Origin of the sequence: Alloacidobacterium dinghuense (genome assembly GCF_014274465.1) — a bacterium.
Taxonomy (GTDB): Bacteria; Acidobacteriota; Terriglobia; order Terriglobales; family Acidobacteriaceae; genus Alloacidobacterium; species Alloacidobacterium dinghuense.
The window spans coordinates 1,787,812-1,845,482 of record NZ_CP060394.1 but is presented as its reverse complement, the minus strand read 5'-3'; the positions used below and the strand labels follow the sequence as shown (position 1 = coordinate 1,845,482).

General features: G+C 56.9%; 47 protein-coding genes, 1 tRNA gene and 1 pseudogene (2 of these 49 only partly in view). 36 read left to right on the top strand and 13 right to left on the bottom strand.

What is annotated here, in order from left to right; all coding sequences use genetic code 11:
• The 3 genes in view from H7849_RS07435 to H7849_RS07425 are tightly spaced (at most 37 nt apart) and all read left to right on the top strand, a layout consistent with a single transcriptional unit that may run on beyond the window.
• On the top strand, nucleotides 1-1,709 hold the 3' portion of the coding sequence (locus tag H7849_RS07435) for an ABC transporter permease (RefSeq protein WP_186745364.1). 1,033 nt of this gene lie to the left of the window's left edge; only the last 1,709 of its 2,742 coding nucleotides appear in the window; its start codon lies off the left edge, out of view; its stop codon occupies nucleotides 1,707-1,709.
• A gap of 34 nt (nucleotides 1,710-1,743) precedes the next feature.
• Nucleotides 1,744-4,482 carry an ABC transporter permease gene (locus H7849_RS07430; RefSeq protein ID WP_186745362.1) on the top strand — a complete coding sequence of 913 codons (2,739 nt, stop codon included), beginning with the start codon at nucleotides 1,744-1,746 and terminating at the stop codon, nucleotides 4,480-4,482.
• 37 nt (nucleotides 4,483-4,519) lie between these two features.
• Nucleotides 4,520-4,999 (top strand): nucleoside deaminase, encoded by a 480-nt coding sequence (locus tag H7849_RS07425; protein ID WP_186745360.1) that lies wholly within the window; start codon nucleotides 4,520-4,522, stop codon nucleotides 4,997-4,999.
• A gap of 102 nt (nucleotides 5,000-5,101) precedes the next feature.
• Here the strand turns inward: H7849_RS07425 and H7849_RS07420 are convergent, their stop codons facing one another.
• Nucleotides 5,102-6,967, bottom strand: coding sequence for a CCA tRNA nucleotidyltransferase (locus H7849_RS07420; protein WP_186745358.1), 1,866 nt, complete (start codon nucleotides 6,965-6,967; stop codon nucleotides 5,102-5,104).
• 219 nt (nucleotides 6,968-7,186) lie between these two features.
• Here H7849_RS07420 and H7849_RS07415 point away from each other — a divergent pair, with 219 nt between their 5' ends.
• The 7 genes from H7849_RS07415 to H7849_RS07385 all read left to right on the top strand — a co-directional run bounded on the left by H7849_RS07415 (nucleotide 7,187) and on the right by H7849_RS07385 (nucleotide 16,386).
• Nucleotides 7,187-7,699: a DUF6982 domain-containing protein gene (locus H7849_RS07415; protein WP_186745356.1), complete on the top strand. Its 513-nt coding sequence runs from the start codon at nucleotides 7,187-7,189 to the stop codon at nucleotides 7,697-7,699.
• A gap of 54 nt (nucleotides 7,700-7,753) precedes the next feature.
• A complete protein-coding gene (lpxD, locus tag H7849_RS07410; protein WP_186745354.1) occupies nucleotides 7,754-8,761 on the top strand; it encodes a UDP-3-O-(3-hydroxymyristoyl)glucosamine N-acyltransferase in 1,008 nt (335 codons plus the stop codon).
• Nucleotides 8,762-8,797: 36 nt separating this feature from the next.
• The gene (locus H7849_RS07405) at nucleotides 8,798-9,598 is read left to right on the top strand and encodes a response regulator (RefSeq protein ID WP_186745352.1); all 801 of its coding nucleotides are present in this window, start codon (nucleotides 8,798-8,800) and stop codon (nucleotides 9,596-9,598) included.
• Complete coding sequence (locus H7849_RS07400; protein WP_186745350.1) at nucleotides 9,595-9,948, top strand: hypothetical protein; 354 nt, start codon at nucleotides 9,595-9,597, stop codon at nucleotides 9,946-9,948. Before H7849_RS07405 ends, H7849_RS07400 begins: the two co-directional genes overlap by 4 nt.
• A gap of 100 nt (nucleotides 9,949-10,048) precedes the next feature.
• Nucleotides 10,049-11,899 carry a sensor domain-containing diguanylate cyclase gene (locus H7849_RS07395; protein WP_186745348.1) on the top strand — a complete coding sequence of 617 codons (1,851 nt, stop codon included), beginning with the start codon at nucleotides 10,049-10,051 and terminating at the stop codon, nucleotides 11,897-11,899.
• A 245-nt stretch (nucleotides 11,900-12,144) separates the two neighbouring features.
• Nucleotides 12,145-14,889, top strand: a complete 2,745-nt coding sequence (locus H7849_RS07390; protein ID WP_186745346.1) for an MGH1-like glycoside hydrolase domain-containing protein — start codon at nucleotides 12,145-12,147, stop codon at nucleotides 14,887-14,889.
• Nucleotides 14,890-15,321: 432 nt separating this feature from the next.
• Nucleotides 15,322-16,386: a DUF481 domain-containing protein gene (locus tag H7849_RS07385; protein ID WP_186745345.1), complete on the top strand. Its 1,065-nt coding sequence runs from the start codon at nucleotides 15,322-15,324 to the stop codon at nucleotides 16,384-16,386.
• Nucleotides 16,387-16,412: 26 nt separating this feature from the next.
• Here the strand turns inward: H7849_RS07385 and H7849_RS07380 are convergent, their stop codons facing one another.
• Nucleotides 16,413-16,568 (bottom strand): DUF3309 domain-containing protein, encoded by a 156-nt coding sequence (locus H7849_RS07380; RefSeq protein ID WP_186745343.1) that lies wholly within the window; start codon nucleotides 16,566-16,568, stop codon nucleotides 16,413-16,415.
• Between the two features lie 136 nt (nucleotides 16,569-16,704).
• A complete protein-coding gene (locus tag H7849_RS07375) occupies nucleotides 16,705-17,415 on the bottom strand; it encodes a uracil-DNA glycosylase (protein ID WP_285288936.1) in 711 nt (236 codons plus the stop codon).
• A 515-nt stretch (nucleotides 17,416-17,930) separates the two neighbouring features.
• Between H7849_RS07375 and H7849_RS07370 the strand changes: the two genes are divergently transcribed.
• From H7849_RS07370 to H7849_RS07310, 13 genes are all read left to right on the top strand, one after another.
• A complete protein-coding gene (locus H7849_RS07370; protein WP_186745341.1) occupies nucleotides 17,931-18,668 on the top strand; it encodes a hypothetical protein in 738 nt (245 codons plus the stop codon).
• A 198-nt stretch (nucleotides 18,669-18,866) separates the two neighbouring features.
• Entirely contained in the window at nucleotides 18,867-20,084 is a 1,218-nt protein-coding gene (locus H7849_RS07365) for an aldose 1-epimerase (RefSeq protein ID WP_186745339.1), read from the top strand.
• Between the two features lie 361 nt (nucleotides 20,085-20,445).
• Nucleotides 20,446-20,793, top strand: a complete 348-nt coding sequence (locus H7849_RS07360; protein WP_186745337.1) for a hypothetical protein — start codon at nucleotides 20,446-20,448, stop codon at nucleotides 20,791-20,793.
• Between the two features lie 123 nt (nucleotides 20,794-20,916).
• The gene (locus tag H7849_RS07355; RefSeq protein ID WP_186745335.1) at nucleotides 20,917-21,168 is read left to right on the top strand and encodes a CPCC family cysteine-rich protein; all 252 of its coding nucleotides are present in this window, start codon (nucleotides 20,917-20,919) and stop codon (nucleotides 21,166-21,168) included.
• Nucleotides 21,169-21,314: 146 nt separating this feature from the next.
• Nucleotides 21,315-21,626, top strand: a complete 312-nt coding sequence (locus H7849_RS07350) for a hypothetical protein (RefSeq protein WP_186745333.1) — start codon at nucleotides 21,315-21,317, stop codon at nucleotides 21,624-21,626.
• 227 nt (nucleotides 21,627-21,853) lie between these two features.
• Entirely contained in the window at nucleotides 21,854-23,260 is a 1,407-nt protein-coding gene (tig, locus tag H7849_RS07345; protein WP_186745331.1) for a trigger factor, read from the top strand.
• 78 nt (nucleotides 23,261-23,338) lie between these two features.
• The gene (clpP, locus tag H7849_RS07340) at nucleotides 23,339-23,977 is read left to right on the top strand and encodes an ATP-dependent Clp endopeptidase proteolytic subunit ClpP (RefSeq protein WP_285288960.1); all 639 of its coding nucleotides are present in this window, start codon (nucleotides 23,339-23,341) and stop codon (nucleotides 23,975-23,977) included.
• A 25-nt stretch (nucleotides 23,978-24,002) separates the two neighbouring features.
• Nucleotides 24,003-25,280, top strand: coding sequence for an ATP-dependent Clp protease ATP-binding subunit ClpX (clpX, locus tag H7849_RS07335; RefSeq protein ID WP_186745327.1), 1,278 nt, complete (start codon nucleotides 24,003-24,005; stop codon nucleotides 25,278-25,280).
• Nucleotides 25,281-25,444: 164 nt separating this feature from the next.
• Complete coding sequence (locus H7849_RS07330; RefSeq protein WP_186745325.1) at nucleotides 25,445-25,921, top strand: DUF6036 family nucleotidyltransferase; 477 nt, start codon at nucleotides 25,445-25,447, stop codon at nucleotides 25,919-25,921.
• A 162-nt stretch (nucleotides 25,922-26,083) separates the two neighbouring features.
• A complete protein-coding gene (gene lon, locus H7849_RS07325) occupies nucleotides 26,084-28,504 on the top strand; it encodes an endopeptidase La (RefSeq protein ID WP_285288935.1) in 2,421 nt (806 codons plus the stop codon).
• 702 nt (nucleotides 28,505-29,206) lie between these two features.
• Entirely contained in the window at nucleotides 29,207-29,758 is a 552-nt protein-coding gene (locus H7849_RS27200; protein WP_186745323.1) for an FKBP-type peptidyl-prolyl cis-trans isomerase, read from the top strand.
• Between the two features lie 90 nt (nucleotides 29,759-29,848).
• A complete protein-coding gene (locus H7849_RS07315; RefSeq protein WP_186745321.1) occupies nucleotides 29,849-31,471 on the top strand; it encodes a pentapeptide repeat-containing protein in 1,623 nt (540 codons plus the stop codon).
• 247 nt (nucleotides 31,472-31,718) lie between these two features.
• Nucleotides 31,719-34,160: an ABC transporter permease gene (locus tag H7849_RS07310; RefSeq protein ID WP_186745319.1), complete on the top strand. Its 2,442-nt coding sequence runs from the start codon at nucleotides 31,719-31,721 to the stop codon at nucleotides 34,158-34,160.
• A 30-nt stretch (nucleotides 34,161-34,190) separates the two neighbouring features.
• Here the strand turns inward: H7849_RS07310 and H7849_RS07305 are convergent, their stop codons facing one another.
• Complete coding sequence (locus tag H7849_RS07305) at nucleotides 34,191-34,559, bottom strand: DUF6632 domain-containing protein (RefSeq protein WP_186745317.1); 369 nt, start codon at nucleotides 34,557-34,559, stop codon at nucleotides 34,191-34,193.
• 102 nt (nucleotides 34,560-34,661) lie between these two features.
• Here H7849_RS07305 and H7849_RS07300 point away from each other — a divergent pair, with 102 nt between their 5' ends.
• Nucleotides 34,662-35,606 (top strand): energy transducer TonB, encoded by a 945-nt coding sequence (locus tag H7849_RS07300; RefSeq protein WP_186745315.1) that lies wholly within the window; start codon nucleotides 34,662-34,664, stop codon nucleotides 35,604-35,606.
• A gap of 111 nt (nucleotides 35,607-35,717) precedes the next feature.
• Here H7849_RS07300 and H7849_RS07295 read toward each other — a convergent pair.
• Nucleotides 35,718-35,819, bottom strand: a pseudogene (locus H7849_RS07295) (energy transducer TonB); the annotation flags it as partial.
• Between the two features lie 765 nt (nucleotides 35,820-36,584).
• Here H7849_RS07295 and H7849_RS07290 point away from each other — a divergent pair.
• Nucleotides 36,585-36,734 (top strand): hypothetical protein, encoded by a 150-nt coding sequence (locus H7849_RS07290; protein WP_251106676.1) that lies wholly within the window; start codon nucleotides 36,585-36,587, stop codon nucleotides 36,732-36,734.
• 20 nt (nucleotides 36,735-36,754) lie between these two features.
• Here the strand turns inward: H7849_RS07290 and H7849_RS07285 are convergent, their stop codons facing one another.
• On the bottom strand, nucleotides 36,755-37,342 hold the full coding sequence (locus H7849_RS07285; protein WP_186745314.1) for a YdeI/OmpD-associated family protein: 588 nt from the start codon (nucleotides 37,340-37,342) through the stop codon (nucleotides 36,755-36,757).
• Nucleotides 37,343-37,531: 189 nt separating this feature from the next.
• Between H7849_RS07285 and H7849_RS07280 the strand changes: the two genes are divergently transcribed.
• The gene (locus H7849_RS07280; RefSeq protein WP_186745312.1) at nucleotides 37,532-37,750 is read left to right on the top strand and encodes a DUF2934 domain-containing protein; all 219 of its coding nucleotides are present in this window, start codon (nucleotides 37,532-37,534) and stop codon (nucleotides 37,748-37,750) included.
• 63 nt (nucleotides 37,751-37,813) lie between these two features.
• On the opposite strand, the gene H7849_RS07275 is transcribed toward H7849_RS07280, so the two are convergent.
• A complete protein-coding gene (locus H7849_RS07275) occupies nucleotides 37,814-38,848 on the bottom strand; it encodes an arabinan endo-1,5-alpha-L-arabinosidase (protein ID WP_186745310.1) in 1,035 nt (344 codons plus the stop codon).
• Nucleotides 38,849-38,962: 114 nt separating this feature from the next.
• On the opposite strand from H7849_RS07275, the gene recO reads away from it, so the two are divergent.
• The 6 genes from recO to H7849_RS07245 all read left to right on the top strand — a co-directional run bounded on the left by recO (nucleotide 38,963) and on the right by H7849_RS07245 (nucleotide 46,219).
• A complete protein-coding gene (gene recO / locus H7849_RS07270) occupies nucleotides 38,963-39,706 on the top strand; it encodes a DNA repair protein RecO (RefSeq protein WP_186745308.1) in 744 nt (247 codons plus the stop codon).
• A 157-nt stretch (nucleotides 39,707-39,863) separates the two neighbouring features.
• Nucleotides 39,864-40,886 (top strand): glycine--tRNA ligase subunit alpha, encoded by a 1,023-nt coding sequence (locus H7849_RS07265; RefSeq protein WP_186745306.1) that lies wholly within the window; start codon nucleotides 39,864-39,866, stop codon nucleotides 40,884-40,886.
• Between the two features lie 3 nt (nucleotides 40,887-40,889).
• Complete coding sequence (gene glyS, locus H7849_RS07260; RefSeq protein WP_186745304.1) at nucleotides 40,890-42,974, top strand: glycine--tRNA ligase subunit beta; 2,085 nt, start codon at nucleotides 40,890-40,892, stop codon at nucleotides 42,972-42,974.
• A 616-nt stretch (nucleotides 42,975-43,590) separates the two neighbouring features.
• Complete coding sequence (locus H7849_RS07255; RefSeq protein WP_186745303.1) at nucleotides 43,591-44,865, top strand: hypothetical protein; 1,275 nt, start codon at nucleotides 43,591-43,593, stop codon at nucleotides 44,863-44,865.
• 229 nt (nucleotides 44,866-45,094) lie between these two features.
• Complete coding sequence (locus H7849_RS07250) at nucleotides 45,095-45,367, top strand: hypothetical protein (RefSeq protein ID WP_186745301.1); 273 nt, start codon at nucleotides 45,095-45,097, stop codon at nucleotides 45,365-45,367.
• A 543-nt stretch (nucleotides 45,368-45,910) separates the two neighbouring features.
• On the top strand, nucleotides 45,911-46,219 hold the full coding sequence (locus H7849_RS07245) for a hypothetical protein (RefSeq protein ID WP_186745299.1): 309 nt from the start codon (nucleotides 45,911-45,913) through the stop codon (nucleotides 46,217-46,219).
• Between the two features lie 235 nt (nucleotides 46,220-46,454).
• Here H7849_RS07245 and H7849_RS07240 read toward each other — a convergent pair whose 3' ends face one another.
• The gene (locus H7849_RS07240) at nucleotides 46,455-47,627 is read right to left on the bottom strand and encodes a VWA domain-containing protein (RefSeq protein WP_186745298.1); all 1,173 of its coding nucleotides are present in this window, start codon (nucleotides 47,625-47,627) and stop codon (nucleotides 46,455-46,457) included.
• Nucleotides 47,628-47,763: 136 nt separating this feature from the next.
• Between H7849_RS07240 and H7849_RS07235 the strand changes: the two genes are divergently transcribed.
• Entirely contained in the window at nucleotides 47,764-49,590 is a 1,827-nt protein-coding gene (locus tag H7849_RS07235) for a SpoIVB peptidase S55 domain-containing protein (RefSeq protein WP_186745296.1), read from the top strand.
• 29 nt (nucleotides 49,591-49,619) lie between these two features.
• On the opposite strand, the gene H7849_RS07230 is transcribed toward H7849_RS07235, so the two are convergent.
• Together H7849_RS07230 and H7849_RS07225 are read right to left on the bottom strand one after the other, a co-directional pair.
• A complete protein-coding gene (locus H7849_RS07230) occupies nucleotides 49,620-51,326 on the bottom strand; it encodes a sensor domain-containing diguanylate cyclase (protein WP_186745294.1) in 1,707 nt (568 codons plus the stop codon).
• Between the two features lie 390 nt (nucleotides 51,327-51,716).
• Nucleotides 51,717-51,793: transfer RNA gene (locus H7849_RS07225), tRNA-Val, on the bottom strand.
• Between the two features lie 87 nt (nucleotides 51,794-51,880).
• On the opposite strand from H7849_RS07225, the gene H7849_RS07220 reads away from it, so the two are divergent.
• Both H7849_RS07220 and bshA read left to right on the top strand, forming a co-directional pair.
• The gene (locus tag H7849_RS07220) at nucleotides 51,881-52,765 is read left to right on the top strand and encodes a ChbG/HpnK family deacetylase (protein ID WP_186745292.1); all 885 of its coding nucleotides are present in this window, start codon (nucleotides 51,881-51,883) and stop codon (nucleotides 52,763-52,765) included.
• A 47-nt stretch (nucleotides 52,766-52,812) separates the two neighbouring features.
• A complete protein-coding gene (bshA, locus tag H7849_RS07215; protein WP_186747285.1) occupies nucleotides 52,813-53,985 on the top strand; it encodes an N-acetyl-alpha-D-glucosaminyl L-malate synthase BshA in 1,173 nt (390 codons plus the stop codon).
• Here bshA and H7849_RS07210 read toward each other — a convergent pair.
• Entirely contained in the window at nucleotides 53,925-55,277 is a 1,353-nt protein-coding gene (locus H7849_RS07210) for a sensor histidine kinase (RefSeq protein ID WP_186745291.1), read from the bottom strand. The two genes, bshA and H7849_RS07210, sit on opposite strands and share 61 nt — an antisense overlap.
• Before the next feature lie 108 nt (nucleotides 55,278-55,385).
• On the opposite strand from H7849_RS07210, the gene ribA reads away from it, so the two are divergent.
• Nucleotides 55,386-56,045 (top strand): GTP cyclohydrolase II, encoded by a 660-nt coding sequence (gene ribA / locus H7849_RS07205; protein WP_186745289.1) that lies wholly within the window; start codon nucleotides 55,386-55,388, stop codon nucleotides 56,043-56,045.
• Nucleotides 56,046-56,471: 426 nt separating this feature from the next.
• Here ribA and H7849_RS07200 read toward each other — a convergent pair whose 3' ends face one another.
• The gene (locus H7849_RS07200) at nucleotides 56,472-57,002 is read right to left on the bottom strand and encodes a DinB family protein (protein WP_186745287.1); all 531 of its coding nucleotides are present in this window, start codon (nucleotides 57,000-57,002) and stop codon (nucleotides 56,472-56,474) included.
• Between the two features lie 5 nt (nucleotides 57,003-57,007).
• Nucleotides 57,008-57,671 carry the 3' portion of a glycine betaine ABC transporter substrate-binding protein gene (locus H7849_RS07195; protein WP_349627458.1) on the bottom strand. Its footprint extends 173 nt past the window's final position, so the window shows 664 of its 837 coding nt (coding positions 174-837); the start codon falls outside the window, past its right edge; the stop codon is at nucleotides 57,008-57,010.

Sequence of the window (57,671 nt, the reverse complement as noted above, 5' to 3'; positions counted from 1 at the left end):
ATGCAGTCCGCGCGACGATGACCGTAGGCAAAAATGACGAGATTCCACGACTGGAGTTGCAGGACGGCAGACGCGGTCAGAATGAAATCGGTGGCGAACTTGGCAAGCCGGTCTACGTCCTCACCTCGCTCGCCGCTTTTGTGCTTCTGTTGGCTTGCGCAAATCTAGCCAACTTGCTGCTGGCTCGCGCCAGCAGCCGCCAGCGCGAAATGAGTGTTCGCCTCGCTCTGGGCGCCGGTCGCGCACGCATTCTGCGCCAGATGCTTACAGAGAGTCTGTTGCTTTCTCTTGCGGGCGGTGTTGCCGGCCTGCTCCTAGGCTATTACGCGAGAAACGCCATTCCTCACCTGTTGTCCTCTTCATGGGAAGCGCCCGCGATCAATGCCAAGTTTAACTGGATGATCTTTGCATTTACGGCCGCCATCTCAATTTTTACGGGCTTACTCTTTGGCCTCGCCCCTGCATGGCAGGCTACGCGTACTCAGGTCAGCTCTGGCCTCAAAGATAACGCGCAGATGGCAACACAGCGTAAACGTAATGTCACGGGAAAGACTCTTGTCGTGATTCAGGTTACGCTCTCAATGTTGCTGCTGGTGGGCGCGGGGCTTTTTGTCCGCACACTGACGAATCTCAACAATACGCATATGGGATTTTCCCCCGACCATATCGTGCTGTTTGATTTGCAACTGCCGCCAACACGATATCCGAACGGAAAAGGAGTCCCGCTTTACCATCAGATGGAAGAAAAGCTCACGGCACTGCAGGGTGTCGATTCAGTAGCACCTTTACAGGTACCACTCATCTCACACAATATTTCGGGTCACTCCTTCGACCCGGATGATCAGCCGTCGACAACCAATAGCCAGCATGTTTCCTTCAACGCAGTTGGACAACACTTTTTCTCCACTTTCAATATTCCCATCATAGCGGGGCGCGGTTTCAATGAACGGGACACCGAGACATCATCGAAGGTAGCAGTGATCAATCAAACGCTCGCGAACAAGTTCTTCCCCAAGATCAGCCCTGTCGGCAGAACTTTCAGAACCGGCGATCCCGCCCATCCTCAACGCGTTGTAATTATCGGCATATGCCAGGACGCAAAGTACGATGACCTGCGCCGCGATGCACCTCCGACTTTTTATGCCCTCTACAGGCAACAAGAAGATGCGGAATTCATGACGTTTGCTGTGCACACGCACATGAAGCCAGAGGCAATTGTTCCCTCGCTGCGCAGCACCGTGGCATCCGTCGATAAAGATTTACCATTGCAAGACATCCGCACGCAAAACGAGCAGATTGAAGACACAACCAGGCAGGAGCGCATCTTCGCCTCACTCACCAGCGGCTTCGGTATCCTCGCGCTCGTGCTCGCCTGCATTGGTATCTACGGCATTATGGCCTACACCGTTGCGCGCCGAACCAACGAAATCGGCATTCGCATGGCGCTCGGAGCGCAGGCAGGTAGAGTACTGCGCATGATTCTGCGCGAAGCGTCATGGATGGCAATCGTGGGCATCGTCGTCGGTCTCAGCGCCGCCGTAGCAATGGGCAGGCTCATCGCCAGCATGCTTTTCGGACTCAAGCCCTATGACCCCCTGACACTCGGCATGGCCGCGCTCTTGCTCGCTCTTGTTGCGTTGGCGGCAAGCCTCGTGCCCGCATGGCGCGCGGCTCACGTCGACCCAATAAGAGCGCTGCGTCACGAATAGGCTACAAATTCAACCGCATTCAATCGGAGAAAGCATGAGCCTCGCAAGCCGTATCGCAACATGGTGGAAAGCTGTGACACGCCCCGAACAGCTGAACAGCGAGATTGAAGACGAGCTCGCCTTCCACATCGAAGCCTACGCGAACGATCTGATGCGCAGCGGGCTTCCCCGCGAAGAGGCTTTTCGGCGGGCGCGAGCCGAATTAGGCGGTCTCGCCGCACAAAAAGAAAACTGCCGCGCCGCCTGGGGAACGCGAGCATGGGATGAGCTGCGCGCCGACCTTCGCTATGCGATACGCATGCTGGCCAAGAGCCCCAGCTTTACAGTAATTGCGATATGCTCCCTCGGCCTCGGCATTGGGGCCAACACGACAATCTTCACCCTCGCCAGGCAGGTCTTGCTCGACAAGCTCGCCGTCCCCAAGCCGGAAGATCTGCGGCTTTTCTCCTGGACTTCACCAGAGAAGCATAGGGCCATACATCGCCTGTGGGGTCATTGGGAAAGAACTCCGGACGGAAAGTACAGTTGCACCTCTTTCTCGTATCCGGTTTACCAGCAACTCCGCCAGCAAAACCGCGTCTTTGAGGACGTGTTTGCCTTCAAAATCTTTAGTCGGCTCTCGGCAACAATTGACAACAAGGCAAACGCGGTTACAGCGGAGCTTGTGTCCGGAAATTACTACTCTTCGCTCGGTGTCAGAACTGTGTTAGGACGCGGCATCCAGAACTCGGACGATGCTGGACCTCTCAGTGGTCCCGTTGCTGTCATTAGTGACGGATTCTGGTCGCGCCGCTTCGGTCGCTCACCTGACGTTGTGGGCAAGAAAATCGAAGTGAACCTTACGCCCATCACCATCATTGGTGTTAACCCTCCAGGCTTTACAGGCACAGCCAACGTGCAAATCTCGCCGGACATATTTCTGCCCTTCAGCATGGAACCGATTGCCGCGCCCAGTTGGGCTTCCTCGCTTTTAACCAATCCGGACGAGTGGTGGGTGCTGGTGATGGGCCGCGCCAAACCGGGCATCTCCGATGTATCGGCGCAAGCAGCACTGGATGTTGTTTTGAGAGATGCTGTGCGCTCCACCATGACGATAAAAAAAGACGAGGAAGTCCCCCACTTCGCCTTGCGAGACGGGAGCCGCGGCGATGACCCGGCGGGGCGCAATTTTGCAAAGCCAGTGTATGTGCTTATGGCTCTGGCAGGATTTGTTCTTCTCCTGGCCTGCGCAAATCTGGCGAACTTGCTTCTCGCCCGCGCCAGCAGTCGACAACGCGAAATGAGCGTTCGCCTTGCGCTCGGCGCCGGACGCGGTCGCATTCTGCGCCAGATGTTCACCGAGAGCCTCTTGCTTTCCATGGCTGGCGGCATCGCAGGATTGATACTCGGCTACTTCGGGCGCAACCTTGTTCCACATCTGATGTCGTCTTCCTGGGAGACGGCGGTAGCGACCGTCCATTTCGATTGGAAAGTTTTCGGCTTTACTGCCGCTGTTTCCATCTTTACCGGATTGCTCTTCGGTCTCGCGCCCGCATGGCAGGCAACGCGAACACAGGTCAGCAGCGGCCTCAAAGACAATACTCAGTCCGCAACGCAGCGCAGCAGAAACCTTGCCGGGAAAACACTCGTTGTTGTTCAAGTTGCCTTGTCGATGCTGCTCCTGGTGGGAGCCGGACTCTTCGTGCGCACTCTGGTGAATCTCGATAAGAGTCATCTCGGCTTCCGCCCCGACCATCTGACCCTCTTTGAAATTCAACCGCCGCGCACACGGTATGCCGCGCCCAAAGACATTGCGCTATACCGCCGAATTGAGGAACAGCTCTCCACCATTCCCGGAGTCGACTCCGTCACCCTTTCCAAAGTTCCCTTGATCACTGGCGGCACATCCAACAATGATTTCTTCCCCGATGGCATGCCGCAAAAATCGAACGACGATGCCTATGCCGACGACAATGCCGTGGGGCAAAACTACTTTGAGACGATGGGCATTCCGATTAAGGCAGGCCGAGGCTTCAATCAAACCGATACCGAAACATCGCGCCTCGTCGCCGTTGTCGACGAGCAGCTAGTTAAGAAATTCTTCCCGAATACCAATCCCCTTGGCAGGACCTTTCTATCGAAAAAGAAACATATCGAGATTATCGGCGTAAGTGGCGATGCCAGATATCCCAGCCTGCGCGACGATCCGCCCGCAACCTTCTATATGCCTTACCGGCAACAATTAGACGGCGAACAAAGCATGACCTATGAGATCCACAGCCGCACAGCGCAAGCAGTCCTTGTGCAGGCTCTTCGTGATGCCGTCGCTTCCGTCGATAAGGACCTCCCTCTGCTCGACATTCGCACGCAAAACGAACAGATTGAGGATTCGACAAAAGAGGAGCGCATCTTCGCTTCCCTCACAAGCGGCTTCGGAATCCTCGCCCTAGTGCTCGCCTGCATCGGCATCTACGGCATCATGGCCTACACCGTCGCGCGGCGTACCAATGAAATCGGCATCCGCATGGCGCTCGGAGCACAGTCGGGACGAGTGCTGCGCATGATCCTGCGCGAAGCCTCATGGCTGGCAGTCATTGGCATCTTTGCCGGCCTCGCCATCGCAATTGCCATGGGACGCCTGATCGCCAGCATGCTCTTCGGCCTCAAGTCTTATGATCCGCTCACGCTTGGTGGCGCTGCTCTCATGCTGATTTCGATAGCCCTCGCAGCAAGTCTCGTGCCGGCACGCCGTGCCGCAACCATTGATCCCATCAAAGCGCTGCGTCACGAGTAAACCCGTGCCATACTGATTACGGTTTTTCCGAAACAGTATGGCAACTGATCTCGATCAAGAATTCATGCGCCGGGCCATCGCGCTCGCAACAGAAAACGTCCGCACCAACGCGGGAGGCCCGTTCGGCGCCGTCATCGTCAAGGACGGCAGGATCGTCGGCGAAGGTGTGAACACGGTCACCGCCACAAACGACGCCACTGCGCACGCCGAAGTGAATGCAATCCGCGACGCCTGCCGAAATCTCGACACCTTTGATTTAAGCGAGTGCGATCTCTACACCAGTTGCGAGCCCTGCCCCATGTGCTGGGCCGCCTCGTACTGGGCACATATCAGGAGCATCTACTACGGCAACCGCGCCGAAGATGCCGACCGCATCAATTTTGCCGACTTCTTCCTCTATCAGCAGTTAGCTCTGCCGCGTACGCAGCGCATCATCCCCGAGCATGAGCTTCTCCGCGAAGAAGCATGGGAAAGCTTTCAGGCATGGGCAGATAGCACGACAAAGATTGAGTATTGAACGCATCGCCACGCTAGGAAAAGAACTCAGCACAACAACAAAACCGCGCGCCAGACTATCGGCTCACGACAGTAGCATGGCGCTGGCGAAAAGAATCTATGGTTAGCGCTTCTTCTTCGCTGCTTTCTTCGCAGGCTTGGCAGCCTTTGGAGCAGCCTTCTTCACCGCTGGCTTGGGAGTTGGTTTCGCTGTCTTCTTGGCAACAGGCTTGGGTGCGGGCTTCTTCGCAACAGGTTTCTTCGCAGGCACCGCCGCTTTCTTTTCAGGAACCGCAGCCTTCTTCACCGGTTTTGCATGCGCCGCTGCATGATTATGAGCAGGTGCAACCGCAGCCTTCTTCACCGGAGCAGCGCTCTTCGCCGGAACCGCCTTGGCTGCCGGCTTCGCAGCTTCCTTCTTGGCAATCTTAGCCGGAGCAGCCGCCGCAGCCTTCGCTGGCGTCGACACCTTCTTCTCGGCTTCTTTCTTGGCGGGAGTGGCAGACGCGGCTTTGCCCTTTGCAACCGGTTTGGCCTCTCCCTCGTCAGCCTCTTCCTCATCGCCTGGCTCGTCGAGATCATCACCCTCCAGATCCATATCCTCGATCCGCGGCATCCCTTCCTCATCGAGATCTTCATCCGACGGCTTCTCTGACTTGATCTTGGGCTCCGCCGCTTTCTTTCGCGAGCGGCGAATCGTAACCGGCGGGGGCGGTGCGGGCGGAGAATATGGCTCAAGAAACGCCTTCATCTCCTCATCGGTCTGCAGCTTGCCATCAATCAGGTTGAAGAAGAGCTCACGCAGCAGCTCATCGTACCGCTCAATCTGGGGTGTGATGCGCATCTCCTGCATCAGCGCGGCGGGAACCTTCTGCTTGGCTTCCGGCCAGACGGTAAAGAAGTTTTTGAACTTGTTCTGAATTGCCGCACCCTTGCCGGTATGCGCCAGCCACAGAATCGGTTCCGGCTGATACGAAGTCAGCAGCTTCCAGGTTGCCGAAGCAGTTGTCGCGCCCTTGCCGGTAAGTACTTTCGTGAACTCCCTGGTCTCGGCTTCCAGGTGGTTCCACTGCTCCACGAATCCCGGGCGAACAAAGCTCTTCTTGAGCGCCGAGATGTCTTTCGGCAGCATCTTGGCCGTCAGCAACTCCATCTGCGCCGCGGAAATGTCCGGATGAACGCCCTGGATGAGCAACTGATAGTAGTTCTCGCGCAAATGCTCCAGCCCGTGCACGTCAACCTTCGAACTCGTCCATGCCGGAAAAATATGCTTCATCCAGCCTTCGGATTCGAGCGCCTTCAACGCGCGCAGGCCATCTTCCTCGTGTCCGATCTCTTCCAGCTCATACCCTTTAAGGTGCGCCGGAATCGAATCGATCAGGGCGTCACCCTTCGCATTTTCGTACCGTGCCTGGGTCCGTTCGTCCATATCCCAGCCCAGTCGCGCCTTCAGGCGGGTGGCGCGCAGCAGCCGCGAAGGATCCTCAATGAATCCATAGGCACTTACCAGCCGGATATGCCGCGCCTCAATATCCGCCATTCCATTCAGCGGATCCAGCAAAAGCCCATACGACCCCTCATTGAGCGAAATCGCCATGGCGTTCGCCGTAAAATCGCGCCGCCGCAAATCCTCAAGAATCGGAGCCCAGTGATAGACCGGCTTGCCCGGCTTCGGGTATTCCTCGCGCCGCGCACTGGACACTTCGACCCTCGCACTGCCTGGGAACCAGAAGAAGAGAGTGCGCGTAGGCTCATACTCGCCCCACAGCTTCGCGCCAGCCTTCTCCAATGATTTCTTTAACTTGGTCGCATTTCCCTGGACCGTGAAATCGAGGTCGCGGACCGACGATCCCGTCGAGAGGTCGCGCACAGCGCCGCCGGTAAGAAATACCGTCATTCCCGCATCGCGGGCTGCGTCACGAACCTGTTGGATTGCTTTCTGTTGGGCTGGGGTGAGTCGCTTTTCGAGAAGGTAAATGTAATCAGGCATGCCTTAACAATCTGAGAAGAAATCTAATCAAGCCAATCGCGCGCGCCTGATTCCTCCATTGCAGTTAAACCTATTCCCTGCAATGGCTTAGAGCCAGACTGTTGCGCAACACAAAGCAACACTCTAACATATGGGAACCCTGTTGGCTACCGGTTTGCACAATTTTCGCTGCGAATCGGTTTTCCCGCGTGCGACAATTGGCCTGCGTCGTCCTCAACCATGAGCTCAAGCCGCAAAAAAGCGATCATCCGCAAGTTCACCCGTGATTGGGTCTCCGGCTACGTCGCCAGCGCGAACTTCATTCATCAGGGTGCTTTGGAAGTCCTCGATTTGAGCGGAAAAGTATTAGCCGTTCCGCTTCAAGACGTTAAGTGGGTATGCTTCGTGCGTGACTTTAACTCGGGGGAGATGGATAACCCTGAGAAGTTCGTCCGTAAGAACTATGCCGGACGGCCCCGCGGAGACGGTCTCTGGCTCCGCCTCCAACTCCGGGACGGCGACTCGCTGGAAGGATTGGCCGAGAACAATATCAGCCTGCTCGATGCCGACGGCTTTTTCCTCACCCCTCCCGATACGCGCAGCAATACCCAGCGAGTCTGGCTGCCCCGTACATCGGTCGCCGAGCTTGAAGTTGTCGCCGTCATCGGCGCCACGGCGAAAAAGAAGCCTTCCATGCCAGCCAAGCCCGAAGAAGCGCAGCAGGAAACTCTCTTTCCCTTGGCTCGAAATTAGGGCCCGAACCAGACTCCTCCATCTCTCGCTCCCTGATACAGGTACAATCGCCGCATGAGGTTAGCGGAACTTGCGCAGCGCCTTGGCGCCGAGTGCCACGGTTTGCCAGACGCAGAGATTACCGGAGTTGCCGGCATTGAAGAAGCAGGCCCGGGTCAGGTTACGTTTGTAGCCAACCCCAAGTACGCCGTTCTCGCTAAAAAAACGACCGCGGGCGCTGTCCTCGTCGCCCCTGATTTTCCGGAAATCACCGCCTCTACCCTGCGCATCAAGAATCCTTACCTGGCATTCGCGCGTGCCATTGAGATATTTCACCCGGCTCCCGTCTACCCGTCGGAAATTCACGCGACCGCAGTCATCCACCCCACAGCCAGAATCGGCAAGGGAGCATCCATCGGCGCTTACGTGGTCGTCAGTGAAAACTGTGTCATCGGAAATCACGCCACCATCCTCCCGCACGTTGTCATCTACCCGAATGTCCGGATTGGCGACCATTTCTTCGCCCACGCCCACTCCGTAGTCCGCGAGGATTGCCGCGTAGGAAACAACGTCGTACTGCAAAATGGCGTCGTCGTCGGTTCCGACGGCTACGGCTTTGCCAAAGATGATGCCGGAAGGTGGCACAAGATCGTCCAGTCAGGCCCCGCCATCATCGAAGACGACGTCGAAATACAGGCGAATTCCTGCATCGACCGCGCCAGCGTCGGAGAGACACGCATCGGGCGCGGAGCTAAGATCGATAACCTTGTCCAGGTCGGTCACGGCTCCTCCGTCGGCGAGAATACTCTGCTCTGTGCGCAAGTAGGGCTTGCCGGTTCCACACACATCGGCGACAATGCCATTCTCGCCGGACAGGTCGGAGTTGCCGGCCACTGTCATATCGGTGACCGCGTCATCGTAACCGCCCAGTCAGGCGTCGGGGGCAATATCGAGGCTGGAAAAATCATCAGCGGATCTCCGGCATACGACAACCGGCAGTGGCTTCGCGTCTGCGCCATCATGCCGCGTCTGCCTGAGATGCTGAAGCAGTTCGAGCGAAAGCGGAAAACCGAAAGCGAATAGCAGCGTAACAACTTAGACCTGCATCTCAGAAAGAACATGGAAAACGAAACAGGCCGGGAATCCGAGAAAAGCGCACAGGCGCTGGTTGAACCCATTCGTGTGCTGCTTCTCGATGATCATCCGGAGAATCTCCTGCTGCGATCCACAATCCTCCGTAAATACGGCTATCTCACAGAGACCGCGACCACCGTTGAAGAGGCCGAGGCGCTTCTCGATGAAATCGACATCGCCGTGCTCGACTATCATCTCGGCGCCGGACAGTTCGGCACCGACGTGGCCGACAAGTTGCGCAAGCAGCGCCCGGAAGTTCCCATCATCATCCTGTCCGCGACCCTCGAACGGCGCTTCGGCGGCTCGGAAGACATGCATCTGCTCAAGGGCTACAGTTCCATCGATGATCTGGTCACCGCGCTTCGCTCCTTCGAGGCCAAACGGCGCGGCAAGCCCGTCGTTGTCGACGCGCGCGATTTTTTCTACTCGCGCATCAACATGGCAATCGGCGATGACTCAGTGCTCGAAATCCTCGACGTCGAAGGCAACTGGCAGTACGTGAATGAAACCTGCGCCCGCCTGCTGGAGCGTCCCCGCGAGTGGTTCCTCGGCCGCAACATGTTCGACGAAATGCCTGATTTGGCACAGGATTGGCGCGAGATCCTCCGCACCGTTGCCGTCGCGCGTGAAACCTACATCGATCGCACCTATCGCGGGCTGCTGAACCTTCCCCGCAAAGGCGAAGCGTGGGTGTGGAACGTGCTCGTTTTCCCCATCACCCTGCATACCAACGCGACCGGCGTAGTGCTCACCGCGCGGATTCTGGAACGAAAAACGATCCTATGAGGAAGGCTTTCGCTGCGGTTCTTCTTTTTTCACTCACATTTACCGGATGCCGCTCGGCATTTGTATCCGCGACAATCACAAACAACAGCGCAGCGCCCGTCACTCTGATCGAAGTCGATTATCCGAGCGCCAGCTTTGGCGTGGGCGCGCTGGCTCCCGGGGCTCAGTTCCACTATCGCTTCAAGATTCAGGGCGGGGGCCCCATCAAGCTCCAGTTCACAGACGCTTCCGGCAAGGCGCACACCGCTTCCGGTCCCGACCTGCAGCAGGGCGAGCAAGGTACGCTTCAAATGAATATCGAGTCGTCTGGCAACATTTCCTGGATACCCAATCTCACACAAATCAGGTAGCCTAAGCTTATTCCGGCTCCCGTACGTACCCGCTCCAGCCGGAGTCTTTTCCCCGAAAGACTGTTTTTTTGCGCTGCCATTAGTTCATTAGAAGGCGACTATGAATCGTCTGCGTAGCGGTAAAAACTGGTCCGTTGATGCGAAATATCTGCTGGTTCTTGTTGTCCTCTTTTGCGCAGTTTTCCTGACCGCCCGTCTCAGCATCCTGACGGACATGGGCTCCGATGGCGAAGCTGCGTTCTGGTGGTCGAATGCCATTCTGCTTTCCGTTCTTCTGCTGAACAGGCGCGAGCGATGGCCCCTGATCTTCATCGTCGGATATGCGGCAAACGTCGCAGCACACATCCACGGGCGTGATTCCCTTCCCGTCAGTTTTGCCCTCTCCGGCTGCGACATTCTCGAAACCGCGATTTCAGCCTATCCATTCGCCAAGACCGCGGAACATGCGATTCGCTTCTCCCGTCCCCGCGAACTTGCGCGCTTGTGCCTGGTAGGCGCCCTTCTTGCACCGGCAATCTCTGCCGTATGCGCCGCACCCGTCTACCGGCTCTTTTATGTGGGGGTACCGTCAAATTTCGGTGTGCACTGGTTTTTGTCCAATGCTCTCGGCGCCATCATTGTTACGCCCATCATTCTTTCTTTCTTCAACAATGACGGCTACGCGCTGCTCGACCGCAATCAGTTTCCTGAAGTCGTAGGGCTGTTGTCGCTGATGTTCATCTGCACCTATGCTGTCTTCCACAACACCAGCTTTCCGTTGTTTTTCATTCTCTTTCCTCCGCTGCTCTTGATCGTTGTACGGCTCGGCATGAACGCAGGCATCCTGGGTATCTGTATCATCGCCGTTTTCTCCGTCATCTTCACCGCCCATGGCCGGGGCCCGATGGCGATGATTCAGGACGCCCGCTGGGAGCGTCAGGTCTTTCTGATTCAGGTGCTGCTTGCCAGTGCTGTTCTCTGCGTATCTCTCGTATCAGTCGTTCTCAATGAGCGACGGCTGCTCGAACAGGCGGCGCGAAAGAGCGAGCAACTCTATCGCCTCCTCGCAGAAAACTCGCGCGACATCATCGTCCTCACCGATCTCAAACACCGCCGCGAATACATCTCCCCCGCTGTGCAATGGATGATGGGCTGGGATCCCAAAGAGTTGGTGGGCACCACCTATCAGGACAGCATCGTCCACCCCGACGACGTGCCCGCCATGACCGCGACGCTCGACGCCCTCAAGAGCGGAGAGCCGGCAAAGTCTCTGACCTACCGTTGCCAGAAAAAAGATGGCGCCTATCTGTGGATGGAAGCCAACATCAGCCTTTACTGCGACCGGATTACCGGAGGCCCCATCGGCTATGTAAATGTTGTGCGCAATATTGCCGAACGCAAGGCCGCCGAAGAACGATTGCAGGACGCCTACCTCGCGCTCGAAGCACTGGCCTCCGTCGACGCGCTCACCGGAACCGCCAATCGCAGGCATCTTAACGAGGCGCTCGAGCACGACTGGCATCGAGCCATCCGCACCGCGTCACCCATCTCGCTGCTCTTATTCGACGTCGACCACTTCAAGCTCTTCAACGATCTGTACGGTCATCTCCGCGGCGATGACTGCCTGCGTCAGATCGCCGAGACCGCGCGCCAGGTATTTCGCCGCTCTGGAGACACCGTAGCCCGCTTTGGCGGCGAAGAATTCGCCATCGTACTTCCCGACACCGACCGCGCCGGAGCCTATGAGCTGGCGCAGCGTCTCCGCCAGGCAGTTGAAGCCCTGGGAACAGAACACGCCGGAAGCCAGCACAGCTTCGTAACAGTCAGCGTTGGCTGCGCTACGCTTGTCCCCGAACCAGGATCAGACCCAAACATCCTCATGGAAGCCGCCGACCGCGCACTCTATGAAGCAAAGCGCACAGGCCGCAATCGCGTCATCGACGCATTCAATCCTCAGCTCAGCACAAGTTAGGCGCGGAATATTCTCGCAGTTTTCATCAACTTTCTAAGAGTGGCGGCCTATCTTCGATTCGCTGGTAAAGAAAAGGCAGGATAAAAGACCTGTCAATATTGCCAGTTTGACGCGCGACCATAAGTTTCTAACATGTTCTGGATTCCTCGGCTGCAGGAAGAGCGGCGCCAACTGATCTCGTTCCAGTCCTGTTACATTCTGGCCTGCAACTCTTCAAGCGCAAGATATGCGGGAAGGAGAGAAATATGAAATCCCAGGAAAAGCACACGCCGTTGTCATACGTTGAAGTTACAGAGCAGAAGCGGCTCAATGAAGCTCGTGAGAAAAACGTTCCCTGGAAGAAATGGGGACCCTACCTCAGCGAGCGCCAGTGGGGTACCGTACGCGAGGACTACAGCAAGGACGGCAATGCCTGGGACTACTTCACCCATGATCAGTCTCGATCGCGGGCCTATCGCTGGGGCGAAGATGGCTTGGCCGGATATTGTGACGACAAGCAACTGCTCTGCTTCTGCGTTGCACTCTGGAACGGTCGCGACCCCATTTTGAAAGAACGTATGTTCGGGCTCACCAACAGCGAGTCCAACCACGGCGAAGACGTAAAGGAATACTACTTCTACGTCGACAGCACGCCGACACACTCGTACATGAAGTATCTGTACAAATACCCTCAGGCCGAGTACCCCTACCGCGATCTTCTCGAAACCAACAAACACCGTTCGCGCGAAGAGTTTGAGTACGAACTTCTCGATACCGGCATTTTTGATGACGACCGCTACTTCGATGTTTTCGTGGAATATGCCAAGGCTGATCCGGAGGACACGCTCATCAAAATCTCCGTCCACAATCGCGGCCCTGAGGCCGCCGAGATCGAGGTGCTTCCAACGCTTTGGTTCCGCAACACCTGGTCTTGGGGCGACGATGAGCCGAAACCTATACTGGGCCAAATCGACGCAGAGAAGATTCACGCTTCTCATCCCCAGCTTGGTGATTACACGTTACAGTGCGAGGGCGCGAAGGAGCTGCTCTTTACTGAAAATGAATCGAATGGCTACCGCCTTTGGGGACAACACAATCCATCGCCATATGTGAAAGACTCCTTCCATCAATACGTAATCTCCGGCGCGAGCGATGCTGTCAACCCGCAGAAAAAAGGAACGAAAGCCGCAGCGCGCTACATGCTTGATGTTCCAGCGGGGGGAAGCAAGGTTGTGCGGTTGCGGCTGAGCACTAAGGGGGCAGCCGATGGGTTTGGCAAATTCGATCAGGTCTTCAATAGCCGACTCGCGGATGCGAACGAGTTTTACGACCGCATTACCCCGAAGAACCTAAGCGAAGATGAGCGTCGCGTTCACCGCCAGGCGCTCGCCGGGATGTTGTGGTCCAAGCAGTATTACTATTTCGATCTTGATCGATGGCTCACAGAGCACGACTCTCACCCCATGGTAGGGTCCGGCCAGGGGGGTGCTCGCAACACAGATTGGTTTCACATGCTCAACAGCGACGTCATCTCCATGCCCGACAAGTGGGAGTATCCCTGGTACGCGGCATGGGATCTGGCTTTTCACACCATCGCCCTCTCGATGGTTGATTTTGACTTTGCAAAAGATCAACTGTTGCTGATGCTCAGGAATCTTTACGCCCATCCGAATGGGCAGATCCCTGCCTATGAATGGAACTTCGGCGACGTGAACCCTCCGGTACACGCCTGGGCGACGTTGTTTCTTTACAGAATTGAATCGGAGCTGGGCCGTTCCGACGTCCGCTTTCTGGAGCGATCCTTCCAGGGCCTGATGCTGAATTTCAACTGGTGGGTCAACCGCAAAGATCCATCGGGGCGCAATGTGTTTGCCGGCGGATTCCTCGGACTGGACAACATCGGCGTCTTCGATCGCAGCGCGCCGCTCCCGACCGGCGGCCACCTCGATCAGGCTGACGGCACCGCGTGGATGGCTTTCTATTGTCAATGCATGCTGGAGATTGCGCTCATTCTTTGCGACTACGACACGATGTATGAGGATATCGCCTACCGTTTCATCGAGCATTTCGCGTGGATTGCCTATGCTATGGACCGTATGGGCGATTGTCACGATGAGATGTGGGATGAACAGGACGGCTTCTTCTACGATCTGCTCCATTTCCCGAACGGCGACAGCATGCGCCTGAGAATCCGCTCGATGGTAGGACTGCTCCCGCTATGCGCGACCACAGTAGTTGACCCGGCTAGTCTTGACAGACATCCGCGGATCGTCGAACTGGTCAATTTGTTCCGTAAACGCCATCCCGAGGTGATTCAAAAGATCTCGTCTGCTGAAAACCTCGAAAAAGGCGGCTACATGGGGCGCAGGCTTCTGACGACTTGCAACAGGCCAAAACTGAAGAGCGTTCTGAAGTACATGCTCGACGAGAACGAATTCCTCAGCCCTTACGGTATCCGCTCCTTGTCGAAATATCACCTGGAGCATCCCTTTGTGTTCTATCTGGGCGGACAGGAGTACAAAGTCCAGTATCTTCCCGCTGAATCGAACACAGGCATGTTTGGCGGCAACTCCAACTGGCGCGGACCGATCTGGATGCCGGTGAACGGGCTGATCATCCGCGCGTTGCTTCAGATGTATCCGTTCTATGGCCCAGACTTCAAAGTTGAGTGCCCAACCGGCTCGGGCAATCACATGACCCTGTTTGAAGTGGCAAAGGAAATCGGCCGCCGCAACGCAAGCATCTTTCTGCGCGACGCCAACGGCCAACGACCGGTCTATGGAGGTACGAAGAAGTTCCAGGATGATCCTCACTGGCGCGATTACATCCTCTTCTACGAGTTCTTCCATGGAGACAACGGCGCCGGGCTGGGCGCCAGCCATCAAACAGGGTGGACCGGACTGATCGCTCGCGCACTGGATCTATTCGCGCGGTTAAAGGCGGACGACCTGCTGCGCGTTTCTTCAGAAGTGATTGCTACGATGACTCGACAGCAAGTCGCAGGACAGTAAGCACGCGTGTTAGCAACCCTTGACTCTGCTTCTCTTCATGGCAGATCGCGAACGGGCTGCGTCAGTGGCGAACTTGACCGCGATGCCTCCATGCGTCCCGCGCTTCGCAAGCTCGATATTGCTCCGGACAGCCCTGCAGTCCTGCCCGCAATAGCCCCAGCGACTTCGAGACATTTCTCGCGGCCATCAAAACTCCATTAGTATTCCTCCGACAAAGACTAAAGTCTTTGTCGGAGCCGGCAAGTCTGTGTGAATCGTCCCCCGGAATGTTGCCTCTCGCACGCGGGAACTGAAGTGCAGGCTGGAAGGAATCGTCGATATGGAGTTTTTCTCAACGATGCTTTCTCGTAGCTCTCACACTCGAACATCCCCTAAGACTATCGGCCATCAGCTCTTCTCCTTTGAACCGAATGCAATGTTGAGAGGTCCAGCATGAATCCCTGGATGAACGTTGTCAGTTCCGCTCTGCTTTTCATTCTCACTGCACCGCTGTTCGCACGAGACAAAACAGATGTTCTCGTCATGAAGAATGGCGACCGCATGACATGTGAAGTCAAAGGCCTCGACGCGGGAGTGCTCTATGTCAGCTTCGATTACATCGACGGCACGACTTCCGTCGATTGGTCAAAAGTGGCGCGCCTCGAAAGCACGCAGTTATTCGTCGTGCGCACAGAGGCGGGCGACTCCTACACGGGAACACTCAAGACTCCGGAATCACCGGCGGACCGTCCGGCAAAGATTGAGGTCGTCGAGATCCCAGCGCCTGAAACCGCCGTTGTCGACCGTGCACAGGTCGTTCAAATGGTTGCGACCTCCGACAGGTTCTGGGAGCGATTTAACGGTGAAGTAAGTTTTGGGGTGATCTACTCAAAAGGCAACGAATCCACGCAGTTTTCGCTGGGCTCGCAAGTAAACTATGTGCGCGAACGTTGGACCATCGCCAGCAACTACAGTTCCAACCTTTCCTCCAGCACCGGCGTGACCACGTCGACGCGCAACTCACTGAACCTCTACGCTGGTCACCTGCTGCCAAAGGAGAATTGGTTCTATGCGGGCATCGGCGACTTTCTGCAGAGCTCTGAACAGCAAATCACGCTGCAAAGCACTGTCGGCGGAGGGATCGGCCGTTATGTGAAAAATACAAACCGTTCTCATATCGCCCTGCTCGGCGGCGCTGCCTGGCAAAACACAACCTATGGGCAGACGATTTCTGCTGGGACAAAACAAAGCATTGCAACAGCACTGATCTACGCCGACGCAAAGTTTTTCAGATTCAGCAAAACCAGCCTCGACATAAACGGCGTTCTTCTGCCTGCGCTCTCCGATCCGGGCCGTGTCCGTTTCAACACGAACGCATCGTACTACGTCAAGATTCTTGGCAATCTAACCTGGAATGCTTCGTTCTATGGCAACTGGGACAATCGTCCACCGGCGGGTCTGCCCGGAAGCGACTACGGAAGCAGCTCCGGGCTCAGCTGGACTTTTGGTCTGAAATAAATAAGGCTGTCGTTCGCGCGCGAACGTTAAACAACGTGCAGCAGTAACAGCACAACCACGATCACCAGAATCAATCCCAAACCGCCGCTCGGATAGTAGCCCCAGTTGCGGCTGTAAGGCCACGCCGGAAAGGCGCCAATCAGCATTACCAGCAAAATAATAATCAGAACATCGATCAACATTTCATTCCTCCACGGAACTTGAAGTTCTACACCCTAGTGGGGGATGCGTTCGTTGTGATCGAAAGATGCCCGCGCAAAGCCTACGATGCCGAGGTATATCTTTTAAACAGCGAGCAACCATTTTGCTGCCTCGTGCTCATTTCCTTTCAGCCAGCTCTCGCGCGCGCCTGAAGATATCCAGAAACATAGCCTTCGTCAGCTTCCCCGTATTGGTGTTCTGCAGTGAAGGATGATAACTCGCAAGCAGCCACCGATTCCCCGGCGCTGCATACTCTGCGCCATGCGCGAATTGCAGAGCGCCGCGCTTCTCAATCTGCTTTGTGCGAATCAGGTGCGCTACAAATCCATCGAAGGCAATCTTTCCCAGGCAAACAACAACACGCAGCCGCGTAAGCAGCGCAATCTCCTCATCGAGAAACGACGAGCAATTCACCAGCTCTTCCGGCAGCGGCTTGTTATCCGGAGGAGCACACCGCCCTACGCTCGTAATCAGCGCATCGCGCAACTTCATCCCGTCATCCCGCGACGTAGCAATCGGCTGCGACGCAAATCCAGCCTCGTACAGCACCGGATACAGAAAATCCCCTGAGCCATCCCCGGTAAAAGGTCTTCCAGTGCGATTCGATCCATGCGCGCCCGGCGCAAGTCCCAGAATCAGCACACGCGCCCTTGCATCACCAAACGCCGGCACCGGTTTCCCCCAGTATTCCCAGTCCATGTACGCGCGGCGCTTCTTCTTCGCAACCTCGGCGCAGTAGCTTCGCAGCCGCGGACAGCGTTCGCACACAACAATGCGCGCATTCAGCGCCGCCAGCGCATCTTTTCCAGATAGTTGTTGAGAGGGCACATCCCGATTCTAATTCCTGCTGTGTTAGCTGAGTATCCTACAGATCGCAAGAGTGTGAGCACTTTCTTCGCTAAAAACGTCTTTCTCACCGAGGCGGTCGCTGTAAGTAACTCGCACTTGTTCTCGATCTGGCAGTCTCGTCTGTGAGACTTGCTCAGTCTTCAGCTCATAGTCCATAGGTCCGATTTTTTGAATGACTATCGGCCTCACTTCGTGCTCGAATCCGGCCGTCAATTCTCTTTCGGCAGTATGAGGCTTTTGTGACCAATAAACGTATGTTGATCCTGACGAGTGTGCTTTTGGGTGTCTTTTGCGGCAATCTCGTATGCCAGCAATCCCAGACTTCAGGCTCGCCAAACCAGTCAGTTGTGCCTGCTACGGACGGAATTTTTGCGGCGTTTCAAACTCATTCAGTCATCGGCATCGGTGATTCTCATGGGCTCTCCCAAGAAGAGGATTTTTATGTCGATCTGATTCGGGATCCCAGATTCGCGAAGGAAGTCGGCAACGTAGTAGTGGAATTTGGCGGCGCGGCTCAGCAAAAGACAATTGATCGGTATACGGGCGGTGAAGATATTCCCTATGAACAGTTGCGGAGGGTATGGACCGATACCGTGGGCTGGAATCCTACAGTTATGAGTGTTGGGTATCCTTATTTTTTCGCGCAGGTCCGTGCAGTCAATGAAGGGTTGCCGCTAGCTGAGCGAATCCACGTGTGGCTTGGCGAGCCACCGGTCGATTGGTCGACAATCAAAACTCTAGCGGATCTGCCACTCTCGCAACAACGTGATCAGCATCCTGCAGAGCTTATCAAGACTCAGATTCTTGCGAAAGGCAAGAAGGCCTTGGTCATTTATGGGTCGTTCCATTTCCTTGGCTTGGACTCGTTGCAATCTCTGGTCGAAGAGAGCTACCCAAGATCGTTCTTTGTAGTTACTGCATATACCGGTTTCCCGGATCACGCGTCTTCCGAAACCTTCGAGCAAAACCTCCAAGCGTGGCGAAGTCGCCTGCTTGGTACAGAAGGCCACAAGGCGAACTTCCTCCTGGTTAAAATTCAAGGCTCGGGGGTTCCAGGGGATGCTCTGCTATACCTCGGTTCTGCTACAGGCCTCACTCAGTCACCGGTTACCCCGGACCTCTATCTTGATTTTGCTTTCAGAAGGGAGATCAATCGAAGAAGCCTCATTTTCAATGGCAAACCTCTCGATGTGGCGATACCACTCATATCGCCCACGTACATTCGCAAATAGCTCGTTTTGTAGCTCCAGCAAAACGGTGTCAGCCCCGCATCAACGGCGAGTCTCGTTCGTGCCATTTGCCGAGGCTTGGGTTTTTGAGACCTGCTTCTAGCAGTCCTTCACATCGCGTAGAATGAGTGCGCTTTGTTTCCTGAATGTATTGACGAAGCAAACGTTTCCCAATTCGCATCATGCATGAGGTCTCTATTTATGTTTGTTCGCTTCGAACGCTATGTGCTGGCACTTGCCGCAGCGGCGTCGCTCTTGGTAGCAGGCTGCAATAAGCCTGCCCCGACTGCGCAGCAGGAAACCGCAACCCAGCCTGCAGCCACTCAAATCGGCGGAGAAAACGTCGTGAAGCTCCAACGCACCGCAACATCCAACGGCGCCAAGCCCGAGTTTCTAACGGCGACCATCTTTCCGGGCCGCGGCATGAATCTCTTCCAGATCACCGCCAACATTCCCGGCAAAGGAGAAGTCCAGGTCTTCGCCTCCCCATCGATTGAAGACGCCTCCGCCAAGCTCAACGGTGGCCCCGCCGACCAAAACGGCAACGCCAGCTTCTCCTTCGGCGGAGCCTTCCTGGTTCCCTACCCGAATCGCATCATCGGCAAGCTCTCCGCTGACGGCAAAACCCTCACCACCGAATGGAACGGCAAGACTCTCACCCTGCCCGCGAACTGGTCCGGCAAGAAGCCCGGCGCGCCCAAGCATGCTATCCACGGCCTCATCCTCGCCAGCAAAGCCGAAGACGTGCAAACGCAAAACACAGCCGACGGCCAGACCATCACCGGCGTCATCCACGCAGGCAACTTCGGCGGCTACTGGCTCTCGCAAACCGACCTCAACTTCTCCATCGCGCTCAGCGGAGACGCAGTCGAAGCCACTATCACCGCCAAGAACGTCGGCAATGAAGATGAGCCCATGTCCATCGGCTGGCATCCATACTTCAACCTACCCAGCGGAGACCGCACACAGGCCCGTCTGCATGTTCCCGCAGACGACTACGCGCAGGTCAACAACTACGACGATGTCTTTCCGACCGGCAAGCTCCTTCCCGTCAAAAACACCGAATACGATTTCAATGAGCCCGAAGGCGTGCCGCTCGGCAGCATGTTCCTCGACGACAACTTCTCCAGGCTGAAACGCACCGATGGCAACATCGTTGTCGGCCTCAGCGATCCCGCAACAAAATACGGAATCAACGTTATAGGTGAATCGCCTGAGATGAAGACGGTGCAGGTCTACGCGCCGCCTGACAAGAGCTTCGTCGCCATCGAGCAGCAGTTCAACTTCGCCGATCCCTGGGGCAAGGAATGGCATGGTATGGACACCGGCATGGTCACCCTCAAGCCCGGCCAATCCGTCACCTGGAAGTGCAAGCTCGCGCTCTTTGTGCCGCCACCACTACCATCAACCGCACAATAAGCCAGGGTGCCCCAGGTCTCGATTCTGAGACCTGGGATTACACCCCACGGTACAGGGCTTTCACTACCTGCAACTGAAGAAATACAACGCGAAGCTTCTTCAACGCAATGTCGCCAAGGAAGTTCAGATCGTTGTCGGAACTGCAATCGGCACGCCTCCTGCGCATACGGCGATTGATTTTTTTTGGCTCTTGGATCTATTCGGCAATCCGCCCGCGCCGCCGCCACCTTGTGCGACGACGAGTGCCACGGTTAGTAAGGGCAATACAACTGGCACGTCTGAGTGCCAATAAGAAACACAACACAGGCGAGGGAATGATAGCCCTGTTCCTAGACGAGCGGGGCTGGCCGGAAGGGTGATTATGAAGGACAAAAGTCTCCGAACAGGACAGAGGCTGCCGGAAGATGAAGAGGATCGCCAGACACAGAGGGAAGTCAATCAGACGGTCAAGAAATGGGGGCGCGCTACCGGTTATCTCGGGCTGGCACTGGTCATAAGTGTGGGGACTTGGTTTTTCTTTTTCCCAGGGCAGGCGCTACATCGGTTGTGGGAGACGTGGGGACGAGTACTTGGCGTGACCTCAATGTGCATATTTTTACTGTTGTTATATGCAGCCGCCACTACTTTCAACCAATGGCTGTATGGCGCAAATCTAAAGAGGATCGACAGAGACTTCGCAAATGGCAGGTCTGACAAATGGCGCGGATAGTACCCATGCCAGGGTGCCCCAGGTCTCGATTCTGAGACCTGGGATCTCTAAATCTCGGCAAGTCAGAAAGCTACGACCGCGAAAATTTCGCGACTCCAGCCCAAAAATCGCGTCTGAAACCATATGGATACACTTGCGCGTGTGCGCTGCCTCTGCTGCGGTTTCAAAACACTCGACATTCCGGACTCTCTCGGCCTCTGCCCCGTCTGCTGGTGGCAGGACGACGGCCAGGACGACAGCGACGCCGATGTTGTGCGCGGCACCGTTAACGGAGAGCTAAGCCTGGCCGAAGCCCGGAACAACTTTCAAGTCTATGGCGCCGCGCATCAGCGCTTCGTGAGCCACGTTCGGAAGCCATTAGCGGTCGAAGTCTAGCCCCAAACCCATCTGCGTCTCGCTTTAGGCCAACAGCGCGTTCTGGCCCGTTTTGGAACTCATCGTGCTGTTAGAGGCAGTATTCGCGATTCACGGGAGAAATCCGTAAACAGACGTATACACGCGACCATGGAGGAATACGCGAAATGACAGTAGAGGGTAACGAAATGATTAAACGGGCGGACGATAAGCCTGTCTGTGTGCCTTGGGACGCTGATGCTCTTGAAGATGCTTTGGCTCAAACAAAAGACGAGGCTGAGGCCTGGATTCTGGCACGGGCACTGGTCATCAGGCTCATCGAGGACACGAAGGCGGATGCGATTCAGGCTAAGCATCTGAATGAAAATCAGGCAGAAGTGCGGGATCAGGTGAAAGCCATGACCGAGACCCTGATGCGCAAATGGATGCGCTCAGCCGGCGCCTGTAGGCGTACAAAGGCCGTAGCAATCAGTCAATAAGTATCCGGATTCGCCGAGGTATCGCAGCTTAATTCAGAAGACGGCAGGAAGCACGCTGGCAAGCCCTTTCATCTTGAGGGTGCTTCATTTGCAAGGATGCAATAAGGCACTTAACATAGATGAGAGACCGTTCTATGCTGCGCGCTGGGCATCCTCTTAGGTGCGACAATCTCCCCTGAAACCTGCCCTCATTCTGCATTGAACGACGATATTTGGAAGGCACTACGTTGAGTTCAGCAGACACCATCGAAACAACTCCGAATCCCGAGGCCGCTGCTCCTGAGAGCACCGAGCACAGCCACGCGCATGATCACGATCACGAGCCCCATCACCACGGCCCCAGCCTGAACCCCGAATGCACGCGCGAAGTCCAAATCGAGGTTGCAGCCGACGAAGTATCCAAGGCATTTCGCACCGTTACCAGGCGTTATCAGAAACAGGCGCGCATCCCCGGCTTCCGTGCAGGCAAGGTGCCCGAGTCGCTCATCCGCTCCCGCTTCGCCGACGGTCTTCGCCAGGATGTCGTCGAGACAGTCCTGCCGACGCATTTCCGTGAAGCCATCGACAAGGCAGGACTCAGGCCCATCTCGCAGCCGCAGGTCACCGACCTTCATCTCGAAGACGGACAGCCGCTCAAGTTCAAGGCTGTCTTCGAAATCCTGCCGGAAATCTCCGTTGACGGCTATCAGGATGTCCATGTAGCGAAACCGGACACCGAACTCACCGACACTGAGTTGAACGCCGAGCTTGATCGCGTCCGCGACTCCCGCTCCACCATGGAGCCGGTCGCCGAAGATCGCACTCTCGTCGACGGCGACTGGGCGCAAATCACCTTCCGCGGCGAAATCAAAAACGAAAGTAATGAAGCCGAAACCACCGAAGCCGCCGCCCAGCAGCCCATCACCGGCGACGACGTTATGATCGAAGTCGGCGGCCAGAACACCCTGCCTGCCTTCAATGAAGCATTGCGCGGATCCAAGCCCGGGCAGGAGCTGAAGTTTGAAGTCAGCTATCCGGAAGATTTCGGCGAGCGCCGCCTCGCCGGCAAGACCATTTCCTATGACGTCGAAGTCAAGGCCATCAAGAAAAAGATCCAGCCCGAGTTGACCGACGAATTCGCCAAGGAACTTGGCGAGTACGAAGGCATTGAAGACTTCAAGCAGAAGTTGAAGGATCATCTTGCAAGCGACAAGAAGCGCAGGCTTGAGGGCGAGACGCGCGACAAGATCGTCGAAGCCCTCATCGCGAAGTATCAATTCCCTGTTCCCGAATCGCTCGTGCAGCAGCAGGTTGACGCGCGTCTTGACCGCGGCCTGCGCGCGTTGGCGCAACAGGGCATGCGTACAGAAGATATGCGCAAGCTCGACTTCAATCGTCTGCGCGACGCGCAGCATGACTCGGCCCTGAACGAAGTGAAGGGCTCGCTCCTGCTCGACCGCATCGCCGACGCGGAAAAAATCGAAGTTACAGATGCGGAAGTGGATCGCGAACTCGAATTGCTCTCGCTGCAAATGCGTGAGCCGATAGAAACTCTGCGCACTCGTTTGACGGACGACGGCGGTCTCGCTAGAATCCGTGAACAAATCCGCAGAGAAAAAACGGGAGGCTTGCTTTACCAAAAGCTGGCATCCTAAAAAAATGTTATGTTCTGGCCGGTGAATTTTGTCAGAAACGCACCGGCCACTGTCCGGCACGATTGATTGACGGGGTCTCTGACTCCGAGAAGTGAGAAGCAAAGCATGGCACTGGTACCAATGGTCATTGAGCAGACGAACCGGGGCGAGCGCGCCTACGATATCTACTCCCGTCTGCTGCGCGACAACATCATCTTCCTTGGAACCCCGATCGACGATCAGATCGCCAATCTTGTCATTGCCCAGATGCTTTTCCTCTCCGCCGAAGACCCGGAGAAGGATATCCAGTTGTACATTAACTCCCCGGGTGGTTCCATTACCGCCGGACTAGCAATCTATGACACAATGCAATACATCAAGAATGATGTGGTGACATACTGCATCGGTCAGGCGGCGAGCATGGGTGCATTCCTCCTCATGTCAGGCACAAAAGGCAAACGCTTTGCCCTGCCCAACTCCCGCATTCTGATTCACCAGCCCTCGATGGGCGGACTCTCCGGTCAGGCTACTGATATCGACATTCACGCGCGCGAAATTCTGCGCATCCGTGAGATCACCAACAACCTCATGTCGAAGCACACCGGGCAAACTCTCGAACGCATTGAACGCGACGTAGAGCGCGACTTTATCATGAACGCCTCGCAAGCGAGAGAATACGGCATCGTTGACGAAGTCTCCGGGCAAGCGCCGGACGCCAAACTCATCGCCGCCGACTAATAGTTGTCTTGGAGCACCACCAACGATGAAAACGCGCACGGGATCTGACGACGCTCTTCGCTGCTCGTTCTGCCATAAATCGCAGGACTCAGTAGCCAAACTCATATCTTCACCCAGCGACTACCCCCGCGCATACATCTGCGACGAATGCGTCGCCGTCTGCAACTCGATCCTCGAAGACGATCGCAGTGAAGCGCAGACCGGTGCCGCACCCGCGCATCTTCCCAAGCCTCTCGAAGTCCGTGCCTTCCTCGACGAATACGTCATCGGGCAGGACCAGACCAAGAAGAAACTCGCCGTCGCCGTCTACAACCACTACAAGCGCATCCAGATGAACCGGACGCGAGGAAACGACGTTGAGCTTTCGAAATCGAACATCCTGCTCGTCGGCCCCACCGGCAGCGGCAAAACCCTGCTCGCGCACACGCTGGCCAAGATGCTCGATGTCCCCTTTGCGATCGTCGACGCCACCACGCTCACCGAAGCTGGCTACGTCGGCGAAGACGTCGAGAACATCATCCTCAAGCTCCTGCAGGCTGCCGACGGTGACGTAGCCCGCGCCCAGACCGGCATCATCTACATCGACGAAATCGACAAGATCGGCCGCAAGGACGAGAACCCATCCATCACCCGTGACGTCTCCGGCGAAGGCGTGCAGCAGGCCCTGCTTAAGATTCTCGAAGGCACCGTAGCCAACGTTCCTCCGCAGGGCGGCCGCAAGCACCCGCACCAGGAATTCACGCCTGTTGACACCACCAACATCCTCTTCATCTGCGGCGGCGCATTTGTCGGACTCGAGCGTGTAGTCGGACGCCGCGTCGGCAAGAAAGCCCTCGGTTTCAAAGCCCTGGCAGAAACGGAGCAGGGCGAACCCGGCTCCATCCGTCTGCAGCGCGACGCCGAGCTTCTCCGTCAAGCCGAGCCACAGGACCTCATCAAATTCGGCCTCATCCCCGAATTTGTCGGACGCCTCCCCGTCATCGGCATCCTCGACGAACTCGACGAAGTCGCTCTGGTCGAAATCCTCACCAAGCCCCGCAACGCCATCCTCAAGCAGTATCAAAAGCTTTTTGAATACGAAGGCGTCCGCCTCCTCTTCGATGACGAAGCCTCAAAAGCTATCGCCCAGGAAGCCCTGCACCGCAAAGTCGGGGCGCGCGGCCTGCGCATGATCCTCGAAGAACTGATGCTCGACCTGATGTACCACCTGCCGAGCAACAAGAAAGTCAAAGAGTTGGAGATCAACGCAGAAATGGTCCGCAAACGCGATCTCTCGATCACCTTGCTCGACAAGGCCGGTTAGTACTCGCATGGATGCCCTATTCGTACGGAAGTACACCAGCTTCGACGAGATGAAGGCGGACGAATATCGCTACTGGCAAAGCCGGCCTCCACACGAGCGGCTGGACGCTCTCGATGAAATAATCCAGACCGCTTACGCCCTCAAGGGTTGGGAGATCGAGCCGGATGTACCAAGATCACAAAGATCTTTTGTCCGCATTCCATATCCATGGCGTTAAATACATTGTGGTAGGAGGCTTCGCGGTAATCCTTCACGCGCAGCCTCGCTTTACGAAGGACATGGATCTTTTCATAAAGGCCGATCTGGCCAACGCACAAGCGCTCTACGCCGCGCTTGCCGCGTTCGGAGCCCCACTCCAGGAAATCCGCCCGGAAGATTTCACCGAACCCGGCAACTTGTTTCGATTCGGACACGAACCGCGAGCCTTCGACATTCTTCCCGAGATACCGGGCATCGATTTTGACGCGGCGTGGGAGAGGCGCGTTGAGGTGGTAATTGACCCAGCCACCGGCCTCAAAGCGAATTTCATTTCTGCCGAGGACCTCATTGCCTCGAAGCTTGCTTCAGGGCGTCCGCAGGACCTTGCCGATGCCGACGCAATTCGCAAAGCAAAGGAAAGTCAACAAACAAAGAGAAAATAGGTCTTGCCATCAAGCCGTTCGCGGGGATCCGTTTCAATACTTATTCCTTTCGCGCAGCGAAAGGAGAGCGAACTTCAACGTTACCAAAAACACACCCGTTCAGTTCCCACCTGCGTCCATATGGTTTACAGTTCATCTAATAGGTAGAACTGGAAGGACCACGTGACCCAATCCAAAGAAACAAAAGACCGGAACGATCTCCGCAAGCTCCCGATGATGCCGATCCGGGACATGGTGATCTTCCCCTACATGATGACCCCGTTCGTCGTGGGCCGCGAGTCCAGCGTGCGCGCTCTTGAAGAAGCGCTCAACGGTGACCGCAAGATTTTCCTCGCCACGCAGCATGACGCGCGCATCGACGAGCCCAAGTCCGACGACATTTACTCCGTAGGCACCATCGGCAACATCGTCCAGAGCGTCAAAATGCCCGACGGCAACATCAAGGTGCTGGTCGAAGGATTGGAGCGCGCCAAGGCTGTCGAACTCAACGACACCGATGGCTTCTTCGTCGCCACTGTCCGCACCGGCAAGACTGACCTTGAAATCACTCCGCAGATTGAAGCCCTCACGCAGCGCGTCACTTCCCTCTTCGAGCAGTACGTCAAGCTGCAGCAATCGCTCAACTACGAGACCATGATCGCGGCCGTCCGCACCGACGAACCCGCAAAACTCGCCGACACCATCGCCGCCAACCTCCAGCTCGAAATCCCCGAGAAGCAAGACCTCCTCGACATCTTCGACCCGGCTGAGCGCCTCCTGCGCGTAGCCGACGTGCTTGACGTCGAAATCGAAAAGCTCAACATGGACCGCAGCATCCAGTCCCGCGTCAAGCGGCAGATGGAGCGCGCGCAAAAAGAGTACTACCTCAACGAAAAGATCAAGGCCATCCAGAAAGAGCTGGGCCGCGGCGAAAAGAACGAGTTCGACGATCTGAAGAAGAAGATCGATACCGCCGGCATGCCCAAGGACGTGCAGGAAAAGGCCATCCAGGAGCTCAAGAAGCTCGAAGCGATGCCGCCCATGTCTGCCGAGTCCACCGTCTCGCGCAATTACCTCGACTGGCTCCTGGCTGTGCCGTGGAAGAAGAAATCCAAGGAAACGCGCTCGATCGACCGCGCCGAAAAAGTCCTCAACGAAGATCATTACGGCCTCGAAAAAATCAAGGACCGCATCCTTGAATTCCTCGCCGTACGCCAGCTGGTCAAGAATCCGAAAGGTTCCATCCTCTGCTTCGTTGGACCTCCAGGCGTCGGCAAAACCTCGCTCGGCATGTCCATCGCCAAGGCAACAGGCCGCAAGTTCGTCCGCATGTCCTTAGGCGGCGTCCGCGATGAAGCCGAAATTCGCGGCCACCGCCGCACCTACATCGGCGCGCTGCCTGGCCAGATCATCCAGTCCATGAAGAAAGCCGGAACCAAGAACCCGGTCTTCATGCTCGACGAAGTCGACAAGATGGCCTCCGACTTCCGCGGCGACCCATCGTCCGCGTTGCTCGAAGTCCTCGACCCCGAACAGAACACGACTTTCCAGGACCACTACCTCGACGTCGAATACGACCTCTCCGAAGTCCTCTTCGTCGCAACCGCCAACGTCCTGCACACCATCCCCGCGCCGCTTCAGGACCGCATGGAAATCCTGCGCCTCCACGGCTATACGGAAGCCGAGAAGCTCGAAATTGCGAAACAGTACCTCGTCAAGAAGCAGCGCGAAAACACCGGCCTCACCGACAAGAACATCGTCTTCACCGACGACGCCATCGTCGAAATCATCCGCAGCTATACCCGCGAAGCCGGCGTCCGCAATCTCGAACGCGAAATCGGCAACGTCTGCCGCAAGGTGGTGCGTCGCGTAGTCAAGAACGGCTTAAAGCACAAAGAAGAGATCACCGCAGCTAACATCGCCGACTTCCTCGGTGTCCCCAGATTCCGCGATTCGCAGGTTCACGAGAAGAGCGAAATCGGCTTGGTCACGGGTCTCGCATGGACCGAAGTCGGCGGCAGCATCCTCCCCGCCGAAGTCCAGGTGCTCGACGGCAAAGGCAAGCTGACACTCACCGGCCAGCTCGGCGACGTCATGCAGGAATCGGCGCAAGCCGCCCTCTCCTACATCCGGAGCCGCGCCGCCCATCTCGGCCTGCCACGCGACTTCTACCGCAACATCGACATCCATGTCCACGTCCCTGAAGGCGCCATCCCCAAGGACGGCCCATCGGCAGGCATCACGCTGGCTACAGCGCTCGCCAGCGCCCTCGCCAAGATCCCCGTGCGCCGCGACGTCGCCATGACTGGCGAAATCACGCTGCGCGGAAAGGTCCTGCCCATCGGCGGCCTCAAAGAAAAGCTGCTCGCAGCACACCGCGCCGGCATCTTCGAAGCCATCCTGCCGCAGGACAACCAGAAGGATCTCGCCGACCTCCCCGAGAACCTGAAGTCCGCCATGAAGCTGAACTTCGTCGATTCGATGGACGAAGTCCTGCAACTGGCCCTCGAAGGTCCACTGCCGGAACTGAAAGAAGAAGCGCCGGCAGCGCTCGCCAACGTGCCACCCCCAACCATCACCCCCGAGCAGCGCCCCCACCAGTAAGATAAATTTCGGTAGGTGAGATTCTGGGTGCCCCATCCTATCGCGCTTTTGCGATAGGGTGGGAAAGCACGATCGCATCCCCATCCCGTCCGAATTACCACTCCGTCATTCTGACGACCAAAGGGAGGAAGAATCCATATGATAAAAGCCCGCCCCAGGTGCCAGCACCTTCCGCTACAACATCAGCGCCAGCTTCGACCTTGAGACCGGGTGGGCATGCCCACCGAAAAAGACGCGGCCGGGTACCCCATCCTATCGCGCTTTTGCGATAGGGTGGGAAAGCACAACTCTATCCCAGCCTTCATTCGCACACACCCCCCAAACCGTCATCGACCGATCATCCTCCCTTGCCGTTATTCGACCAACCAACTTCCCCCGACCGTCATTCTGACGACCAACGGGAGAGCCTGTCCTGAGCAAAGCCGAAGGAAAGAATCTCAGCAATGGAAGAGCAGCCGATGCTCTCCGATCGTCACTGAAAGAAGGGTAGAAGCGGTGGGCTTCAGCCCACCGAAAAAAGACAGGGCCGAAAGGCCCTCACCTCACTGCCGTAGGCCGGAGCGAAACCAACTGTGAAGCGACCCGAACTCATCGACGACAACCTGATCAGATTTGAGGCCGAAGGCACACCGCCGTAAACACCCAGCCGACCCTACCGCTTGAAATAAATGCCGCAGACGGCGAAGATGGCACGAGAACTCCATGTCCAGATTCAGCCTCACTCCAGCCGCCCTCCTCGTGTGCTTCGCAGCATCCGCGCAAACCACAACGCCGCCCAAAACCACCACGACCCACCACACGCCGCCGACGACCGTCCGTTTCGCGCCGCCGCTCCCCGCACCCGTCGTCCCCAAAACCATCCCCGCCGTAACCGGCCCCGTCAAATACGAATTCGCCCTCCGCTACCAGGACATCACCATCGGCGCCGGCGACCTCGCGGGGCCAAACATGATGTACAAAGTCCACTACACCGGCTGGCTTGAAGACGGAACCAAATTCGACTCCTCCGTCGACCGCGGTCAGCCCTTCGAATTCCCGCAAGGCATGCACCGCGTCATCCCTGGATGGGACGAAGGCTTCGAAGGTATGCACGTAGGCGGCAAGCGCCGTCTCTTCATCCCCTGGCAACTCGCCTACGGCGAACAAGGCCGCGGCCAGATTCCACCCAAAGCCAACCTCATCTTCGACATCGAACTTCTCGACCAGCGCGATCTCAACGCCGCAACACCAACGCCGGCCCCGACACCGCAGTAGAAACGCCTGGGTGCCCCAGGTCTCGCTTCTGAGACCTGGGATTCGAGCATCGCCCGATCGCCTCATCCCTATTTGCTACAATCCCTCGACATGAGCGAACCGTCCCCAGCGTGGCAAGACCCACCCGTCACCCATCTGCCCCTCTGCCCGGTGCTCATGCATGAAGACAAATTCTGCGGACGCCCGCTTCACGCGGCGCCCCAGCATGATCCCATTCCCGTTTGTCTCATGCACTCCCTCGATCCCGCCAAGGACGACACGCAGTTCCAGCAGGAAATCGACACCATCGTCGTCGCGAGCGCGATGGTGACAGGCATCGCCGACTTCTCCCGCTTCGTCTTCCCCACCTCGCAGTACATGGTCCGCGCTTTTCCCGCCAGGTGCATTTTTAGGAACGCAATCTTCTGGAAAGAGGCCAATTTCTACAGCGCCAACTTCGAACATGGTGCCGATTTCGAGAGCGCGCACTTCGAAAACGAAGCCAGCTTCACCCGCGCCAAATTCGGAGCCAAGGCGAACTTTCACAGCGCAGTCTTTAAAGGCGACACGCACTTCGCCACCGACTTCGCGCACGAAGTCACCTTCGTGATGGCGCACTTTGCGCAGGAAGCCGGTTTCTACAACTCTTCGTTCGCTGCTGACGCCACCTTCGGCAGCGTAAAGTTTGAGGGCAAAGCAGTCTTTTCCCGTGCCGTCTTCAATAAGAAAGCAGATTTCGGCAATGCCGGCTTTCTTCAGGAAGCATTCTTCCCTGTCGCCACATTTGAGCAGGAAGCCGACTTCATGTGGGCTCACTTCACTCTAAACGTGGACTTCGAGCACACAACTTTCAAGAAGGCGGTTATCTTCCACGAAGCTGTCTTCCATGCCGGCGTCGAATTTCGCGAGACGCAGTTCCGGAACGACGGCGAACCATTGCCCGGCCCCATCTTCTCTCTCGCTCAGTTCATGGCTCCCGAAACTGCCGTTTTCTACCGCACATATCTGGGACAAGCGCTCTTCTATACCTGCGACGTTTCACGCCTCACCTTTTCATCCGTTCATTGGCGTAAACGCCCAAACGGCAAATACCAACTCTTCGAAGAGGTGGTCGATCTCTCAGCAGCAGGTGACCTCGCACCCGGTCCGGACGACCCCAACGAGCGCGACTACGGCCTCATCGCCGAAACCTACCAGCAGCTCAAAAAGAACTACGACAACCGCCAGGACTATTGGACCGCCGGCGACTTCCACTACGGCGAAATGGAGATGAAGCGCCTCCACAGCCCACGCAAGAACAACCTTGCACGCTGGTTGCACCGTAACCTCGGCCTCGTTGCCTGGTATCGCTACGCCAGCGAATACGGCGAGAGCTACGTCCGCCCCTTGCTGGCGCTCGCCGCAATCCTCGCTGTCTTCACGTTGCTCTTCCCCATCCCCGGCATGGTCTTCACCAAACCTGACACCCCCAACACACCACCATCATTCCCGGTACTCAACTACAGCGATTTCTCCGCTTACATCCGCGCCTACAAAGGCCCGGCATGGATAGGCACTCTAGCCTTCTTCGGCCACAGCCTCATGACCGCGCTCTCCGTCGCCGGCTTCCAGAAAGAACTCATCTACCAGCCCGCTTATCCCTGGGGACGAGCCTTAGCCCTCTTAGAACTCCTTCTCACGTCAACCCTGATCGCCCTGTTCCTGCTGGCCCTGCGCCGCCAGTTCCGCCGCTAGCGCGAAGTAAGTTTCCTCATTCTGAGCGCAGCGAAGAATCTCAGCGATGCCTGCACCGGCACGCCCGTGTTCGCTTCCGAACACCCTCTCCCCAAATCCGAACACGCCTGGGTGCCCCAGGTCTCGATTCTGAGACCTGGGATCGGCAATCCACGCACTAACGCCCATAAAATCAGCCTCAAAACCACCGGATCCCGCCTCAAACACTGGCAAAGTAAATGCTCCAATGCTCTGAGAGGTGCGCCCGATGCATTCGCTCACACAGGACATCCGTTTCTCCCTGCGTCAGCTCCGCAAGTCACCCGGTTTTGCCCTTACCGCGATTCTCACTCTGGCCCTCGGCGTTGGCGCCAATGTCATTGTCTTCGGCGTCCTCAATTCTCTCGTCCTGCGTCCGCTCAGCATTCCGCAGCCTCACAACGTCTATCAGGTCTCACGCAAGAACGCGGGCTGGGACACGCAGTCCTACCCCGACTACATCGACTTCCGCGATAAGAACACCACCTTCAGCGGACTCGCCGCCTACAGCTTCGAAGGCGCAGGCGTCACCATCCCCGCATCGGCGTCACAGCAGGCCACCATCCTTCAGTCCTGGGGCTTTAACGCCTCCGGCAATTACTTTGACACGCTGGGAATCCAGCCCGTTCTAGGCCGCTTCTTCCATTCTTCCGACGAGCATGGCCCTGGCTCCGCGCCCTTCGTCGTCGTCAGCTATGGCTTCTGGCACACCCATCTCAACGGCAACCCCAACGCCATCGGCGCCGTCATCGAGCTCAACAAGCATCCCTACACCCTCATCGGCGTCGCGCCGGCAAGTTTCCACGGAACAGAGCTGGTCTGGTGGCCCGAGTTCTGGGTCCCAATGGTCAATGAAATTGACCTCGAAGGCAGCGACTTCCTGTCCGTCCGCAACGACCACCAGATCTACATCATCGGACGCCTCAAGCCCGGCATCACCTCCACGCAGGCCACAGAAAACCTCAGCGCCATCGCCCGCCAGCTCGCCAAAATCCATCCCGAAGATGCCGACCTCGACGCCCGCCTCGTTCGCCCCGGCCTCTTGGGCGATGGATTCGGCGCGCCGACCCGAGCCTTCGTCTCCGGGATCATGCTCATGGCCCTGCTCGTTCTCATAGCCGCTTGCGCCAACCTCGCCAGCATCTTTGCCGCCCGCGCTGCCGACCGCGGCCGTGAGATGGCCATCCGCCTCGCCATCGGCTCCAGCCGCTGGAACATGATCCGCCAACTTCTCACCGAGTCCATCATCGTCGCACTCCTCGGCGGAGCCGTCGGCACTTTGATCGCCGCATTCCTGCTGCGTCTCCTTAGCCAATGGCAGCCCATCGTGCAGGTCCCCATCCACGTCATCGTCGCGCCCGACCCCGTCGTCTACGCAGTCGCTCTGCTTCTCTCGCTGGCCAGCGGCATTCTCTTCGGCCTGCTCCCCGCGCGCCAGATCTGGAAGATCGACGCCGCCCAGGCCATGAAGACCGGCCCCGCTGCCGTCGCCGTCTTTCGCCGCCTCACCCTGCGCGACATCCTCCTCGCCACGCAGATCACCATCTGCACCCTGCTCGTCACCGCATCGCTCGTCGCCCTGCGCGGAATGGCGCACTCGCTGCACGCCAACTTCGGCTTCAATCCCGACAACGTCACGCTCCTCGACAGCGACACGGGCATGGCAGGCTACTCCGACGATCAATCCGTCGCTCTTGAAAAGCGCATGATCGAGCAAGCCCAGCAGATTCCCGGCGTGCTCTCCGTCAGCATGATCAACGACGTCCCCCTCGGCCTCAACAGCGCCGACTCCTTCGTCTATCGTCCCGACACCACCGACTTCCGCGAATCCAACGGCGTCATCGACGCGCAGTACTACTCTGCCGCTCCCGGCTACTTCCAGACCGCCCAGACGCGTCTGCTCGAAGGCCGCGATTTCACCTGGCACGACGACAAAAACTCCCCGAACGTCGCCATCGTCAACGCCACCTTCGCCCACAAGTTCTTCGGAAATAAATCCGCCATCGGCCAGCATTTCAGAAGGACCGACAAAACTCTCTACGAAATCATCGGCGTCGTCGAAGATGGCAAATATTTCATCCTCGCTGAAGATCCTAAGGCCGCCATGTTCTTTCCGCTGTCACAAGCCACGCACAGCGACTTCACCCTCGTCGTCCGCTCGCAGATGCTCCGCACGCAGATCGCGCCATCCCTGCAGCGCCTCATTGCCCAAATCGACCCAAGCCTTCCCTACCACATCAACTCATGGAATCAGGGCATGCAGTTTGCGCTCTTCCCGGCGCGCGCCGCCACCGCCGCTCTCGGCATCATGGGCCTGCTCGCAGCCATGCTCGCCGTCACCGGAATCTTCGGCATGGCCTCCTACAGCGTCACCAAGCGCATGAAGGAACTCGGCATCCGCATAGCCCTCGGTGCGCAGCCCGTACAGCTCATGCGCGCCGCCTTGGCACGCCCCGTATACCTGCTCGTAGGAGGCTCCATCGCCGGACTCGTTCTCGGCGTCCTCATCAGCGGAGTCCTGAGCCACATCGTCTACCAGGCCACCCCACACGATCCCGTCGTACTAGGCGGAGTCGTCCTCACCATGCTGCTATTAGGAATGCTGGCAACCTTCGTCCCCGCACGCCGAGCTCAAAACGTCGACCCGGCACGCCTCCTCCGCGAGGAATAGCGAACATGAGCGAAAGACCGCACCTACGCGTCAATGCGCCTGATAAACAGCGCTTCGCGACGAACTCGCCGCCGGTGCCAGCGCAATCAACGTAATGCCGATAACAATGAGAACGCCTACGCCGATCAGCTCCCCATGCGCAATCATGTTGCACAGCGCCTGCGTCCCCATAAGAGCAGCATGCGCAAAGCTCGACCACGCCGTGAACGCAATCAGGCTGCGATGCGCCGACGGATTGCGAATAGCCAGCAGCAGGAAGATGCCAAGCGTAACGTAAAGGCTCAGCATCATCGACAATGCCGGCTCCTGCCTCACAAAAACAACCATGGGGTACACCAACGCCAGGAACACCACGCCCACCACGCCCAGCACAATCTTCAAAGCCAGTTCTCGATTCATCGTGTCTTCTCCCGAACCCTGTGCCAGAGAGTGTAGCTCCGCGCCCCGACGCAAAACACGAACCGCTATACACGCAGGCATAAATACAGGTACATTTCCCCAATGCAGCCTCAGACGCGTTTACGCGACGCAATAGGCTTCAGTTCCCTATGGCTGCTGTTGTTTCTCACTTGTCTCGACGCGAAAGCGCAAGCCAATCCCTGCACCGCCGCTCCGATCGAAGTAGACGAGACCATCGCGTGGCTCCATGTAAAGTCTCGCCCTGTCTCCGTTCAGGATGGAAATGAAACCGTGGCAACCGTCGTGAACCAGCGCGTCTCAGGGGATGTCGCCTTTCGGGCCGACGTGGACATGAACGGTCATGTCCTCTCCATCAAGCCCCTGAGCGGACCACCCGGCCTGATCGACCTCTACGCCAACGCCGCCAAACACATCAGCCTTTATCCCTTCGTGAAGAATGGGCAGCCTGTCTGCGCATGGTTCACTCTCCGATACGCCGCCTTCAGCAACCTCACCAATGACCCCGACGCGAAAGCCTACCGCCGGATCGTGCCTCTGCTCGAGAAATGCGCAGCCGACTCCGCCGCCAAATCCAACCTCAACGCTCTCGCCACATGTCAGCGGGCAGCAGAAGCAGCCGACGGCTTATCCCTGCCGCGCAACGACAGCAAAAAAGTGGCCGCGTACAACTACTACGCATCCGCTCTGCTGCTCGACAAGCGTCCGAAAGAAGCGCTCACCTATGCCGAGAAAGCCATCGCTGCTTCCAATCTCGGCTTCATCCCAATCTCCGACAAGGCCGTCGCCTACGGGCTGCGCGGACAAGCCCGCGCGCTCACCGGCAACCCGCAAGGAGCCGATCAGGATCTGGCCAAAGCCGAAGATCTCGAATGGGCCACCTTCGACGTCCCACGCACCCCGCAACAAAAGAGCTTCGACTCACGCATCCTCAGCTCCATCCTGAACTTCCACGCACAAATCCTGATCAGTATGGGCAAGCCAACCGAAGCAGCCAAGCTGCACGAAGCCGCACAAAAGCTGCTGTGACCGTCAACGAACCATTTTCATCGGTCCGTCATTCTGAGGCGCAATCCGCCGAAGAATCCATGCGATGAGCGCAGGCCGCAACCCTCAATGACCTTCAGTCATCTGCGAACTTCAATAAACAAGAAAATTGACTTCTACGTTTACTTCAACCGGGACGGGCTTGCCTTGATAGGTCGCTGGCTGAAATTTATATCGCTGTACAGCTTCGATGGCATTTTGGTCAAGCCCCCTGAGTAAAAGAAATCAATGGTGATCCCGTTGACTGAGGTTGGAGTTGGACCGTTTGTCCTGCGCAGCAGGACGGCGGTGAAAGAGCGGGGCTTCAGCCCCGCGTTAGGACCTCCGCAAAGAGGGGCTTCAGCCCCGGGCTTTTCCCCGCTTCTACTTTGTCAAGAGGATGATCAGCAAGAAATCTTCCAACCCGCACATTCCAAAGCGAAAAAAGCGCAGGCAAATTGGCGTACTATTACCATCCAAATTGCTAAACTGGATATAGAGAGAAAAAAGCCCGCCAGAGATGGCGGGCTTTCGTGTTTTAGGCAAAATGCATCTTGAGCAAGTACGAAGCGCGGGTAGAAGCACCGGGCTTTAGCCCGGTGAAACAAAACCTGCAGTCAAAGGGGCTTTAGCCCCGGGTTTTCCACCGCCTCACGCGAGCCAGTAACCCAAATCATCTGAAGAATTTAGCCAAAACGTACGGGAGAGCCACAAGCCACGATCAGGCAAGAAAACGGGTGCCCCATTCTACGTTCTCGTCTTTTCGAGAACGTAGGGTGGGTCTAAGAAGACCGCGCGCAGCGCGCACCATATATAAGCCGGGTGCCCCATGTCTTGAAAAGACATGGGATGACACCATCGCCCCAATAAACACGCTCTCAGGAATCGGGTAAAAAAGACCGCGCAGAACGCACCCTAACCACCAGCAAAAAGAAGAATTTACGAAAAATATAGGGGGGAGCCAAACCCAATGTACAACGAGTGCCGACACATCTTCACCAGCGGACGCTGCGCGTCGAGCTGGTCGACAATGAAGGTCATCCATTGCGGATGCAGGATGAGAAGCACAAGCCTTTGAAGTACGACATCATTGCTCGCGACGGGTACCGGGCGAAGCAGGAAGTAGAATAGTTCTGGTCTGAAAACACGACTCAGGGATGGATCTTCTCGCCTCGTTCGAGCATTTCTACAAAGAGTGTGATTCGTCTGGCCCGTGTTTCCGCCTTTTTTGCGGTTTGCACGCGCCAGAGGATGGCGTAGCGATTGCGACCTTCCAACGTCGCGAAAAAGGCTTTTGCCTTAGGGTTCTTGTTCAGAGCCGCCTGTAGGTCCGCAGGAACAGCGGCTCTGGCGGGTGAATCATAGGCTTGCTCCCATCGTCCGTCTTGCTTCGCGCGTTCTACTTCTGCCATACCGGCGGCCTTCATCTTGCCGCATTCGATGAGAGCGAGAGCTTTTTCGCGGTTGATCTTTGACCAGATACTCTTGCGCCCGCGAGGAGTGAACTTCTGCAGCCACGCCTCGGAGTTGAGGCTCCGTTTCTGCCCATCGATCCAGCCATAGCAGAGGGAGGTCTCAATGGCCTCGGCATACGTGATTGAAGGTGTGTCAGAGGCCTTTTTCGCCAACTGCATCCAGGTTCCAGACGAGGTTCGATGATTTGCCTTCAGCCACCCCTCCCAGGCTTTTTGGTTGCTGAACGCCACAATGGGCAGCTCGGATTTGGGTTTCTCAGCCATCTGCGGAATTTTCGCTCGGATATCGCTCGACTGCAATTCTGTAACTTACTGAAAAATAGCGATGCGGGGACCTTTTTAGTCAATGCCCGGACTGCATTTTCCTCTCCCGGATGCGCTCACGGCTGCGGCATCATAAAATAGAGAATATCTCTGGGAACTAGAGAACATCTCCGTGGAGGATCATTAGGAATGGCAACCCCCAAAGCCGAAAAGACGACGAAACCCCGTAAGGCTCCTGCTAAGAAGAAGACGACCGTTGAGGCGGCAGAGCCAATTGTTATTCACCCAAGTCACGATCAGATTGCCGCTCTCGCGCAGAAATTCTGGGCTGAGCGCGGATATACCGATGGACAGGCTGAACACGACTGGCTACGCGCCGAGCGCGAGCTGAACCAGATGGCTTCCTAAAGCTATACTTTAACTTAATCTTCTAACTGTTTTGAAAGCGGCGCCGTAATCCGAGCGCCGTTTCTATTGCTGTAAAGCCGCCCGTGGCCAGCCGTCACGCCAGACGATGGTAGAAATCTGCAGCGCCGGTTTTCCGGCTTTGGCATCATAGGCGTGAAAAACCAGCAGGTCGTGATCGTCTGGTTGCATCCAGACCGACTCGCCGCCTGGGCCAAGCCAGCGGGTATTGCCGCTAAGCAATTCTGAGCCGGCTCCTTCTGCCATCGATTTGCTTTGCTTGTCCAAGTACGGCCCGGTGATTTTCTTTGCGCGCCCAACCATAGTTCGATAGGTGCTTTTCGTGCCGCGACAGCAGAGATCCCAGGAAACGAAGAGATAGTAGTAGTCGCCGTGGCGGACGATGAAGGGAGCTTCGACTGCCTCCCAGTCCGGGGGCAGACCCGGTTTTGCGGGTGCTGCGTCGGCAGGTTTACTGCGGGAGGCAAGTGAGTACAGGTGCGTGTCTTCTTTGGAGAGCAGTCCGGTTTTCTCGTCGAGGCAGCGCATCTTGATGCCGCTCCAGAAGCTGCCGAAGGCGAGCCACGCGTGGCCTTGAGCATCTAGAACAAAGTTGGGGTCGATGGCGTTGAAGTCGTCGCTTTCTACCGAACGCAGGACAAGGCCGTGGTCGACCCATTTGTAGTCTGGGCTAAAGCGGTCGAGTGTTTTGTTTGTTGCCAGCGCGATGCCAGAGGTGTTCTTTCCGAAGAGGGAATAGGCGTAGTAGATGCGGTATTCGCCATTTTCGTACGAGATGTCCGGCGCCCAGAGGTCGACGGTGCCGGGGCTGTCCTTGTGGATCCAGTCGGGGATCTGGTCGAAGACGTGACCGCAGAGCTTCCAGTCCGTCAGGTTTTCGGAGCAACGGATCTGGAACTGACCGCCGTCGGGTGTTTTGCCGGTGGCGAAGACGTACCAAGTTTTGCCTTCCTTCATGATGGAGGGATCGTGCGTTCCTTCGTAGTCGCCTGTCAGGGTGAGGGCCTGTGGTTGCTGCGCTGTACACAAGAGAGGTAGTGAGAGCAGGGCAACCAGGAGGACCTTTATAGCTTGGTTCATATTGTTGTGGCTTCCGTTGGGTAACCGTTTTCTAGTGGAGAAGAGTAGCACACGGTGACACCGTTGGTTTAGCGGTCAAAGTGAGTGAGCTGCTCGTGTTCTATGCTGCATTGAGTGACTGTCCATCAGGCTGAAGCCGTTGTGCTCCGCACCTGGCCTATTCATGAGGCCGACCTGATCGTGTCACTGCTGACGCGTGATCAGGGGAAGATCAAGGGCGTTGCCAAGGCTGCCAGCAAGAGCCGGCGGCGTTTTGGCGGAGCGCTGGAGCCGATGACGCACGTTCTGGCCAATTATGCGGAGAAGCCTCGGCAGGAGCTGGTTCGGCTGGATTCGTTTGAGATTGTTACATCTCCGCTTTCTGATTCGGTGGATTACACGCGGGCGGCGGCGTTGGCGTTCTATTCCGAGGTGCTGGAGGAGATTTTGCCGGATCGTGATCCGCAGGATGCCGTCTTTCGGTTGGTGCTGGCGGTTCTCGATCACACGAGAACGGGCGGTATCTGGATGCCGGTGACTTACTTTGCGCTTTGGATCACGCGGCTGATGGGGTGGATGCCCGATGTTCTGCATTGCACGGTCTGTGGCGAGGCGTTTGTCGGGCGGCCTGCGTATTGGCACGCGCATGCGGACGGGTTGGTGTGTGTTGATCATAAGAGGCTGGCGAGTTCTACGCTTTCCGTTGAGTCTCTGGCGATGGCGCTGCGCATCTTTCGGCAGCCGATTACAGTGTTTGCGAACGAAGATTGGCCGCGTAGCCGTGCGGCTGATCTTCGGCGGTTCGCAATACAGGGTTTGGAGCGGCATCTGGAGCGGAGGCTGACAACGGCGGTTGCGTTGGCGAAGCTTGGTGGATGATCGCCTGTGGAGAGTAGGTGCTGACTGAGGAGGAAAAGCAGATCCTTCCCCTTCCTCTTCGTTGCACTCAGAGTCGGGGTCAGGATGACAATTCATGTAGATGTGAATCGTTTAGAATCGCATCAGCGACTCATTCAGAGATTAGAGAGATTTGTGCGTGGCATCTGCCTCCGTTCTGACTAAGAAAGAACCCCTTACTTTTCAGCAATTGCTGTTTCGCCTGCAGAGCTTCTGGGCGGAGCGTGGGTGCGTTTTGCAGCAGCCTTATGACGTGGAAGTGGGCGCTGGCACGATGTCTCCGGACACGTTTTTGCGGGTGCTGGGGACGAAGCCGATCAACATTGCTTACGCGCAGCCGTCGCGGCGGCCTGCGGATGGGCGGTATGGGGAGAATCCCAACCGGCTGTACAAGCACACGCAATTTCAGGTGATTCTGAAGCCGCCGCCGGCGGATATTCAGGACGTGTACCTTGAGTCGCTGGCTGCGATCGGGATCGATCTGCGTGAGCACGATATCAAGTTCGAGGAAGACAACTGGGAGTCGCCGACGCTGGGCGCGTGGGGCATTGGCTGGCAGGTGATGCTGGACGGGCTCGAGATTACGCAATTCACGTACTTTCAGCAGTGCGGCGGCATCGATCTCGATCCGATCTCGGGCGAGATTACGTATGGGCTGGAGCGCATTGCGGCCTTTCTGCAGGATGTGGAGTCGATCTACGACATTGTGTGGGCGCGCGACCCAATTTCTGGCCGCGCGGTGACGTACGGCGAAGTGCGATTCGAGGAGGAGCTGCAGTTCTCGGTCTACAACTTTGAGGCGGCCGAGGTTGAGAAGCTGTGGGAGCATCTGCGGATGTACGAGGCTGAGTGCCAGACGCTGCTTGCGAGTTTCAACGACCTGCGGAAGCTCGAAGCGGGCAAGAAAGCGCACGACCGGATTCTGCACGACAATGGTCCGGCGGAACCAGAGCGGGATGTCGTGGTAGAAGTAAGGCGCTTTCCGGTGCTGAGTGCTTACGATCTGTGCCTGAAGTGCTCGCACCTGTTTAACCTGCTTGATGCGCGCGGCGCGATTTCGGTGACGGAGCGCGTGGGGGTGATTGCACGTATCCGCAATCTTGCGGTTGGAGTGGCCAAAGCCTACGCGGCGCAGCAGGAAGCCAAAGAAAGCCAGAATTAGACGATGCCAGATTTTCTCCTTGAAGTAGGACTTGAAGAGATTCCCGCGCGCATGGTTGCCGCGGCGCAGGCCGAGCTTGCGCGGCGCGTGGAAGAGCTGCTCGCGCGTGAGAGGTTGCTGAGTAGTTCGGTTGTGGCCAGCTATTCGACGCCTCGGCGTCTGGCCGTGCTGGTGAGCGGCGTTCTGGCCGAGCAGGCGGATGCTAAGGAGCAGCTGACCGGGCCTTCTTGGGCGGTCGCGTTTAAGAATGGTGCGGCGACTCCGGCGGCGCTGGCGTTTGCAAAGAAGGCTGGCGTTGAGGTTGGCGCGCTGCAGAAGGTTACGACTGCGAAGGGCGAGTATGTTTCGGCTGCGGTGCTGCGCAAGGGACGGTCGACTGCTGAGGTACTGACCGAGCAGCTCCCGAAGGAGTTGGCTTCGCTCTATTGGCCGAAGAACATGTACTGGCGCGCAGGCAAGCCGGAGCGGTTTGTGCGTCCGGTGAAGTGGCTGCTGGCGATTCTCAATCATGCGATCGTTCCTGTGGAGTTTGCCGGCGTGCATGCGGGCAATCTGAGCTATGGGCATCGCATTCTGCACGGCGATCATGCGGTGACGATCAACAAGCCTGCCGACTACGTTGCAGCGCTGGAATCGGCGAAGGTGCTGGTCGGTGTTGAGGCGAGGCGGCAGCGGATTCGCAAGGCTCTCGATGCCGTGACACGTACGGTTGCCGGCGCGCGGTGGCGGGAGGACGAGGCGCTGGTCGATACCGTGACGCATCTGACGGAGTGGCCTTCCGCGCTGTTGGGCAACTTCGAGGCGGAGTATCTTTCGCTGCCGGAAGAAGTACTGGTGACGGTGATGCGCGATCACCAGAAGTACTTTGCCGTTGAGGATGCGAATGGCAAGCTGGCTCCGCATTTCCTGGCGGTGCTGAATACTGAGGCGAACGAGCAGGGAATTGCTGTGATTCGGCACGGCAACGAGCGCGTGTTGCGCTCTCGCTTTAGCGATGCTCGGTTCTTCTGGCACTTTGACCAGAAGATTCCGCTCGAAGATCGCGTCGAAATGCTCAAGTCCGTGACTTTCCAAAAAGACCTCGGCAGCTATTACGAGAAGATGGTGGCGACTTACCGAATCGCGCAAAAGCTGGGCATTGAGGTTGGACAACAAAAGCTCGATTTCGAAGCCTTACGGACTGCTGCTCGACTTGCCAAGACTGATCTCACTACTGAACTCGTCAAGGAATTCACCGAGCTTCAGGGAATCGTCGGTGGCCTTTATGCTCGAGCTCAGGGTCTTGGCGAAGCGGTTGCGCAGGCCATCTATTCGCAGTACACGCCCGCTTCAACAGAAGATGCGATTCCTCCGACGCCTGAGGGGCAACTACTTGGTATTGCCGATCGCTTTCAATCCATTGCGGCCATGTTTGCAATTGGACTTGAGCCGACTGGATCGAAGGACCCGTTTGCTTTGCGCCGCGCCGCGAATGGTGTGGTGAAAATTCTGGCTGAGTCTGAATTATCACTAACGTTCTCTCATTTGAGAAATGCTGCCGGTGAAGCAGGAATTACGATCCATGACTCCCTTGCGGCGTTCTTCCGCGAGCGGGTTGAGTTTTATCTGCGCGATGTGCGCGGCTTCAACTATGACGTGGTGAATGCGGTTCTGGCTGCGAGTTTCAATGATGTCCGCGATGCGATTGCGCGGGCCGAGGCACTCACTGCGGTTCGCGGGTCGGAGGATTTTGCCGCGATTTCGGCGGCGTTCAAGCGGATGAAGAACATTGTGCGGCAGGCTTCGGAAAAGGGCCTTGCTTCAGATGGCGCTGTTAGCAGTTCGTCGCTGGCCGATGCTGCCGAGCGCGGGCTCTTTGAGCATTCGGATCGGCTGGCTCCGGTGGTGGAGAATTTGCGTTCGGAGCATAAGTATCGTGAGGCGCTGGAGCAGATTGCTACGCTGCGTCCGCATGTGGATTTGTTCTTCGATAAGGTCATGGTGATGGTCGATGATCCGGCGGTGCGGCAGAACCGTCTGGCATTGATTGCCAAGGTGCTGGTTGGGTTTTCTTCGATTGCCGATTTCTCGGAGATGGTTACGGGTTAGCTGGGTGGTTCTCCGGGGCTAGTAAGGAGCGCGCTTTGCGCCGTCGGGAGTGATCCGCTGCGTTCGACCTTGAGCGGATGGGTCTTCCACCCAACACGCGAAATTCGCGCGTGTTGGGGACCCGGCCTGCGGCAGCAAGGTACGCCGTTTCTCGACGGCGATCTTATTCAGAGGGCTGAAGATCACCCCAAGATGCGAACACCGCGCGTCTCGGGGACCCCGATTGCCCTCTGCTTCTACCTTGAGGTGCTTTGCACCTCTTTCTGTTTTTTCTGTGCTGGTTTACGGGATGTGGTTCTCTAGCGCAACGCTCAAAGTTCGCTCGTTGGGCCAGGGTTCTACCCAACTCACAAAATCGCGGTTGGAAATCCGGCTTCGTAAGATCCCCACCACATGACAAGCTCGGATTTGCACCGGCTACACGGACATTACTGAACGCAAGCGCGCGCATTTATCAGTAGTAACTCCGTCCTTGAATTGCAAGCCTCGCGCAATGAGCAACATACCCTGAATTCAGACAACCCGGAAAACAAGGTATTTATGTTGACAAATCGTGCTTCTATATGATAAAGAGTCTCACCCTCGGCTAATTACCAAAGGAGAGGAGTGCACGAACATGAGACTTACACAAAGGCTTTCTGCGGCGGTTTGCCTTTCTATCTTGTCGTACGGCGTCGTCCAGAATATTTCGGCGCAAGAACCGGACGAGATACCGATATCGGTGTTAGCGAATGCTCGCCCGCGCGTCTGGGCAGGGCCGGTTAAGCCAAAAGTCTCTCGCTTGGCGAGCGTCAATGCAAGTGCGATTCCGGGGATCGATACATTAGTAAACTTCACCGGGTCCTTCACCGCGCCGGGTTACGATCCCTTCGGCAATTTCAACGAAACGTGGTACTACGCCATGGTCGGCCGGTCGCCGGATGGCCATGGTCCAACGATCCTGAACGCTCCGATCATTCCGGTATCGCTTGACCTGCGAAACTTTGACGGGTCGCCGCGCTACGTGAATGGGCAGCGCCTTTACTCCGACGCGACGCAATACGTCCAACGAGTGCTAAATTCGCCTGTCTTTTCGTATTCGCGCTACACGAGCAGCGAAAGGCCGACGCAATTCGCCGATGCCATTCAACGTGCTGAATTCTTCAAGGGACCCGAAGACGATTGGCACACGCTGCTGGTGCCAAGCGTGAAAACGCCCCGCGTGATGACCTTGATTGAGGGGACCTATCAGTTCGCGCTGAACCCGGATGGCTCGTGCTGCGCGGCTGTCTTGATCGACTCCAACACGTTCATTGACCTGTTGTTCCCGCCAACCTTCCCCGTTGACAATTCCACCGTAATGGGTGCGGCGGAACTGGCTGGAGACATTACCACGGCAGACGTTTCGACGTTTTTGTTTCCCAGCGCTTACCTGTACACCGGCTCCGATTGCTGCACCCTCGGTTTCCATATGTTCGATTTTGAGCCGGGCATACCGGCCAACGGCAACCGCCCCCGGTTCTACGTGATGAATTATTCGAGCTGGATCACCCCCGTCGCTTTTTTGGGAGGCGTATTGTCAGACGTCGTCATACTGAGCCACGAAATGGCGGAAACCTTTAACGATCCGTTTCTGGCCTTCGACGGCGTTCACGGCGTTACTCCCTGGTGGCTGGCGCCAAACGGCCAATGCCAGGACCTTCTCGAAGGTGGCGATGCGATCGAGAACCTGCCCGATTCACTCTACCCGATTACCCTGAACGGCTTCGATTACCAGACGCAGAACATCATGTTGCTGCCCTGGTTCGCTTTCCAATCGCCTTCGCCGGCAATCGATCATGCGTACAGCTATCCGAACACGAACGTGGTGAACGCCCTGTCCCCGCAGCTGTTGAAGCCCGGCTGCCAATAGAAAACGGTGGGCCGCACAGGCAGGGTTGTGGAAGGCAATCGTCCCGAGGAGGATTTCGGTGGATACTCAAACTGTCTCTGGTTCCAGGGCACGAGCATAGACCTAAACGAACAATTGGCGGCCTTGCACCGTCTATCTTGCAGGGGATCGACAGCCCTAATAATAAAGATCCCATTCTCATTTTCGGAGAGCCACCCCTTGAACTCAGAAGTGCGAGAGGAGAAGTTGGATGTGGTCCGGTACCAGGCTGACATTTCGGGGAATTACGCGCGCAATTTTTGCGCGGTTGCGAAAGAAGGCGACGGCGAATGGCATTTCCGTTGATTGCCCGGCGGGAGAAGCGGTGAAAGATGGGGCCAGGATTCAGTGGAAATATGATCCAGACGCGGAACTGCTGGAAGTGGAATGCGTCCATGCACCGTTCTGGATCGACAGGGCGCGCATCAACCAAAGACTGAGCCAGGAGATCGAAGCCACAGTCAGGGCGGACCGCGCCGCATGAGTCTTACAAAGAGGCGTGGATATAGAAGAGATAAGTTCTTCGGTATCACGTCTATCGCGAATCTTCGCGCTTGCGAATTCATCTAAAAGACATCAACCCAGTATGGAGATTGAACAACGTGGCGGCTTTTTGTGCGTGCTGTGGAGCAGAGATTACTTTGAAGGCGGAAGCGTGTCCTATTTGTGGCACACCTCGGCACGGCATGGTGCAGCCTGATCAACTACTTGATTTAGAGATTGGCGTGGACGCGCCACGAAAAGTCATTGAAGTTGATCGGAAGCTGACTGGACCGCAGTCATGCAAGTGGCGGTAAATCCACTGTAAGTCTTGCCAAGACCTGAAGAATTCTCCATTCGTGCCCGCTTCGCTCGTTACCGCCGCTGACAGCAAGCATGTTGAGGTCGCTCCGCGTGATTCTATTGCCGAAGGCATTTCGGCGACGGCATGGACTTCTATTCCTCTTTGCGCAGATTGCGCGTCGGAGTTTCCCGCATCTGGTTGGTTGCTGTTGGCTGATTCAGTTCCAGATTCTTGTTGCAGGGCTTGTTCTCCCTCCGCATTCAGCCTGGCCTCTTCTGCTTTTCGGGCGCTCAGTTCTTCGGCTTGACGGAGCAGGATTTCGCCGAGGCTGGGCGGGCGTTTTCTGGCGGCGGCTTCTTCCGGTTCGGGGCTCTGCTTTTCCGGGCCGATGAGGGTGCCGTCTGCGTGTTCGTGGGCTTCGCGGACGGTCTGCTCAATGGCTGCTGCTTCCTGCACGGCCATGGCGGCGCGGTGACGGTTGTTCTGCGAGGCTACCTGCAGGCCGTAGATGATGATGCGGGCGCGACGCGTGTCGATGCGGTTGGCGGCTAATGCCAGGACGACGTCGGAGATGGCCAGTTGGATGGCGTCGGCGTCTTCGAGTGGCGACAGGTTGAGGGTGGTTTCTTTGGGTTCGGTGTAGGGCTCGTAGGGTTGGTTCGCAGGTGATGGGCGGCGGCGAGTCTTGTGGTGGAAGTAGCAGAAGTCCTCGGCCTTGAGGGCGGGTGACTGGCATGCTCGAACGAGGCGAGAAGATCCATCCCTGAGTCGTGTTTTCAGACCAGAACTATTCTACTTCCTGCTTCGCCCGGTACCCGTCGCGAGCAATGATGTCGTACTTCAAAGGCTTGTGCTTCTCATCCTGCATCCGCAATGGATGACCTTCATTGTCGACCAGCTCGACGCGCAGCTTGCGATAAGTGCCATCCTGCTTCACATTTGTTGGGTGGTAGCTCAGCACATATTGGTTGCGGATGGTGTCATTGATCTGGTGAAAAATGTCCGGCATCTCGCCGACAAAGCGAGGGAAAAACGCCTGGCCACCCGTCATCCGGGCGAAGGTCGTCATCTGGTTGTCCGCCTGGAGATAGTCCAGATTGCGGATCGGCCCCATCATGCCGGCGCCGTCGGCCATGATGCGCGCCGTCTGCCCCGTGCCAATCGAGAAGATCGTAACGTTCGGCGTAGCCTTGATCTTCTGGAGGACCTTATCAAGATTGATCTTGCTGAAAGTGTCGCGACCCGACGAAATGAGGACAACGTATTTGCGTCCCTCGACGCGAGTCAGCCGGTCCAGAGTGGTATAAAGCGCATCGAAAAGATTCGTCTCGTGCCAGGTGGGAATCGTAAGCGAATTCAACGACTCATAAATGAGGCGCTTGTCCTGCGTAAAGTCTGTAAGAATCTGCGTATGCATGTCGTAGGTCACGACAGCGATATAGTCATCCGCCTTTAACTGTTGAGCAAAGGTGTATGCAGCGTTCCTCATGTCATAGATGAACGCGTAACTGTTAGCCGCAAACTCAACCAGTAGAACGGCCGTAATTGGCGCTTGAATGCGCTGAAAGCTAGTAATGTCCTGAGTCACGCCGTCTTCGTAAACTCGGAAATTGTCCTTTTGCAGGTTCGGCACGAACTGATGTGTCTTCTCAAGAATGACTCCCACATCTACGTTCACTACCGGAACATCGACGCGCAGCGAGAAGTTTTGCAGTCCCGGCGGATTTTTCACCTTGGGCTCTGGCGGCGGAGGCGGAGGCGCTGTTTCTGATTCCTTCTTCTTGGGAATCGCAATCGCACCATTGTCGCCGCCGGGACCGCCTGCATCAGGCGACGCCTGGTCCGGCTGCTGTTGGCCTTGCTGATTCGGCTGAGTTTGTTGCTGCTGAGTTTGCTGTGGGGTCTGTTGCGAAGATTGCTGCGCAGGAGCAGCGCCCTGGCAGAACACCAGAGCAATCATAAGAACTGAAGCAAAGATCTGACGAAGTCGGGGACCAGTAACCGGAACTCTCATGCGTGAACCCATTGTCAAACTTTGAGGCATCCTCCTGCAAGCACCGTGAGCAACAAAGGTTTTCGTCACCACAAACCCAAAAATGCTCTACTCTGTAGACGTGGGTATTCGCCCAAAAGACATCGTCCTGCTGATTTTCTTTGGCGCTTCGGCGTTTGCGGCGCAAACTGCGTCTTTACCGGCCGTCCCGCCGCCTTCCACTGCCGGCTTCTATCCTTTGGATCAGGTGCATCGCGGACTGCATGGAGTTGCCTACACGGTCTTTGAAGGCGTGAATCCCGAGCCGATGAGCGTACAGATTCTTGGCCTCCTGCACAACGCTCTTGGTCCCGGACAAGACATGATCCTCGCCAGGCTTGAGGGCGCCAAGCCAGAGTACACAGGCGTCGTCGCAGGCATGAGCGGCAGCCCGGTTTACATCGATGGCAAACTGCTGGGAGCCATCAGCTACCGCATCGGAGCCTTCAGCAAGGAGCCTATTGCAGGCATCACTCCGATCGGCCAGATGCTTGAAGTCGCGCACCAGAGCTCCGATTTGATTGCGGCCAACAGCAGCTCCCCTTCATTTAGCCAGACAGCGAGCGTGAAGGATACGCCGCCACTACCGGCCGTGAATCAAGAGACAGTCGAGACCAGCGCAATTCGCCCCATGGACATGCCGCTCGTCTTCAACGGATTCAGCCAGGAAGCGCTTGATCTTTGGAAAGAACATTCGCCTGCGCTGGGCCTCAGTGCCGTCGCGGGCATAGGCGGCTCGTCGAGCAATGAAAAGCAGCCCGAGCCAATCGTTCCCGGTTCGGCAGTCAGTGCGTTGCTGATGCGCGGTGATCTTGAGATTGCGGCAACCTGCACTGTCACCTACGTCGATCCAAAGCAGCTGCTTGCCTGCGGACATCCGATTACGCAATTCGGCCCCGTCTCCATGCCGATGACGAAGGCACAGGTCGTGGCTACTTTGCCGTCCCCGCTTTACGCCTTCAAGATCATCAACACGACGGAGACAGTCGGCTCTTTCACCGAAGACCGCGAGTCGGCAATTCGTGGCGCCTTCGGCCAGCAGGCCAGGATGATTCCGGTGACGGTGAACATCACGGGCGAACAGACGCCTCGCGCCCTGCACATCGAAGTGGTTGACCAACCGCAAATCACGCCCTCGGCCGTCATGGTTGCGGTCTTCCAGGCGCTGATGCAGCGCAATACTTTCACTGCGGAAACCAGCTATCGCGTTCGCAGCACCGTCAATGTCTCGGGCTATCCCGCAGTGCACTTTGGCGGACTCGCAGCACCCAGCGACATGGCCCCGGCAAATCTTCTTGCCGCATTGATGGTCGGCGAGCGCTTTTCGCGCTTATACGACAACGCCGCGCGTCAGACTCCCATCCGCAGCGTAGACATCGAAGTCGAAGCCATCCCCAAGCATCTCGCAGCACAGCTTGAAAGCGCGCAGAGCACCGTACCCATCGTCCATCCCGGCGAAACCATCACGATTGAGGCAACTATCCGGCCTTGGCGAGGAGAAGTACGCAACGTGCGTATTCCGATCAAACTGCCTGAGGTCTTGAGCGAAGGTCATGTGCGCCTTCTCGTAAGCGACGGCAGCACACTCGACCGCATTACGCAGACAACGCGCTTCGGGAACCAGGATCTCGATGTAGCGGCAACTATCGAGCAGCTCAACAGTCTCCACGAGAATGATCGCCTGTACGTTACGTTGCTGGAGCCATCGCCTCAGGCCGTTCTCGATGGCCGCACGCTGTCAACCGTACCGATGTCCATGGCGAACGTTCTTGAGCCTCTTCGCCAGAACCAGAAGCTCACGCTCAACGGCGAATCGGCCGTTCCGATGGCGTCCGTTCCCATCGACAACGTACTCAGCGGACAACAGGTACTGACGCTCCGGGTGGAGTAAAGGCCTGATCATCGCTTTTGAAATCCAACTTATCTGCGGTCGTCGCCATTCCCGCTTGAATGCCGCGCCAGGGCCTTGTCCGGCATGCAGTACTCGACATCGTCGTGAGAGACAAGCAGGGAACGGTTTCCGCCTGAATACTTAGCCCTGTACATGGCAATGTCAGCGGCTCGCCAGAGCTGTGCGCCTTCCGTTCCATGATCGGGGTAGAGCGCAACTCCAACGCTGGCCGAGAGCTGCATCTCCACGCCATCGACGGTGAACGGGTGCCGAAACTCCGTTAGCAGATCGGCAGCCACCTTCTCCGCATCCCCGCCGTGCAGCAATTCGCCAATCACGACAGTAAACTCTTCGCCGCCGGTGCGGGCCACTGTATCGGATTCACGCAGCCGGTTCGTTAGCCGGTTCGCGATCTCCTGCAGACAGGCATCACCGGTTGCATGCCCATGGTTGTCGTTGATTTGCTTGAAGCGATCCAGATCAATGCACAGAATCGCGGCCTTATGCGCGTAGCGCGATGCATTCTCCAGCGTGTGACGCATACGCTGCTCGAACAAAAAACGGTTCGGCAGATTCGTCAATGAATCATGATGCGCTCGATGCACCAGTTGCTCGTGCAGGCGCTCGCGATCGGTCACATCCTGCACCAGTGACAGGCGCGCGTCGCAGCCCTCAAACTCAATGGGATGGGATGATATCTCCGCCTGAAATTCGCTGCCGTCCCTTCTGCGCTGGGTCCACGGTCCCGTTACCTTGATCGAGCTGTGGGTATCGGCAAGTAACCGCTCTACTCCAGCTAAAGCCGCAACTTCATGCAGATCACCAATGCTCATGTGGAGAAACTCTGGCCGGCTGTATCCGTATTCCTCTAAGGCCGCGTCGTTCACCCGCAGGAAGGCAAACGTCTTCGTGTCGTAGATGAACATCGGGTGAGGATTGCTGTCGAAAAGCACCCGATACTGCTCGCTCTGCCAATGCGCCGTGTATATCTGGTTTTCCAGCAGAGTGAGAATCATGCCGAATTCGACGAAATATTTGGGCACATTCCAGAGTTCCCCGGGAACACTCAAATGAGGGAAGAAATGGGCTATCGTTAACGCCGTCGGAAAGACCGCAGCCCACGCCAGCAACCCCGCCGAAGCAGTGATAACGCCCGCTGAAAGACGACGAAAGTCGTTCCAGTAGAGAACCGCATTGATCAAAAAGAGCTGGGTAAGGATGGCGTAGATGCCGATGTCCGCGTCTTGCCTGCTGATCAGCCACAACAACCATGCTCCACAACCGACCACCGTCAGGTTGTTTGCCCACAGCACAATTCTTTGCTGCCGGTTGAATCGCCAGCCAATCCAGAGAGCCATCGCCTCGCCCGCTATGGCAAACAGGCTCAACGGCCATACAGCCGCGTAGCCGAAGATCACTAGGAAGACATAGATCAGAGGCGGAATGCTGAGCACCGCTCCCACCCAGATCAAACTCTTATTGCGGAGAGCAAACGCCGACGACGCGAGCACAAAGCAGATACCGCACAGTACAAGTCCGCTCATCCCGAGCGCGACCTGAATCTCCTGCCAGAAGAGCGCCGGGACCCGGGGCAGCAAAACTGCAAAATGCGCCAGAGCAAATAGCCATCCGGCGATCCAGTAACGCAGACGCCGCGATGGCACCTTCCGGTAAATCACTCCGAAGAGCAGCACCAGAAGGCCGAGTATCAGGATGTCGAGCAGCCTGTCTTGCATGGAGATGGAGGTCCCTCTACCTCACCATCGGCGGCTTCTACCGGGGTATGAAGAAAATCGCAAAAACGCAAAACGGCGGCGAAAGGCCACTACAAACGAGAGCGGCAGCTCCATGGGGGAAACTATCCAAAACAGAACAACAAGGACATCAATAACTTACGAGCGACTTATCCTCATGGTGGGTAGTCCGGAGCTTACAATCTTTGTCTCCGAGGCGACCGCGATGGATTTCTTCGCCTTCCACCAATTACCCCTACTTTATCGCAAAATGGGCGGATCTCATCAACTCAAATCGTTTCCGATCACGTTTGGGGAACCAATATGGAACTGACCATCTCGGGAGCTTGCGCGTGGTTTCATCCCAGGGGCCTTGAAGACTTATGGATCTCATGGTGGGCAGTGCAGGGCTCGAACCTGCGACCTCCTGCTTGTAAGGCAGGCGCTCTAACCAACTGAGCTAACCGCCCATGAACGGCCCGGTTCTATCGGGCCAGAACCGATAGTCTTGATTCTAACAGTAAGGGACGGCTGAACCCGAAACAAATGCGCCCGAAATGCGCAGATGCAGCGCTGATACACTGGCCGCTGTGCGCCGCCTCATCGTCAACGCAGATGACTTTGGATTAACCGCCGGAGTAAATCGGGCGGTGGTCGAATTGCACTGCGCACGTGCGCTTTCTTCCGCGACGCTCATGGCGACAGCCTCGCACTTTACCGAGGCTGTATCCTTGGCAAACCAAAACTCAACTCTCGGCGTAGGCTGCCATGTTGTTCTCGTCGATGGAACACCCGCACTGCCTCCAGTCCAGATCCCATCCCTGGTCGATGCCTCATCCGAAAATGAAACCCGCTTTCGGCAAAAGTTGAGCACATTCGTCGCCGAGCTGCTGCGCGGCCGCATCAAGGACACAGAAATTGAAGCCGAGGCCACCGCGCAAATCAAAAAACTGCAGCAAACTGGAATCCACGTCACCCACGTCGACACCCACAAGCACACGCACATATTCCCCGGTGTTCTTCGCCCATTGTTGCGGGCAGCGCTCGCCTGCGGAGTCAAGGCCATCCGCAATCCCTTCGAACCGAACTGGAGCCTGAATGCAACCGCCAACGCCGGCCATGTCCGCAAGATGCAGGTGCGTTTGCTGCGCTCGCAGAGTTCGGCCTTCAGCGAAGAAGTCAATCGCGCCCGCCTGCTCACCACCGACGGAGCGATCGGCGTCCTGGCCACCGGCACACTCGACGCGCTGACTATCCGCAATCTGTTGGCAGCCATGCCCGACGGCACTTGGGAGTTGGTCTGCCATCCCGGCTACAACGACGAAGCCTTGCAGCAGGCAAACACCCGCCTACTCGAATCGCGCGACGTGGAGCGTACCGCCCTGCTCGAAACCATTCCTCACGCAAACGCAGAACTCATTCACTTTGGGCAGCTTGCGTGAATCCGTTTATCATGCGGTAACGTCAAATGCAGAGACTGCGAGCCAGCATGAAGATTGGAATTACCTGCTACCCCACCTATGGCGGCAGCGGAGTCGTAGCCACCGAACTCGGCATTGAACTGGCTGCCTGTGGGCATCAGGTCCACTTCATCACCTATTCACAACCTTTCCGGCTCACCGGACGTGAGCAGGGTATCTTCTACCACGAAGTCCCGGTCTCGAACTACCCGCTCTTCGAATACCCTCCCTACGACCTGGCTCTAGCCTCGCGCATGGCCGAGGTTGCTGAATACTACGACCTCGACCTGCTGCATGTGCACTACGCGATCCCTCATTCCGTGAGCGCCCTCCTGGCGCGACAGATGCTTGCAGCGCGAGGGCGCCACCTGCCGTTTGTAACGACTCTGCACGGCACAGACATCACCCTGGTCGGCCTCGACCGCGCCTACCTTCCGATCACGCAATTCGCCATCGAAGAAAGCGACGGAGTCACGTCCATCTCGCACTACCTGCGCGAACGGACAGTCAAGGAATTCAAAATCAAGCGCGAGATCGAAGTCATTTCCAACTTCGTCAATTGTGATTTCTACATGCCGCTCCCGCCCGAGCTTCGCGCAGAGAAGCGCCAACGCTACGCCGCGCCCGACGAGAAGATCCTGATTCACCTTTCAAATTTCCGTCCCGTCAAGCGCGTCACTGATGCCGTAGAAGTATTTGCGCGAGTCGTCGAAAAGATCCCGTCCCAACTGCTTCTCATCGGCGATGGACCCGACCGCTCAGCAGCGGAATGGCTGGCCCACAGGAAAGGCATTCAGGAGCGCGTTCACTTTCTCGGAAAGCAGGAGAGCGTTAACGAACTGCTTCCGCTCGCCGATCTCATGCTCATGCCAAGCGAGTTGGAATCCTTCGGCCTCGCAGCGCTCGAAGCCATGGCCTGCCGCGTCCCGGCCATCGCAACCAAAGTCGGCGGCGTGCCTGAGTTGATCGAAGATGGCGTCAACGGTTGTCTCTTCCCTGTCGGCGACGTGGACGCGATGGCCGATGCGGCCGCGGAACTGCTCCTCGATCCTGAGAAGCTCGAAGCCTTGGGCACGGCCGCGCGGCAGACGGCGCAGAAGCGCTTCTGCGCCTCAAAAATCATTCCTCTTTACGAAAAGTATTACGAGCGCGTGCTTGAGCGTGCCGGAAGCGGAGTTGAACCCGTCTCGCCGTCATCGTAAGCAGCCGCAGGCATCTCCATGGTGATATGCGTCCCACGGCCCGGACGACTTGTCACATCAAACGTCGCCGCATCGCCAAAAAGCACCTCCAGGCGCTCGCGCACATTGCTCATGCCGATGCCAGTACCCTGATGCAGCACTCCGCTGGAATGAGGCCGTCCCGGCGCAATGCCCACGCCATCGTCTTCGACTTCGATCATCAGCTTTCCGCCATTCACCCGGCTGCGAATCGTGATGGTTCCACCGCTGATGCGCGGCTCCAGCCCATGCTTGATGCTGTTCTCGATCAACGGCTGCAAAATCATACTCGGAACCGGCATCTCCAGCGTCACGGGATCTATCTCTTTCACCACCTTCAGCTTGTCCGCTCCAAAGCGCACCACTTCAATGCCGAGATAGTCGTCGGTAAAACTCAACTCGTCGCGCAGCAGCACGTACGAGTCGTGCTCCTTGAGCAGCGCCCGCAGAATGTTGGCCAGCTTCACAATCAGCTCGCGCGCCTGTTCAGGCCGAAATCGCACCAGTGATGCAATCGAATTGAGCGTATTGAACAGGAAATGCGGATTGATCTGCCGCTGCAGCGCATCGAGACGAGCTTCCAGCAAAAGCCGTTTCTGCTCTTCCAGCTTCTGTTCGATGCGAATCGTGTTCCATATCTTCAGTGGAATGCCGACCACCATCGCCGCGCTCGCCCATATTGCAATCCGCACCCACCAGTTCTCCGACGTCAGCGCAAACAGCCGGCTGGGATACACATTGTGCAGCCAGCCACGGCACATCTCGAGCCCTGCAATCAACACCAGCAGCAGAACCTGGCGGTCGAAGCGCGGCTGCCGCAGGTTGCGGCGCACCCAGCGGTAAATGCTCAGGTCGACAAAAGGCGAGAAAGACCAGATCTCTTCCTCTTCGACAAAGGTCCCGTAAAGACTCGCAATCAGCGCAACTGCAACGTTGAACGGAAGCGATAGATATTCGTGATGCAGCATCGCCGGAAGCGACAGGAGCGCTCCACCGGCAATCGCCGAAAACGGCCCCATCAGGACGCCGAGCAGGATGGTCGTCTCGAACGAAATATCGGCGGCCAGAAAATTCGGCACCGTAACCCGCACCCAGACCCCAAGCGTAAGCGGAATGCAAATGAAAGCCAGCAAACCCAGCATTTGCCCCGCGTTACGCACCTCGGTAAACAGCAAACGCTGGAAGGTACGCGCCCGGGCCAGCGCGCTGGACGTAGCCGCGGCCACGCCGAGCTTCACCAGCAACGTAATCAGGATCAGCCGCTGCTCGTACACCCTTTAACTCTACCCCTCCTGCAACTTTCCGGTCACAGTTTCATCATTACTATGTAACTCTTTTGCTGTTACGAATAAGGAACCGCCTGCGTTCGTATAATGAAACCCATGCCGTTTGAAAGTGTAAAGAAAGTTGCCGATGCCGATTTCCCCACACGCTGGGGCCACTTCCGCATCCTCGGATTCGAAGGCGTCGTAGCCCATCCCGAGCCATGCAATGGCAACACTCCGGCGCCCGCAAAGCGCATTGAAGCTGCCGTAGCCCTCGTCATGGGCGATATCCACTCCGAGCCGCCCATCATCCGCATCCACTCACAGTGCCTTACCGGAGACGTCTTTCACTCCCTGCGCTGCGATTGCCGCCTGCAGCTAGAGCTGGCTCTCAGAACCATCACCGAAGCAGGCGCGGGCATTCTTCTCTACGAGCAGCAGGAGGGCCGCGGCATCGGCCTGATGGCAAAACTCAAGGCCTACGAATTGCAGGACCAGGGCTTCGACACCGTAGAGGCAAACCTCGAACTCGGCTACAAACCCGACTGCCGCGAATTCGAGTTGCCCGCTGAAATCCTGAAGCAGCTCGGCGTCCATGCGGTACGCCTCATCACAAACAACCCCGAAAAGGTTGAAGCTCTAGAATCAGCCGGCATTCGCGTCGTCGAACGCATCTCCGCCGCCGTTGAGCCGGAAGAAACCTTCGAGCGCTACCTGCAGGTGAAGCGCGAAAAGATGGGCCACATCCACGAAGAGTTGGAAGCCAAAACTCGCTAGGTCCATTTCCTAAATATTGGGAAGGCCGTCATTCTGACGACCAACGGGAGGAAGAATCTGAACGATGTTGGGTCAGGAACAACTTGCAACTCTGAGAACCACTCTGCCAAACGCCCAATGATTGGGAGATGAAACCACTTCCATCGCCCTGCCTGAATCACAGATACGAGCCACGCAACTGAACAAAACAAAGTGCCGAATGCCTCGACAGGTCGCGCCCAAGAAATACGGACGATGAACGGTGTCCATATCGCGAATAGCAAAAGACACTGAAAGGAATGAAAACGAAGAAAAGGGCTTTGCTGTTTGCGTTGAACAAACAGAAGATATAACAGTGGGATTACAACCCCGAAAACATAGCAACTCGTTCCGTTGGGTGTTTCCTCGTATACTTCCAGATTTTGCGTCTTCGATCCCATGGCAGCCCTACTTCCCCGCCATCAACACCTTCGCCGTAGTCACAACCTGTCCAACATGCCGCTGCGTATGATCCGCCAGATGCACCAGCAATCCACCAACACTCGTAGGCAATTGCTTCTTCCCAACAAACCGATCCTGTTCCAAATCCCCCGCCGCCAAAGCACGCACACGCAACGCCGCATCCTCCAGCCCACGACTGAATTCAGCAAAAAGCTCTTCACGAATAGCGCCCGGATCCATCTCGCTCTTGAGCAAAGCAATCTGCTCCGCTGACAGCTGATTCCCTTCCGCATAAGCGAGCAAACGATCCAGACTCCGGGCAATATGCCGAAGATGAAACACAATCGGCGCCAGCTCAAACGGACGAGCGTTCAGATCAGCCTCACTTAGCGACTCGCACCAGCGATTCACATCTTCCTGCGCCAGTTCAAACGCATGTAGGACTCCGCGCGCCACCGCAGGCAATTCCGTCAATGTGCCACGCAGCCATGGTTCCGGTTGCAGCGCTGGAGCTACTTTCGTTTGCAATTCATTCATACTTCTCAAAGCCCTTTCTTCTGACGAAACTCCCGCACCACCACTGCCGGATCGCGATGCTCCCCGTCAACAGCTTCATTCATGGAGCGCATGTCGTCTGCTGATACTTTACCCTGAAGCTCATTGATTGCGGCCCCCATCGCAGGCCAGCGCTTCAGAGCAGCATCGCGAACCAGCGGCACAGCCTGATACGGCGGAAAGTAATGCTTATCGTCTGCAAGCACCTTCAAACCAAGCGCAGCAATCGGACCATCCGTCGAGTTACCCGCAATCATGTCCACCTGATGCGAACCGATCGCCCGATACAAAAGCCCAAGGTCCATCGTGACGGGCGCTTCCTTGAACTTCAGTCCATACGCCTTGCTCAGCCCCGGCAGCCCATCGGGACGCTGCTCAAATTCATAACCCACGCCAAGAATCCATTGCGGCGTGTACTGTGCAGCCTCACTCAAGGTCGTGAGATGAAATCGCGTCGCGTCATCGCCACGAACAATCATGGCAAAGGTATTCTCGAAACCCAGCGGATCCATGACCGTAATATGATGCCGTTGCTGATACAAATTCCGCACGGTCTCGAGCACCGCATCAGGATCGCGATTCAACGGCTGCTTCAAAATCGCCGTCAGCGCCGTGCCCGTGTACTCCACGTACGCGTCGATGCGACCTGAA

Coding starts and splice junctions, on each gene's coding strand:
- H7849_RS07430 (WP_186745362.1), top strand. CDS start 1,744: ATGAGCCTCGCAAGCCGTATCGCAACATGGTGGAAAGCTGTGACACGC.
- H7849_RS07425 (WP_186745360.1), top strand. CDS start 4,520: ATGGCAACTGATCTCGATCAAGAATTCATGCGCCGGGCCATCGCGCTC.
- H7849_RS07420 (WP_186745358.1), bottom strand. CDS start 6,967: ATGCCTGATTACATTTACCTTCTCGAAAAGCGACTCACCCCAGCCCAA.
- H7849_RS07415 (WP_186745356.1), top strand. CDS start 7,187: ATGAGCTCAAGCCGCAAAAAAGCGATCATCCGCAAGTTCACCCGTGAT.
- lpxD (WP_186745354.1), top strand. CDS start 7,754: ATGAGGTTAGCGGAACTTGCGCAGCGCCTTGGCGCCGAGTGCCACGGT.
- H7849_RS07405 (WP_186745352.1), top strand. CDS start 8,798: ATGGAAAACGAAACAGGCCGGGAATCCGAGAAAAGCGCACAGGCGCTG.
- H7849_RS07400 (WP_186745350.1), top strand. CDS start 9,595: ATGAGGAAGGCTTTCGCTGCGGTTCTTCTTTTTTCACTCACATTTACC.
- H7849_RS07395 (WP_186745348.1), top strand. CDS start 10,049: ATGAATCGTCTGCGTAGCGGTAAAAACTGGTCCGTTGATGCGAAATAT.
- H7849_RS07390 (WP_186745346.1), top strand. CDS start 12,145: ATGAAATCCCAGGAAAAGCACACGCCGTTGTCATACGTTGAAGTTACA.
- H7849_RS07385 (WP_186745345.1), top strand. CDS start 15,322: ATGAATCCCTGGATGAACGTTGTCAGTTCCGCTCTGCTTTTCATTCTC.
- H7849_RS07380 (WP_186745343.1), bottom strand. CDS start 16,568: ATGTTGATCGATGTTCTGATTATTATTTTGCTGGTAATGCTGATTGGC.
- H7849_RS07365 (WP_186745339.1), top strand. CDS start 18,867: ATGTTTGTTCGCTTCGAACGCTATGTGCTGGCACTTGCCGCAGCGGCG.
- H7849_RS07360 (WP_186745337.1), top strand. CDS start 20,446: ATGAAGGACAAAAGTCTCCGAACAGGACAGAGGCTGCCGGAAGATGAA.
- H7849_RS07355 (WP_186745335.1), top strand. CDS start 20,917: ATGGATACACTTGCGCGTGTGCGCTGCCTCTGCTGCGGTTTCAAAACA.
- H7849_RS07350 (WP_186745333.1), top strand. CDS start 21,315: ATGACAGTAGAGGGTAACGAAATGATTAAACGGGCGGACGATAAGCCT.
- clpX (WP_186745327.1), top strand. CDS start 24,003: ATGAAAACGCGCACGGGATCTGACGACGCTCTTCGCTGCTCGTTCTGC.
- H7849_RS07330 (WP_186745325.1), top strand. CDS start 25,445: ATGTACCAAGATCACAAAGATCTTTTGTCCGCATTCCATATCCATGGC.
- H7849_RS27200 (WP_186745323.1), top strand. CDS start 29,207: ATGTCCAGATTCAGCCTCACTCCAGCCGCCCTCCTCGTGTGCTTCGCA.
- H7849_RS07315 (WP_186745321.1), top strand. CDS start 29,849: ATGAGCGAACCGTCCCCAGCGTGGCAAGACCCACCCGTCACCCATCTG.
- H7849_RS07310 (WP_186745319.1), top strand. CDS start 31,719: ATGCATTCGCTCACACAGGACATCCGTTTCTCCCTGCGTCAGCTCCGC.
- H7849_RS07305 (WP_186745317.1), bottom strand. CDS start 34,559: ATGAATCGAGAACTGGCTTTGAAGATTGTGCTGGGCGTGGTGGGCGTG.
- H7849_RS07300 (WP_186745315.1), top strand. CDS start 34,662: ATGCAGCCTCAGACGCGTTTACGCGACGCAATAGGCTTCAGTTCCCTA.
- H7849_RS07285 (WP_186745314.1), bottom strand. CDS start 37,342: ATGGCTGAGAAACCCAAATCCGAGCTGCCCATTGTGGCGTTCAGCAAC.
- H7849_RS07280 (WP_186745312.1), top strand. CDS start 37,532: ATGGCAACCCCCAAAGCCGAAAAGACGACGAAACCCCGTAAGGCTCCT.
- H7849_RS07275 (WP_186745310.1), bottom strand. CDS start 38,848: ATGAACCAAGCTATAAAGGTCCTCCTGGTTGCCCTGCTCTCACTACCT.
- glyS (WP_186745304.1), top strand. CDS start 40,890: ATGCCAGATTTTCTCCTTGAAGTAGGACTTGAAGAGATTCCCGCGCGC.
- H7849_RS07255 (WP_186745303.1), top strand. CDS start 43,591: ATGAGACTTACACAAAGGCTTTCTGCGGCGGTTTGCCTTTCTATCTTG.
- H7849_RS07250 (WP_186745301.1), top strand. CDS start 45,095: ATGTGGTCCGGTACCAGGCTGACATTTCGGGGAATTACGCGCGCAATT.
- H7849_RS07240 (WP_186745298.1), bottom strand. CDS start 47,627: ATGATTGCTCTGGTGTTCTGCCAGGGCGCTGCTCCTGCGCAGCAATCT.
- H7849_RS07235 (WP_186745296.1), top strand. CDS start 47,764: ATGCTCTACTCTGTAGACGTGGGTATTCGCCCAAAAGACATCGTCCTG.
- H7849_RS07230 (WP_186745294.1), bottom strand. CDS start 51,326: ATGCAAGACAGGCTGCTCGACATCCTGATACTCGGCCTTCTGGTGCTG.
- H7849_RS07220 (WP_186745292.1), top strand. CDS start 51,881: ATGCGCAGATGCAGCGCTGATACACTGGCCGCTGTGCGCCGCCTCATC.
- bshA (WP_186747285.1), top strand. CDS start 52,813: ATGAAGATTGGAATTACCTGCTACCCCACCTATGGCGGCAGCGGAGTC.
- ribA (WP_186745289.1), top strand. CDS start 55,386: ATGCCGTTTGAAAGTGTAAAGAAAGTTGCCGATGCCGATTTCCCCACA.
- H7849_RS07200 (WP_186745287.1), bottom strand. CDS start 57,002: ATGAATGAATTGCAAACGAAAGTAGCTCCAGCGCTGCAACCGGAACCA.